Annotated in this window: 63 protein-coding genes (1 of these 63 cut by a window edge); 26 read left to right on the top strand and 37 right to left on the bottom strand. The window is 71.1% G+C overall.

The window, feature by feature from the left end; all coding sequences use genetic code 11:
• Positions 1-332, top strand: partial view of an HD domain-containing protein gene (locus HII36_RS57880; RefSeq protein WP_328807724.1) — the 3' portion only. The gene continues 58 nt to the left of window position 1, outside the view; 332 of the gene's 390 nt are visible here — the last part of the coding sequence; the start codon falls outside the window, past its left edge; its stop codon occupies positions 330-332.
• Between the two features lie 450 nt (positions 333-782).
• Here the strand turns inward: HII36_RS57880 and HII36_RS15595 are convergent, their stop codons facing one another.
• Positions 783-1553 carry a DeoR/GlpR family DNA-binding transcription regulator gene (locus HII36_RS15595; RefSeq protein WP_173523890.1) on the bottom strand — a complete coding sequence of 257 codons (771 nt, stop codon included), beginning with the start codon at positions 1551-1553 and terminating at the stop codon, positions 783-785.
• A 130-nt stretch (positions 1554-1683) separates the two neighbouring features.
• Here HII36_RS15595 and HII36_RS15590 point away from each other — a divergent pair, with 130 nt between their 5' ends.
• Genes HII36_RS15590 through HII36_RS15575 form a run of 4 tightly spaced genes read left to right on the top strand, consistent with a single transcriptional unit; the run spans position 1684 to position 5424 of the window.
• Positions 1684-2556 carry an SIS domain-containing protein gene (locus HII36_RS15590; protein WP_173523889.1) on the top strand — a complete coding sequence of 291 codons (873 nt, stop codon included), beginning with the start codon at positions 1684-1686 and terminating at the stop codon, positions 2554-2556.
• Positions 2553-3686 (top strand): N-acetylglucosamine-6-phosphate deacetylase, encoded by a 1134-nt coding sequence (nagA, locus tag HII36_RS15585; protein WP_173523888.1) that lies wholly within the window; start codon positions 2553-2555, stop codon positions 3684-3686. Before HII36_RS15590 ends, nagA begins: the two co-directional genes overlap by 4 nt.
• A complete protein-coding gene (locus HII36_RS15580) occupies positions 3686-4588 on the top strand; it encodes a 1-phosphofructokinase family hexose kinase (protein ID WP_173523887.1) in 903 nt (300 codons plus the stop codon). Before nagA ends, HII36_RS15580 begins: the two co-directional genes overlap by 1 nt.
• A gap of 11 nt (positions 4589-4599) precedes the next feature.
• On the top strand, positions 4600-5424 hold the full coding sequence (locus HII36_RS15575) for a class II fructose-bisphosphate aldolase (RefSeq protein ID WP_173523886.1): 825 nt from the start codon (positions 4600-4602) through the stop codon (positions 5422-5424).
• Position 5425: 1 nt separating this feature from the next.
• Here HII36_RS15575 and HII36_RS15570 read toward each other — a convergent pair whose 3' ends face one another.
• Positions 5426-5683 (bottom strand): hypothetical protein, encoded by a 258-nt coding sequence (locus HII36_RS15570; RefSeq protein ID WP_173523885.1) that lies wholly within the window; start codon positions 5681-5683, stop codon positions 5426-5428.
• Between the two features lie 103 nt (positions 5684-5786).
• On the opposite strand from HII36_RS15570, the gene HII36_RS15565 reads away from it, so the two are divergent.
• A complete protein-coding gene (locus HII36_RS15565; protein WP_173523884.1) occupies positions 5787-7604 on the top strand; it encodes a glycoside hydrolase family 15 protein in 1818 nt (605 codons plus the stop codon).
• On the opposite strand, the gene HII36_RS15560 is transcribed toward HII36_RS15565, so the two are convergent.
• From HII36_RS15560 to guaB, 13 genes are all read right to left on the bottom strand, one after another.
• Positions 7601-8071 carry a GNAT family N-acetyltransferase gene (locus HII36_RS15560; RefSeq protein ID WP_217369554.1) on the bottom strand — a complete coding sequence of 157 codons (471 nt, stop codon included), beginning with the start codon at positions 8069-8071 and terminating at the stop codon, positions 7601-7603. The genes HII36_RS15565 and HII36_RS15560 overlap by 4 nt on opposite strands.
• The gene (locus HII36_RS15555; protein WP_173523883.1) at positions 8068-8853 is read right to left on the bottom strand and encodes a phosphotransferase family protein; all 786 of its coding nucleotides are present in this window, start codon (positions 8851-8853) and stop codon (positions 8068-8070) included. The genes HII36_RS15560 and HII36_RS15555 overlap by 4 nt, the downstream gene beginning before the upstream one ends.
• An 18-nt stretch (positions 8854-8871) precedes the next feature.
• Entirely contained in the window at positions 8872-9558 is a 687-nt protein-coding gene (locus HII36_RS15550) for an SDR family oxidoreductase (RefSeq protein WP_217369553.1), read from the bottom strand.
• Positions 9559-9587: 29 nt separating this feature from the next.
• Positions 9588-10793: an RNA polymerase sigma factor gene (locus HII36_RS15545; protein ID WP_173523881.1), complete on the bottom strand. Its 1206-nt coding sequence runs from the start codon at positions 10791-10793 to the stop codon at positions 9588-9590.
• Positions 10790-11137 carry a YciI family protein gene (locus HII36_RS56600; RefSeq protein WP_173523880.1) on the bottom strand — a complete coding sequence of 116 codons (348 nt, stop codon included), beginning with the start codon at positions 11135-11137 and terminating at the stop codon, positions 10790-10792. The genes HII36_RS15545 and HII36_RS56600 overlap by 4 nt, the downstream gene beginning before the upstream one ends.
• The gene (locus HII36_RS15535; protein WP_173523879.1) at positions 11134-11724 is read right to left on the bottom strand and encodes a dihydrofolate reductase family protein; all 591 of its coding nucleotides are present in this window, start codon (positions 11722-11724) and stop codon (positions 11134-11136) included. The genes HII36_RS56600 and HII36_RS15535 overlap by 4 nt, the downstream gene beginning before the upstream one ends.
• Before the next feature lie 78 nt (positions 11725-11802).
• Positions 11803-12216: a PPOX class F420-dependent oxidoreductase gene (locus tag HII36_RS15530; RefSeq protein WP_173523878.1), complete on the bottom strand. Its 414-nt coding sequence runs from the start codon at positions 12214-12216 to the stop codon at positions 11803-11805.
• A 55-nt stretch (positions 12217-12271) separates the two neighbouring features.
• Complete coding sequence (locus HII36_RS15525; protein ID WP_173523877.1) at positions 12272-13555, bottom strand: TolB-like translocation protein; 1284 nt, start codon at positions 13553-13555, stop codon at positions 12272-12274.
• Positions 13552-14052, bottom strand: coding sequence for a SigE family RNA polymerase sigma factor (locus tag HII36_RS15520; RefSeq protein WP_217369552.1), 501 nt, complete (start codon positions 14050-14052; stop codon positions 13552-13554). Before HII36_RS15520 ends, HII36_RS15525 begins: the two co-directional genes overlap by 4 nt.
• A 63-nt stretch (positions 14053-14115) precedes the next feature.
• Entirely contained in the window at positions 14116-15015 is a 900-nt protein-coding gene (locus tag HII36_RS15515; protein WP_173523876.1) for an aminoglycoside phosphotransferase family protein, read from the bottom strand.
• Positions 15016-15095: 80 nt separating this feature from the next.
• Positions 15096-16991 carry an FUSC family protein gene (locus HII36_RS58650; RefSeq protein WP_173523875.1) on the bottom strand — a complete coding sequence of 632 codons (1896 nt, stop codon included), beginning with the start codon at positions 16989-16991 and terminating at the stop codon, positions 15096-15098.
• A gap of 118 nt (positions 16992-17109) precedes the next feature.
• Entirely contained in the window at positions 17110-18231 is a 1122-nt protein-coding gene (locus HII36_RS15505) for a GuaB3 family IMP dehydrogenase-related protein (protein WP_173523874.1), read from the bottom strand.
• A gap of 6 nt (positions 18232-18237) precedes the next feature.
• Entirely contained in the window at positions 18238-19719 is a 1482-nt protein-coding gene (gene guaB / locus HII36_RS15500) for an IMP dehydrogenase (protein WP_173523873.1), read from the bottom strand.
• A gap of 470 nt (positions 19720-20189) precedes the next feature.
• On the opposite strand from guaB, the gene HII36_RS15495 reads away from it, so the two are divergent.
• Together HII36_RS15495 and HII36_RS15490 are read left to right on the top strand one after the other, a co-directional pair.
• Positions 20190-21179: a helix-turn-helix transcriptional regulator gene (locus HII36_RS15495; RefSeq protein WP_328807722.1), complete on the top strand. Its 990-nt coding sequence runs from the start codon at positions 20190-20192 to the stop codon at positions 21177-21179.
• 39 nt (positions 21180-21218) lie between these two features.
• Complete coding sequence (locus HII36_RS15490) at positions 21219-21596, top strand: DUF5319 domain-containing protein (RefSeq protein ID WP_090930411.1); 378 nt, start codon at positions 21219-21221, stop codon at positions 21594-21596.
• Here the strand turns inward: HII36_RS15490 and HII36_RS15485 are convergent.
• The gene (locus HII36_RS15485; RefSeq protein WP_173523871.1) at positions 21557-21718 is read right to left on the bottom strand and encodes a hypothetical protein; all 162 of its coding nucleotides are present in this window, start codon (positions 21716-21718) and stop codon (positions 21557-21559) included. The two genes, HII36_RS15490 and HII36_RS15485, sit on opposite strands and share 40 nt — an antisense overlap.
• A complete protein-coding gene (locus tag HII36_RS15480; protein ID WP_090930520.1) occupies positions 21715-22350 on the bottom strand; it encodes a sigma-70 family RNA polymerase sigma factor in 636 nt (211 codons plus the stop codon). Before HII36_RS15480 ends, HII36_RS15485 begins: the two co-directional genes overlap by 4 nt.
• Before the next feature lie 416 nt (positions 22351-22766).
• On the opposite strand from HII36_RS15480, the gene HII36_RS15475 reads away from it, so the two are divergent.
• Positions 22767-23045, top strand: a complete 279-nt coding sequence (locus HII36_RS15475) for an FCD domain-containing protein (protein ID WP_173523901.1) — start codon at positions 22767-22769, stop codon at positions 23043-23045.
• A gap of 109 nt (positions 23046-23154) precedes the next feature.
• Here HII36_RS15475 and groL read toward each other — a convergent pair whose 3' ends face one another.
• The 3 genes from groL to HII36_RS15460 form a co-directional block, all read right to left on the bottom strand.
• Positions 23155-24774, bottom strand: coding sequence for a chaperonin GroEL (gene groL / locus HII36_RS15470; protein WP_173523870.1), 1620 nt, complete (start codon positions 24772-24774; stop codon positions 23155-23157).
• Positions 24775-24846: 72 nt separating this feature from the next.
• A complete protein-coding gene (groES, locus tag HII36_RS15465) occupies positions 24847-25158 on the bottom strand; it encodes a co-chaperone GroES (RefSeq protein WP_113700125.1) in 312 nt (103 codons plus the stop codon).
• A 174-nt stretch (positions 25159-25332) separates the two neighbouring features.
• Positions 25333-26184 (bottom strand): NAD-dependent epimerase/dehydratase family protein, encoded by an 852-nt coding sequence (locus HII36_RS15460; RefSeq protein ID WP_173523869.1) that lies wholly within the window; start codon positions 26182-26184, stop codon positions 25333-25335.
• Positions 26185-26286: 102 nt separating this feature from the next.
• Between HII36_RS15460 and HII36_RS15455 the strand changes: the two genes are divergently transcribed.
• The 5 genes from HII36_RS15455 (at position 26287) to HII36_RS15435 (ending at position 31497) form a co-directional block, all read left to right on the top strand.
• Complete coding sequence (locus HII36_RS15455; protein ID WP_173523868.1) at positions 26287-26790, top strand: MarR family winged helix-turn-helix transcriptional regulator; 504 nt, start codon at positions 26287-26289, stop codon at positions 26788-26790.
• 43 nt (positions 26791-26833) lie between these two features.
• On the top strand, positions 26834-28072 hold the full coding sequence (locus HII36_RS15450; RefSeq protein WP_173523867.1) for a class I SAM-dependent methyltransferase: 1239 nt from the start codon (positions 26834-26836) through the stop codon (positions 28070-28072).
• Between the two features lie 196 nt (positions 28073-28268).
• Positions 28269-30086 (top strand): coiled-coil domain-containing protein, encoded by a 1818-nt coding sequence (locus tag HII36_RS15445; RefSeq protein ID WP_173523866.1) that lies wholly within the window; start codon positions 28269-28271, stop codon positions 30084-30086.
• A gap of 125 nt (positions 30087-30211) precedes the next feature.
• Positions 30212-30586, top strand: a complete 375-nt coding sequence (locus HII36_RS15440) for a hypothetical protein (protein ID WP_217369551.1) — start codon at positions 30212-30214, stop codon at positions 30584-30586.
• Positions 30583-31497, top strand: coding sequence for an NAD-dependent epimerase/dehydratase family protein (locus HII36_RS15435; protein ID WP_173523864.1), 915 nt, complete (start codon positions 30583-30585; stop codon positions 31495-31497). The genes HII36_RS15440 and HII36_RS15435 overlap by 4 nt, the downstream gene beginning before the upstream one ends.
• Before the next feature lies 1 nt (position 31498).
• On the opposite strand, the gene tsaD is transcribed toward HII36_RS15435, so the two are convergent.
• From tsaD to HII36_RS15405, 6 genes are all read right to left on the bottom strand, one after another.
• Positions 31499-32530, bottom strand: a complete 1032-nt coding sequence (gene tsaD, locus HII36_RS15430) for a tRNA (adenosine(37)-N6)-threonylcarbamoyltransferase complex transferase subunit TsaD (RefSeq protein WP_173523863.1) — start codon at positions 32528-32530, stop codon at positions 31499-31501.
• Positions 32523-32954, bottom strand: a complete 432-nt coding sequence (rimI, locus tag HII36_RS15425; RefSeq protein WP_173523862.1) for a ribosomal protein S18-alanine N-acetyltransferase — start codon at positions 32952-32954, stop codon at positions 32523-32525. Before rimI ends, tsaD begins: the two co-directional genes overlap by 8 nt.
• An 11-nt stretch (positions 32955-32965) precedes the next feature.
• On the bottom strand, positions 32966-33658 hold the full coding sequence (gene tsaB, locus HII36_RS15420; protein WP_173523861.1) for a tRNA (adenosine(37)-N6)-threonylcarbamoyltransferase complex dimerization subunit type 1 TsaB: 693 nt from the start codon (positions 33656-33658) through the stop codon (positions 32966-32968).
• Between the two features lie 64 nt (positions 33659-33722).
• Entirely contained in the window at positions 33723-34652 is a 930-nt protein-coding gene (locus tag HII36_RS15415) for a phosphotransferase (protein ID WP_173523860.1), read from the bottom strand.
• Between the two features lie 35 nt (positions 34653-34687).
• Complete coding sequence (locus HII36_RS15410) at positions 34688-35224, bottom strand: class F sortase (RefSeq protein ID WP_173523859.1); 537 nt, start codon at positions 35222-35224, stop codon at positions 34688-34690.
• A 2-nt stretch (positions 35225-35226) separates the two neighbouring features.
• Complete coding sequence (locus HII36_RS15405) at positions 35227-35709, bottom strand: hypothetical protein (protein ID WP_173523858.1); 483 nt, start codon at positions 35707-35709, stop codon at positions 35227-35229.
• 10 nt (positions 35710-35719) lie between these two features.
• Between HII36_RS15405 and HII36_RS15400 the strand changes: the two genes are divergently transcribed.
• A complete protein-coding gene (locus HII36_RS15400) occupies positions 35720-35995 on the top strand; it encodes a hypothetical protein (protein ID WP_173523857.1) in 276 nt (91 codons plus the stop codon).
• 100 nt (positions 35996-36095) lie between these two features.
• Here HII36_RS15400 and tsaE read toward each other — a convergent pair whose 3' ends face one another.
• From tsaE to HII36_RS15365, 7 genes are all read right to left on the bottom strand, one after another.
• Entirely contained in the window at positions 36096-36554 is a 459-nt protein-coding gene (tsaE, locus tag HII36_RS15395; RefSeq protein ID WP_328807721.1) for a tRNA (adenosine(37)-N6)-threonylcarbamoyltransferase complex ATPase subunit type 1 TsaE, read from the bottom strand.
• Positions 36551-37603, bottom strand: a complete 1053-nt coding sequence (locus HII36_RS15390; RefSeq protein WP_173523856.1) for an alpha/beta fold hydrolase — start codon at positions 37601-37603, stop codon at positions 36551-36553. Before HII36_RS15390 ends, tsaE begins: the two co-directional genes overlap by 4 nt.
• 47 nt (positions 37604-37650) lie before the next feature.
• Positions 37651-38766, bottom strand: a complete 1116-nt coding sequence (gene alr, locus HII36_RS15385; RefSeq protein WP_173523899.1) for an alanine racemase — start codon at positions 38764-38766, stop codon at positions 37651-37653.
• A 24-nt stretch (positions 38767-38790) separates the two neighbouring features.
• Positions 38791-40260: an NAD(P)H-hydrate dehydratase gene (locus HII36_RS15380; protein ID WP_173523855.1), complete on the bottom strand. Its 1470-nt coding sequence runs from the start codon at positions 40258-40260 to the stop codon at positions 38791-38793.
• A 9-nt stretch (positions 40261-40269) separates the two neighbouring features.
• Complete coding sequence (locus HII36_RS15375) at positions 40270-40620, bottom strand: holo-ACP synthase (protein ID WP_173523854.1); 351 nt, start codon at positions 40618-40620, stop codon at positions 40270-40272.
• A 24-nt stretch (positions 40621-40644) separates the two neighbouring features.
• On the bottom strand, positions 40645-42060 hold the full coding sequence (locus HII36_RS15370) for a PhoX family protein (protein WP_173523853.1): 1416 nt from the start codon (positions 42058-42060) through the stop codon (positions 40645-40647).
• Between the two features lie 131 nt (positions 42061-42191).
• A complete protein-coding gene (locus HII36_RS15365) occupies positions 42192-42851 on the bottom strand; it encodes a hypothetical protein (protein ID WP_173523852.1) in 660 nt (219 codons plus the stop codon).
• Between the two features lie 49 nt (positions 42852-42900).
• On the opposite strand from HII36_RS15365, the gene HII36_RS15360 reads away from it, so the two are divergent.
• Both HII36_RS15360 and coaA read left to right on the top strand, forming a co-directional pair.
• Positions 42901-43623 carry a hypothetical protein gene (locus HII36_RS15360; RefSeq protein ID WP_173523851.1) on the top strand — a complete coding sequence of 241 codons (723 nt, stop codon included), beginning with the start codon at positions 42901-42903 and terminating at the stop codon, positions 43621-43623.
• A gap of 11 nt (positions 43624-43634) precedes the next feature.
• The gene (coaA, locus tag HII36_RS15355; RefSeq protein WP_173523898.1) at positions 43635-44537 is read left to right on the top strand and encodes a type I pantothenate kinase; all 903 of its coding nucleotides are present in this window, start codon (positions 43635-43637) and stop codon (positions 44535-44537) included.
• Here coaA and HII36_RS15350 read toward each other — a convergent pair.
• Complete coding sequence (locus tag HII36_RS15350; RefSeq protein WP_173523850.1) at positions 44509-44649, bottom strand: hypothetical protein; 141 nt, start codon at positions 44647-44649, stop codon at positions 44509-44511. The genes coaA and HII36_RS15350 overlap by 29 nt on opposite strands.
• Before the next feature lie 62 nt (positions 44650-44711).
• On the opposite strand from HII36_RS15350, the gene HII36_RS15345 reads away from it, so the two are divergent.
• The 6 genes from HII36_RS15345 to HII36_RS15320 all read left to right on the top strand — a co-directional run bounded on the left by HII36_RS15345 (position 44712) and on the right by HII36_RS15320 (position 49937).
• Positions 44712-45638, top strand: coding sequence for a DUF389 domain-containing protein (locus HII36_RS15345; protein ID WP_173523849.1), 927 nt, complete (start codon positions 44712-44714; stop codon positions 45636-45638).
• 40 nt (positions 45639-45678) lie between these two features.
• Positions 45679-46584, top strand: a complete 906-nt coding sequence (locus tag HII36_RS15340) for an ABC transporter ATP-binding protein (RefSeq protein WP_173523848.1) — start codon at positions 45679-45681, stop codon at positions 46582-46584.
• The gene (locus tag HII36_RS15335) at positions 46577-47437 is read left to right on the top strand and encodes an ABC transporter permease (RefSeq protein WP_173523847.1); all 861 of its coding nucleotides are present in this window, start codon (positions 46577-46579) and stop codon (positions 47435-47437) included. Before HII36_RS15340 ends, HII36_RS15335 begins: the two co-directional genes overlap by 8 nt.
• Positions 47434-48348 (top strand): ABC transporter ATP-binding protein, encoded by a 915-nt coding sequence (locus tag HII36_RS15330; RefSeq protein ID WP_173523846.1) that lies wholly within the window; start codon positions 47434-47436, stop codon positions 48346-48348. Before HII36_RS15335 ends, HII36_RS15330 begins: the two co-directional genes overlap by 4 nt.
• Positions 48349-48394: 46 nt before the next feature.
• Positions 48395-49111, top strand: a complete 717-nt coding sequence (locus HII36_RS15325) for an ABC transporter permease subunit (protein ID WP_173523845.1) — start codon at positions 48395-48397, stop codon at positions 49109-49111.
• Between the two features lie 118 nt (positions 49112-49229).
• Positions 49230-49937 carry a sulfotransferase family protein gene (locus HII36_RS15320; protein ID WP_173523844.1) on the top strand — a complete coding sequence of 236 codons (708 nt, stop codon included), beginning with the start codon at positions 49230-49232 and terminating at the stop codon, positions 49935-49937.
• A 48-nt stretch (positions 49938-49985) separates the two neighbouring features.
• Here the strand turns inward: HII36_RS15320 and glmM are convergent, their stop codons facing one another.
• The 3 genes from glmM to rplM are packed head-to-tail and all read right to left on the bottom strand — an operon-like array spanning position 49986 to position 52325.
• On the bottom strand, positions 49986-51332 hold the full coding sequence (gene glmM / locus HII36_RS15315; protein WP_173523843.1) for a phosphoglucosamine mutase: 1347 nt from the start codon (positions 51330-51332) through the stop codon (positions 49986-49988).
• A 1-nt stretch (position 51333) separates the two neighbouring features.
• A complete protein-coding gene (rpsI, locus tag HII36_RS15310; protein ID WP_113700205.1) occupies positions 51334-51855 on the bottom strand; it encodes a 30S ribosomal protein S9 in 522 nt (173 codons plus the stop codon).
• A 26-nt stretch (positions 51856-51881) separates the two neighbouring features.
• Positions 51882-52325 (bottom strand): 50S ribosomal protein L13, encoded by a 444-nt coding sequence (gene rplM / locus HII36_RS15305; RefSeq protein WP_173523842.1) that lies wholly within the window; start codon positions 52323-52325, stop codon positions 51882-51884.
• Between the two features lie 383 nt (positions 52326-52708).
• On the opposite strand from rplM, the gene HII36_RS15300 reads away from it, so the two are divergent.
• The 3 genes from HII36_RS15300 to HII36_RS15290 form a co-directional block, all read left to right on the top strand.
• Positions 52709-53395: a CAP domain-containing protein gene (locus tag HII36_RS15300; protein WP_173523841.1), complete on the top strand. Its 687-nt coding sequence runs from the start codon at positions 52709-52711 to the stop codon at positions 53393-53395.
• A gap of 24 nt (positions 53396-53419) precedes the next feature.
• Complete coding sequence (locus HII36_RS15295; protein WP_173523840.1) at positions 53420-54316, top strand: hypothetical protein; 897 nt, start codon at positions 53420-53422, stop codon at positions 54314-54316.
• Positions 54317-54418: 102 nt separating this feature from the next.
• Positions 54419-55651: hypothetical protein (locus tag HII36_RS15290; protein ID WP_173523839.1), on the top strand; the 1233-nt coding region annotated here is incomplete at its 3' end.

The following is a 55651-nucleotide window of genomic DNA, read 5'->3' as shown; positions in this document are numbered from 1 at the left end:
CCAGCCCAACCTCTTCCCACGGCTCGCGACCTTGGCCAAGCTGTTCGCCGCCGACTACTGGATCGTGCTGGACGACGTGCAGTTCGCCCGACGAGTACGAGAACAGGATGAGCCCGGAAGCGGAATGCGCCCGCGACGCGGACAAACTCGACTGCGCCATGCAGGCCATCGAGTACCGAGACCAGGGCCATCAGAACGTGCAATCGTGGATCGACACCTCGGTGGCCGCGCTCACCACCGAGACGGCCAAACGCCTGGCGGAGGAAATACAACGCACCGGATCCCTGGAGTGGCTGGCGCATGCTCTCAACGGTGGATCGGCATCGGGCTGAGCCAAGGGTTTCGACCATCTCATCGATCCCCCGAAACCCGACCACGACAAGACAGGCCCCCGCAGCGCAACTCTCGTGAGGCCGTCGACCAAGCGCCCAACCCGTAGGGCCCATCCACGTCCGCCGGAACCCCGCCGGTGACAGGAACAGCTCAACACCGACTGGCCAGCGCTGACACCCCAAACCCAACGGCCTAGCGACTGGCACTCCTCACCCAGCTGGTCGTCACCGGCATGCACCGGCCCCTCACACCCCAACTGGCCGACCGCCACCGCCCCGCCACCCAGCCGGCCAAACCCGGGCTTGCCCCTCAAATCAAAACGCCTGAGCGAAGCGAAGACCTTCAGGGGCCGGGCCTGGGCCCGGCCGGCAAAACGCCTGAGCGCAGCGAAGCCCTTTGTGCCTTTGTGCCCTTAAGCCCGTACAACCCCGCACAAGCCCGGAAGCCCGTCAGGCCCGGACGACCTTCACGCCCGCATCCATCAGCTGATTCGCCATCGCATCCGGCAACTGCACGTCCGTCACCAGCGTGTCGATCTGGTCGATCGGGCAGATACGAGAAAACGCCCTCTTGCCCACCTTCGACGAGTCCGCCACCACCACGACCTGCGCCGCCCGGCTGATCAGCAGATTGTTCACGCTCGCCTCGCCCTCATGATGCGCCGAAGCCCCCACCTCGACGTCGAGTGCGTCGACGCCGAGGAACGCCACGTCCAGCGTCACCTGCTCCAGCACTCCGGACGCCAGCGGCCCGATCAGCTCGTACGACTGCTGCCTGGCCACCCCGCCCGTCACCACGATCTTGACGTGCTGCCGGACGGTCAGCTCGGAGGCGATGTTCAGCGCGTTCGTGACGATGGTGAAGCCGGACTCCAGCGTGGCCGACGTGGCGAGGGTGCGGGCCAGTTCGGAGGTGGTGGTGCCGCCGTTGAGCCCGACCACGGCGCCGGGGGCGACGAGTTCGGCCGCGGCGGCGGCGATGCGGTGTTTCTCGTCGGCGTGCCTGGCCGTCTTGTAGCGCAGCGGCAGGTCGTACGAGACGCTCTGCGCCACCGCCCCGCCCCGGGTGCGCATGAGCATCTGCTGCTGGGCGAGCTGATCGAAGTCGCGGCGGATCGTCGCGGTGGAGACGTCGAGCGCTTGAGCGGCCTCCTCGACGGAGAGCCTGCCCTCTTGGGCGAGCAGCTCAAGGATGGCGTTCCATCGATCGTAGCGGGACACGAGGCCTCCCCTAAGAGATCCGGTCAGGAGCAAGCGTGGCACAACCAGGGAGGTCTGAGCGAACAGTGCAAAATGCTGCACCATTCTGGTATAAAAAAAGCAGAAACAATCACTCACGTGGAGGTAAGTGGTGACCACCCATACCGAAGCCGAGATCGCGTCCCAGCCGTCGTGCTGGCGCCGCGCTGTCGCGAACGTGCCCGCCGACGCGTTGCCGCGCCCCGGCGAGCGAGTCGCCGTCGTCGGCTGCGGAACGTCGTGGTTCATCGCGATGGCCTACGCCACGCTCAGGGAGCGGGCGGGGCTCGGCGAGACGGACGCGTTCGCCGCCTCCGAGTTCCCGCACGGCCGCGCCTACGACCGGGTGCTCGCGCTCACCCGCTCCGGCACCACCACCGAAGTGCTCGAACTGCTCGACAGGACGACGCTGCGCGCCACCGCCATCACCGCGGACCCGAACACCCCGATCATGACCGCGGCCGACGACGTCATCGTGATCGACTACGCCGACGAGGCCTCGGTCGTCCAGACCAGGTTCGCCACCACCCAGCTCGCGCTGTTGCGCGCCAGCCTCGGCGAGGACCTGACGCAGGCCATCGCCGACGCCGAGGAGGCCGTCGGCGCGGTGCTGCCGGCCGAGCTGGTGGACGCCGAGCAGTTCAGCTTCCTCGGCACCGGCTGGTCTGTGGGCCTGGCCCAGGAGGCCGGGCTGAAGATGCGCGAGGCGTCACGCTCCTGGACGGAGGCGTATCCGGCGATGGAGTACCGGCACGGCCCGATCAGCATCGCCGGCCCCGGCCGTGTCACCTGGATGCTCGGCCAGGCCCCGGAAGGGCTGCGTGAGCAGGTCGAGGCCACCGGTGGAACGTTCTTCGAGACCGCGCTCGACCCCATGGCCGAGCTGATCCGCGCGCAGCGCGTGGCGGTCGCCCGGGCCTTCGCCAAGGGACTGAACCCGGACGAGCCCATGCACCTCACGCGATCTGTGATCCTTTCTTCATGAGCCTTACTCTCGCCGACGCCCGGATCGTGACCACCGAAGGTGTTCACGACGGGTGGTTGACCATCGAAGACGGCCGCATCACGCACGTCGGCCACGGATCCGCCCCTCGTCCAGGCCACAGTCTGGGTGGGCGGCACGTCGTTCCCGGCTTCGTCGACATTCACAACCACGGCGGGGCGGGCGGGTCCTTTCCGTCCGGCGAGCAGGACAAGGCACGTGACGCCGTCGCGATGCATCGCGCGCACGGCACCACGACGATGGTGGCCAGCCTGGTCACCGACACGATCAAGTCGCTGACCAGGGCCACCTCTTCGCTGGTCGACCTGTGCGAGGACGGCCTGCTGGCCGGCATCCACTTCGAGGGCCCGTACATCTCCAAGGCGCGCTGCGGCGCGCACGACCCGACGCTGCTGCGCGAGCCGACGCCGCAGGAGTTCGCCGGGCTGCTCAAGGCCGGGCGCGGGCACGTGCGCATGCTCACCATCGCCGCCGAGCTGCCCGGCGCGATCGACACGATCGAGCTGGCCGTCTCGGAAGGCGTGATCGCCGCGCTGGGCCACACCGACGCCGACTACGAGCAGACGCTGGCGGGCATCGAGGCGGGCGCGAGCGTGGCCACGCATCTCTACAACGCGATGCCGCAGCTCGGCCACCGCGCGCCGGGCCCGATCGCGGCGCTGCTCGACGACGAGCGCGTCACGGTCGAGCTGGTCAACGACGGCGTGCACGTGCACGACGCCATGCTCCGCCTGGCCTACGAGGTGGCGGGCCCCGGACGCACCGCGCTGATCACCGACTCGATGTCCGCCAACGGCCTGCCCGACGGCGAGTACGTGCTCGGGCCCATGGCGGTGCGCGTCGAGAAGGGCGTGGTCAGGCTGGTCGAGGGCGGTTCGATCGCGGGCTCCACGCTCACCCAGGACGTGGCCTTCCGCCGCGCGGTGCGGAACATGGGCATGTCGCTGCCCGACGCGGCCCAGGTGACCTCGCTGACCCCGGCCCGGGTGCTCGGCCTGGCCGGCGAGATCGGCTCGATCGCCGTGGGCAAGGCCGCCGACCTGGTGGTCCTCTCCGACGAGCTGGAGGTGGCCGGCGTGCTGAAGAACGGCGAATGGATCACGGAGCCCTGATGATCCTCACCGTGACGCTCAACGCCGCACTCGACGTGACGTACGAGATGCCGGCCGTCGACTGGGACGGCGTGAACCGCGTCGCCACCGTGCACCGGCGGGCGGGCGGCAAGGGCGTCAACGTGGCGCGGGTGCTCGCCGCGCTGGGCCGTGACGTGCTGGTCACGGGCCTGGCCGGCGGGCCCACCGGCCAGGCCATCGAGGCCGATCTGCGTGCCGCGGGGCTGCCCGGCGCGCTGGCCGGGATCGCGGCGGACTCGCGCACGACCCTGGTGGTCTCCGACCCCGGGCGGACGGCGCTGTTCAACGAGCCGGGCCCCGAGATCACCCCCGACGAGCTACGAAATTTCCGGCGAACGTATGAGGCGTTGCTCGCCGATGCCGCAGCCGTCGTCATCTCCGGCAGCCTGCCCGGGGGCGTCCCCGCGGACACGTACGCCACCCTGGCCGCGCTCGCCGCGGACCGGGGCGTGCCCGCCATCGTGGACGCCGACGGCGAGCCGCTGCGCCACGCGCCCGCCGGCCGTCCCTCGATCGTCAAGCCGAACATCGAAGAGCTGGCCAGAGCAGTTCCCGGCGGCACCCCGGCCGAGGGCGCGCAGGCGCTGCGCGATCGGGGCGCGGAGTCCGTGGTCGTCTCGATGGGCGCGGACGGACTGCTGGCCGTCACGCCGGAGGGAACGTTCCGGGCGCGGATGCCGTACAAGGTCGACGGCAACCCGACCGGGGCGGGCGACTCGCTGGTGGCCGGGCTCGCGCTCGGCCTGGTGGAGTCGCTGCCCTGGCCGGAGCGGCTCAGGCAGGCCGCGGCGCTGGGCGCGGCGGCGGTGGCCGCGCCGGTGGCCGGCGACTTCGACCGCGACGTCTACGCCGACATCCACCCCCAGGTCGTCATCACTTAAAGGGAGTTGCCATGCCCCTCGCCGGAATCGGTGAGATCGTCCGCCAGTCCCCCAGCGGCGTCGGCGCGTTCAACGTGATCCAGCTGGAGCACGCGACCGCGATCGTGGCCGGCGCCGAGGCGCTGGGCCTGCCGGTGGTGCTGCAGATCAGCGAGAACTGCGTGCGCTACCACGGCGCGCTGGCGCCGATCGCGCTGGCCTCGCTGGCGGTGGCCGGGCGGGCGGAGGTGCCGGTGGCGGTCCACCTGGACCACGCCACCGACCGGGCGCTGGTCGAGGAGGCGGTGGAGCTGGGCATCGGCTCGGTGATGTTCGACGCGTCCGCGCTGCCCGACGAGGAGAACGTGGCGGCCACCGCGGCGGTCGCGGCCTGGTGTCACGAGCGCGGCGTCTGGGTGGAGGCCGAGCTGGGCGAGGTGGGCGGCAAGGACGGCGTGCACGCGCCCGGCGTGCGCACCAAGCCGCACGAGGCGGTCGATTATGTGGCCAGGACCGGGGTCGACGCGCTGGCCGTGGCCGTCGGCTCCTCGCACGCGATGACCACCAAGGACGCCGTCCTCGACCTGGACCTCATCGCCGAGCTGCGGGCCGCGGTGCCGGCGCCACTGGTCCTGCACGGCTCGTCCGGCGTGCCCGACGACACGCTGCGCGCCGCCGTGCGGGCCGGCATGAAGAAGATCAACATCGCCACGCACCTGAACAAGGCGTTCACCGGCGCGGTACGCGACTACCTGGCACACGACGAGAAGGTCGTCGACTCGCGCAAGTACCTCAAGGCGGGCCGCGACGCGGTCTCCCGCGAGGTGACCCACCTGCTGGGTGTGCTGACCGGCTGAGCTAGGCGTCCAGTTCGGGCCGCTCCTGCCTGGCGATCGTCTCGACCGCGTGCTTGGCCGTCTTCAGCGAGGCGCCCGTCACCTCGCGGTAGATCTTGATCGCGCGGACCATCTTTCCCGCCCGCAACGCGACGAAGAACTGCGGTGGCAGGTTCGTCCGCATCGACCTGTCGACCAACGCGGGATCGAGGCCGAGGTACCGATGAAGGAAGGCCACCTGCTTTTCGAGCTCGGCGATTCTGTTCTCAACGGATTCCATGGTCGATTCTCTCAGCGGGCGGCCCGCGGGCGATAGCGCCGGTTTAACCACGTTCTCCCCCGGGCACCGTCCTGACCTGGGCGGGGACGGGGATGAGGGGACCATGAACGGGTATCCGCCGATCGGGGCGTACGCGTTCCTGTCCGACTGTCACACCGCGGCGCTGGTCGGGCCGGACGGCGCGGTGGAGTGGATGTGCGCGCCGCGCTTCGACGGCCCCAGCGTGTTCGCCAGGCTGCTGGACCGGCGGCGCGGCGGCGCGTGGGAGCTCGACGTGGCCGGCGCCCGGGTCACCGAGCGCGGCTATCTCGACGAGACGCTGGTGCTGCGCACCCGGTGGGAGGGCCGCGAGTGCACGGTGACCGTGCACGACTTCTTCGCCACCACGCTGCCCGGCGGCAGCGACAGCGGCATCGCCCCGGTGCGCAGGCTGGTGCGCTGGGCCAGGTGCGAGCGCGGCCGGGCGCTGGTCAGGTCGCGGGTGCTGGCCAGGCCCGACTACGCCACCCGCGACGCGGTCTGGAGCCGCGCCGACGGCGCCCTGGCCGAGGCGTCAGGCCTGCTGCTCAGGGGCACGCCGGCGGAGGTCACCGAGCGCACGCTGGAGGAGGGCGAGTCGCTGGCGATCGTGCTCGACTACACCGGGCGGGCCACCACGGCCGACGACCACGCCGCGCTGCTCGAGGACACCGTGCGCTCGTGGCGGTCGTGGTCGGCCCGCTCGGGCTATTCGGGCGCGGGCAGCCGCCAGGTGCGCCACAGCGCGATCGTGCTGCGCGGCCTGCTGTTCGACGAGAGCGGCGGCCTGCTCGCCGCGCCCACCACCTCGCTGCCCGAGTGGCCGGGCGGCCCGCGCAACTGGGACTACCGCTACGTCTGGCACCGCGACGCCGCCCTGATCGTGCTCGCCCTGCTGCGGCTGGGCCACCGCGAGGAGGCCGGCCGCTACCTCCGTTTCCTGCTGGACGTGTGCGCCGGCGACCTGCCCAGGATCCCGCCCGTGTTCGGCATCGACGGCAAGGGCGTCACCCCGGAGACCACGCTCGACCACCTGGAGGGCCACGCCGGCTCGCGCCCGGTGCGCGTCGGCAACGACGCCGCGGCCCAGCACCAGCTCGACAGCTACGGCCACATCCTCGACGCGGCCATGGCCTACCACGAGGTCACCAGGGAACTGGGCGAGGACGACCTGGCCAGGCTGTGGCGGCTGGTCGAGCTGAACCTCGAGCAGTGGCGCGAGCCCGACGCCGGCATCTGGGAGGTGCGCGACAGCCCGCGCCACTGGACGTACTCCAAGCTCTACGCCTGGGTCTGCTTCGACCGGGCGCTGCGCCTGGCCGAGCTGACCGGCGCCCAGGGGCTGCCGCTGGCGCGGTGGCGGGCCGAGCGGGCCGCGGTGCGCGAGGAGATCCTGGAGCGCGGCTACGATGCGCGCGTCGGCGCGTTCGTACAGTCCTACGGCTCGCAGAACGCCGACGGCGCGCTGCTGCGGCTGCCGCTGCTCGGCTTCCTCGACGGCGACGACCGGCGCGTGCTCGGCACGCTCGACCACATCCAGTCCCGGCTGGGCGAGGGCGGGGCGCTGCTGCACAGGTACGACCCCGAGGCCACCGCCGACGGCCTGGCCGGGCCCGAGGGCGCGTTCCTGATGTGCTCGTTCGAGATGGTGTCCGCGCTGGTGCTGGCCGGGCGCACGGCCGAGGCCCGCGACAGGTTCGAGACGCTGTGCGCCAGGGCCGAGCCGCTGGGGCTGTTCGCCGAGGAGATGTCGGCCGACGGCGAGATGCTGGGCAACTACCCGCAGGCGTTCACGCATCTGGCGCTGATCGAGGCGGCGCTGAACCTCGACGCGGCGGGCACCGGCGACGCCCTGCACGACTGGGCCGAGCAGGGCGGCTCCTCAGGCTCCTCAGACTCCTAAGGCCATCCAGGCTCCTCAGGCTGCTCAGGCTCCTGGGTCAGCTCCTTGCGCATGAGCACCGCGGCCCGGCCGCCGGTCAGCTCCTCGCGCCCGGTCTCCACGTAGCCGAGCGCCGTGTACAGGGCGATGTTGGAGGTCATCCTGACGTTGGTGTAGAGGCGCAGCGCGGGCAGCCCGAGCCGGCGCGCCTCCTGCTCGGCGTAGGCCAGCAGGCCCCGGCCCAGGCCCTTGCCGTGCAGCTCAGGCCGTACGGCGACGTTGTCGACCAGCAGCACGCCGTCTTCCGGGACGAGCACGATGAGCCCTTCGAGCCCGTCCATGACGTGCACGTGGCCGGCCGCGATGAGCGCGGCGTAGTCGGCCTCCATGGGCATCGGCCGCATGCCGACGATCTCGATCCACGGCTCGTAGGCGTCGTGCACGATCTGCTCGACGGCCGTTCTGTCCGCTTCCTGTGCCCTTCTCACGGCCGCACTGTATCCAAGGCGGTCAGGAAGCGCTCCACCTGCCTGGCGAAGGTGCCCGGCGGGTTGCGCGGGCTCTCGTGCGACAGCAGGAACAGCCACATGAACGCGTGCAGCCTGCGGCACTCGCGCATGCGCCGCTCCTCGGCCGGGGTGAGCTCGAAGTGGTGTGCCACGCCGAGGTCGCCGTCGACCCACATCGACACGTGCTCGCAGATCTCCGACAGCTCGAAGGCGCGGTCGCTGCGGCCGGACTCCTCGAAGTCCACGATGCGCACCCGGCCGCCGTCCCACAGGAAGTTGGCCAGGTTGCCGTCGCCCGCGCCGAACACCGGCGTGACACCGGCCTCGCCGGGCCGCCAGCCGTCCAGCCAGCGCAGGCCCTCGCGTACCGCCCGGTCGGCCCGCGGGTCCTTGCCCGGCCAGCTCTCCGCCCATTTCCTGAGCTGCTCCGACAGGGTGTCGAGGTACCAGGGCCGGACCGGGACCCGGTCGAGCACGACCGGCGGCACCGCGGCGTGCAGTTCGCCGATGGCCTCGGCCAGCGCGCCCACGTGCGTGGCGCGGCCGGGCAGCCCGCGCAGCGGCACCCCGTGGATCCTGGTCATCACCACCGTCTCCACGTCGAACGAGACCGGCGCCGGCGCCAGCCCGGGCGCGTAGCGGTCCAGCAGCGTCAGCGCCCGCCACTCCCGCTCGGCGGCCCCGGGTTTGTGGTCCACGTAACGCTTGACGACGTTCTCGCCGTCCACGACGACGTCGTGCGTGTTCTCAAGATCGGCCACTTTCGCATGCTAGGCCAGTTACCAGGGCACCTGGTGCCCGTCGCGGAAGAAGCCGCCGGTCGGGCCGCTGTCGGGCAGGTCGACCGCCCACAACACGCTGCGCGCGCCCTCCTCGACCGGACGCCCGCCTGGCCCGCCCATGTCGGTGGCCACCCACCCCGGGCAGACGGCGTTGACCAGGATGCCCTCGTGCCACAGCTCGGCCGACAAGATCTTGGTCAGCGCGTTGAGCGCGGCCTTGGACACCGAGTACGCGGGCGTGCCGCCGCCCATCGACGCCAGCGAGCCGGCCTCGCTGGAGACGTTCACGATGCGGCCGTGCGCACCGGCCCGCAGCAGCGGCAGCAGGGCGAGCGTGGCGCGCCAGGCGCCGAGCAGGTTCGTGTCGAGCGCCTCCTGGACGACGTCCAGGTCGGCGTTGGACGCCCGCTGCCAGGTGTCGTAGTGGATGGCCGCGTTGTTGACCAGCACGTCGACCCGGCCGAACTCCTCGCGCAGGTCCTCGGCCAGCCGGTCGGCCGACGACTGCTCGTCGATGTCGAGCCGCCTGGCCGTCACCGTGCCCGGCAGCCCCGCGGCCGCCTTCTCGGCCCTGGCCAGGTCTCTGGCGGTCAGCACCACCGTGTCGCCGGCCCGCGCCAGTTGCCTGGCCACCTCCAGTCCGATGCCCCTGTTGGCCCCCGTGACCACGCACACCCTGCTCACCCGTGTCGTCCTTCCGCTCGCCCCACCCGTCAATGATCCACGGTCCGGAGCCGGTCGCGCAGGAAGGCGCGTTCCGCGTCGTTGCCGGCGCGTTCGACGGCCGCCCGGTAGGCCCGCGCGGCCTCGGCGTCGCGGCCCAGCCGGCGCAGCAGATCGGCGCGTACGGCGTGGAAGAGGTGGTAGGCGTCCAGGTCGAGCGCGTCGAGCAGGGCGAGCGCCGGTCCCGGCCCGTCGACCTCGGCCACCGCGACCGCCCGGTGCAGGGCCACGACCGGGGACGGCGTGCGGGCCAGCAGCTGGTCGTAGAGCCGCACGATCTGCCGCCAGTCGGTGTCGGCGGCGGTGGCGGCGTCGCTGTGCACCGCGTTGATCGCGGCCTGGATCTGGTAGGGGCCGGGCCGGCCACGCCGCAGGCAGGCCCTGACCAGCGTCTGGCCCTCCTCGATCAGCGCCGGGTCCCAGCGGCCGCGGTCCTGTTCGGGCAGCGGCACCAGGCGGCCGTCCGCGGTGGTGCGGGCCGCGCGCCTGGACTCGGTCAGCAGCATCAGCGCGAGCAGCCCCGTGACCTCGGGTTCGTCCGGCATCAGCGCGGCCAGCAGCCGGCCCAGCCGGACGGCCTCCGCGCACAGGTCAGCGCGGACGAGCCGGTCGCCCGAGCCCGCCGTGTACCCCTCGTTGAAGATCAGGTAGATCACGGCCAGCACGGAACTCAGCCGGTCGGGCAGGTCGGCGTCCTTCGGCACCCGGTACGGGATGCGCGCGTCGCGGATCTTGCCCTTCGCCCTGACCAGCCGCTGCGCCATGGTCGGCTCGGGCACCAGGAAGGCCCGGGCGATCTCGGCGGTGGTGAGCCCGCCGAGCAGCCGCAGGGTCAGCGCGACCCGGGCGGCGGCCGACAGCGCCGGGTGGCAGCAGGTGAAGATCAGCCGCAGCCGTTCGTCCCGCACGGGTCCCTCCTCCTCCGGCTCGTCCCCGGCCTCCTCCAGCAGGGCCGCCTGGGCCTGTTTGCCGGCCCGGGCGGCCTCCCTGCGCAGACGGTCGATCGCCCGGTTGCGCGCGGTCGTGATGATCCAGCCGGCCGGGCTGGGCGGGATCCCGTCCGCCGGCCAGCGGGCCACCGCGACCGCGAACGCGTCCTGCACCGCCTCCTCGGCCACGTCGATGTCGCCGAAGACGCGCACCAGCACGGCGACCGCCCGGCCGTACTCCTCGCGGAAGACCCGCTCGACGCTCACCCGTCGCCCTGGATCGGGCGCACCTCGATGGGCAGGCCGGTGGCCTGGGCGAATCCGCGGGCGTAGTGCAGGGCCTGGTCCAGGTCGGCGGCCCGGACGATGGTGAACCCGCCGATGTGCTCCTTGCCCTCCACGAACGGCCCGTCGGTCATGAGCACGTCGCCGTCCTTCCCGGCCCGGACGACGGTGGCCGTGCTCGGCGCGTGCAGGCCCACCGCGAACACCCACGCCCCGGCCGCCTGCACCTCCTCGCGCCAGGCGTCGAGCTCGCGCATGACCTCGCCGAGCTGGTCCGGGGGCAGCTCGCCCTCCGGCTGGTAGACGCTGAGCAGGTACTGCTTCATGCGCGCTCGTCCCTCTCGTAGGTGGCGACGATCACGCCGGTGGACGTGACCACGGAGTCGGCCAGCCGCAGCGGCAGCCGCGGCCCGTCGTCGGGGAACAGCCGCCGGCCCGCGCCCAGCGTGAGCGGGTGGACGAGCAGCACGTAGACGTCGATCAGGTCGTGCCGCATGAGCGACTGGACCAGCGTGCCGCTGCCCAGGACCAGGATGTCACCGCCGGGTTCGCGCTTGAGCGCGGCCACGGCCCGCGGCACGTCGCCCTGGACGAGCGTGGAGCCGGCCCAGGGCAGGGGTTCGCGCAGGGTGGTGGAGACGACGTACTTGCGGGTGGCGTTCAGCTTGTCGGCGAAGACGTCGTCCTTCTGGTGCGGCCAGAAGGAGCGGAACGACTCGTAGGTCCAGCGGCCGAACAGCAGCGCGTCGGTGCCGCCCATGTCGCCGGTCATCGCCTTGAACATCACCTCGTCGCCGTACGGCGGCGCCCAGCCGCCGTGCTCGAATCCGCCGCGCCGGTCCTCGTCGGGCCCCGCGGGCGCCTGCATGACGCCGTCGAGGCTCAGGCTGCAGGTCACGACCAGTCTTCTCATCGTGTTCTCCCCTTCTCTCACCCTCTACACGAACGGCCGGCGGCCGGATCGACATCGGGCGGGGAGATTTTTTGCCGGTCAGCTTTCGTGGTCCGCGCGGCGCGACTCGTACCAGTCGGCGCCGACGGGCTCGCACTCCATGTTCCAGCTCCACGAGACGGCCGGGGTGATGGGGATGTAGTGGCCGGGCCCGACCATGCCGACCCGTTCGACCGGGTCGCCGGCCCGGCCGTAGATCCGGATGCCGCGGGCCACGAACGGCTCGAACGACACCAGGTCGTCGACGACCAGGGCGATACGGCGGCTGCCCGCCAGCACGTTGCGGAACTTGCGGGTGCGGGTCACGCTCTCCCCGCCGCCGATCCACAGGTGCTTGCCGTCGTACTCGAAGGCGACGGGCACCACGTCGGGCTGCCCGTCGCCGTTGACGGTGGCGAGGCGGGCCAGTGGCTGCGACCGCAGGTAGGCCAGCTCGGCCTCGGTGAACGACATGGACGTGTCTCCCTTCCGGTAGCTGCCCTACCCCGGACGGGAGACCAGGACGCGCTCACTTGATGGCGTCCAGGTTCACCACCACCCACCGGCCGTCCTTCTGGAAGCCGAACAGGCCGGGCATCCGGTAGTCGACGCCCCAGGTGGAGAGTGAGCCGTCGGCCTTGGGCTTGACGCCGAGTGCGCCGATCTTGTGGGCCTTCAGGTCGAGCAGCACCTGACCGCGCAACCTGGCAGTGCCGTCCAGCTGGGAGAGCACGAGGAAGCGGTCACGGGCGGGCGCGTGGGCGCTGCCGGCGTCCGGGATGCCGGGCAGCGCCCGCATCGCCCCCTCACCGTCGCGCGGCACCGCCCACCCCTGGCGCAGGCACCAGGTGATCGAACAGCCGATGGCCCGCACCGACGTCTTGCGCACCTGGCCGGTCTCCAGGTTGCGCAGCGAACCGAAGATCGTTCCCTTGGTCTGCTTGTCGTAGGCGGGCATCGGGCTGCCGACCCAGGGCCAGTCGACCAGCGCGTACCCGGCCGTGCGGAGCAGCGGCTGCGGCCGGCCGCCGGTGAACGGCACCTGGTGGAGGCCGCCCTTGCCCCACATCGACCACACCAGCTTGTCGCCGGCGATGGCCAGGTCGATGCCGCCGAAGCGGGGGACGCCGGGGAACGAGGTGACCAGGCGCTGGGCGCCGCCGGTGCTGGGCGCCGTCCAGATGTCCACGATGAGCTCGCCCCGGTCCTTGCGCACCGTCCACCAGGCCAGCCGGCCGCCGCCGGCCGAGATGAACGAGGACGTGATGACGGTCCTGGGCGGTGGCGTGACGCGGACGAGCTCCCGTGCCTTCCGCGTCCGCAGGTCGTAGGCCCACAGGCCGTCCATCTTGTCGGCGTGGCCGTCCTTGAGCGTGGTGGCCACCACGGTGTGCGCGTCCAGGAAGAGCTCGGGGTGGTAGGGGCGGCCGTTGGGCAGTTTCCCCGGCAGCGAGTGCACCGCCTCCGGCCACACCCGCTCGATCGGCGGGAACGTCTTCTCCGCGAGCGGCCAGTCGGCCGACGGGCTGACGGACGGGCTCACGGAGGTGGGGACGGAGGTGGGCCGGGTGGCGGAGGCGGCGATCAGCGGCGGCGCGGGGTCGGGCGTCGTCTCGCGCAGGGAGACGCTGACCACGCTGGTCGCGCCGATGACCACGGCGGCCGCGGCCGCCGCCGACAGCCCCAGGCCGCGCCTGCGGCGTTTCCTGTGTCCCGTCTCGATCCTGGCCCGCAGGTCGGGCGCGGGCCGCGGCGCGTGGTGCGCCGCCCGGGCCAGCTCGGCGGCCAGGGTCTTCTCCAGGTCCATGTTCACGTGGCGTACCCCAGGTTCTCGGCGATGGCCGGCATGTCGTCGCGGAGTTTGTCCAGGGCGCGGGAGGCCTGGCTGCGTACCGTGCCGCGCGAGACGCCGAGCACGCCGGCGATCTCGGCGTCGGTGAGCTGCTCGTAGTAACGCAGCACCAGCACCGCCCGCTGGCGGCGCGGCAGCCGCGTCAGCGCGTCCCACAGGCCGGAGCCCTCGTACGGGGTGTCCAGGTAGGCGCGGTCGGGCGGCTCCGAGGTGACGTGTTCACGCCTGCGCCTGCGCCAGGTGTTGATGTGCACCCGGGTCATCGTGGTGCGGACGTAGCTCTCCGGGTCGCCCTTGCCCCTGACCCGGTCCCAGCTGCCCCGCAGCCTGACCAGGGCCTCCTGCACCAGGTCGGCGGCGTCGTGCGGGTTGCCGGTCAACACGTAGCCGTACCTGAGCAGCACGTCCACCCGTTCGGTGACGAACTGCTCGAACAGCGCTTCGTCCTGCACACCCATAGCCTCCTCCGTCATCCCGACTAAGACGGAGGAAGCGGGTGAACTGTTGCACGCGCCGGGAGGTTATGCCGCGAATCCCCGGTCGGCCAGCACCTCCCTGATCACGTGCCGGGCGCTGGCGGCCAGCCTGGGGTTGGTCTCGCGGTAGTACGGGAGCTGGATGAGCGCGATCGACAGCGCCCAGCCCCGGCCGCGCGCCCACTCGTCGTCGTCGGCGCCGACGCCCTCGCGGAAGGCGTCGCGGGCGGCGGCGGGCAGCAGGTTCCAGGCCGGGAACAGGTCGACGCTGGGGTCGCCCACCCCGGCCGCGCCGAAGTCGATCACGGCGCTGAGCCGGCCGCCGGCGAGCAGCACGTTGCCGGGCGACAGGTCGCCGTGCATCCAGGCCGGCGGCCCCTCGCGCTCGGGGATGCGCAACGCGGCCTCCCAGACGGCCGTCACCGCGTCGGTGTCGACGAGCCCGCGCAACTGGGCGATGGCCGCGCGCGTGGGCTGGTCGCGATCGGCCAGGGGCACGCCGCGCCCGGCCGGCGGGCCGTCGGCCGGGTCGATCTCCCGCAGCGCGACGACGAACCCGGCCAGTTCCTTGGCCAGCGAGACGGGTTCCGCCAGGTGGCCCGCGACCGGGTTGACGCCGTCGAGCCAGCGCACGACCGTCCAGTCCCATGCGTAGCCCGCGCCAGGACGTCCGCGGCCCACCGGGACGGGCAGCTCCACCGGCAGGCGCGGGGCCAGCCACGGCACCCATCGCTGCTCCAGCGCGACGGCGTCCACCGCCCAGGCGATGCGGGGCAGGCGCACGGCCAGGTCGTCGCCGAGCCGGAACATGGCGTTGTCGGTGCCGGAGGAGTCGACCCGCTCGGCGGGCAGCCCGGCCCACTGCGGGAACTGCTCGGCGACGAGCCGCCGCACGAGGGGCACGTCGATGTCCGGCTCGCCCTCGTGCATCTTGCCTGCGCGCATGTCCGCCCTTCAGTAAAGGAGGTGGGAACTCCCATCCCATCGCCGGGGCGGCCGGCCTGTCGACTCATTTTCCGTTCGGCTCATTTTCCGTCGAGCGGGTCGTGGAGGGCGTCGCGCAGGCTCGCGACCGCCTCGGCGACCCGGTCCAGCGGCGGCTCGTCCGGCAGGCGGCCCAGCTCCCCCGGCTCGCGGCCGGCCTTGGACCGGTCGGCGATCGTCTCCAGCGCGCGCACCACGGCTTCGACGTCGTCGCGGGCCGGCACGTGGCCGCCGTGCCCGGCCCGGGCCGCCGCCGCGGCGGTCTCGTCGATCACCCGTCTGGCCGCCACGATCGCCGGCCACCAGGTGGTGACCGCCCTGCTCACGGCCGGGGGCTCGGCGATCGCCCGCTGGAACACGGTACGCAGGTCGGCCACCGCGTCGTAGGCGCTCTTGCGTGCCCGTCCGCGGTCGGGCTCGCGTACGTCGAACGCCCCGCGCAGGTAATCGGCGACGGCACGCACCGCGTCGGCGAACCGCGGCCCGACCGGCGCGTGCCAGCTGCTCGGCCACGGCAGATACCCCAGCACCAGGACGATCGCGCAGCCCACCAGCGTGTCGGCCAGCCTGACCAGGGCCAGCCCGGCGTCACCGCCGGCCAGCAGGTCCACCTGCAACACCACCAGCGGCGTCTGGAACGTCGCCATCAGCCCCCAGTTGCGCTGCATCCCGTACGGCATGAGCAGCGCGAACAGCGCCATCGGCACCAGCACGGCCGGCCCCTTGGGCAGCGTGGCCAGCAGCACCGAGCCGATCAGCGCGCCCGCCACGGTGCCCGCCCCGCGCTGCACGGCCCGCGCGAACACCGAGCCGAAGTCCGGTTTGAGCACCAGCGCCACGGTCAGCGGCACCCAGTACGAGCGTTGCAGCCCGGAGACCTGCATGACCGTGCCCGCCACGCCCATGCAGAGCGTGAGGCGGGTGGTGTAGACGCGGGTGAGGTTGCCGTAGCGGACGTGGTCCCACGCCTTGGCGATCCAGTGCCGCCGCGCGGCCGGCTCCAGGATCACCTGGCCCTCCTCGACGCGTGCCCCGGTGACCAGCTCGACCGCGCCCTTGGCGGCGCTGCGCAGGGCCCGCAGGCTGGAGGTGTCGTCGTCGCCGGTCTCCGGCAGGTGCGGCCTGGCCTTACCGCCGGCCAGGCAGTGCGCGATCCTGGACATCAGGAGTGCGTACTCGCCGGGCGGCCTGACGCCTTCCTGGCGCAGCGCGAGCACCGCGTTCTTGATCAGGCTGGCCTGCTGGAGCAGCGCGACCAGGCGGTTGCGCTTGAGGTCCGGGCCCAGCGCGGACGACCGGGCGCTGAGCACCGCGTCATAGGCGTCCTTCCCGGCGTTCAGGTACGCCTGCACCCGGTCCTCGTCCGGTGACTGCATGAGGTGCGCCAGGGACCGGTACACACCCGCGACCAGCGTGCTCTCCGGCGCTCGCGGCCGTACCGGCCAGGCGGCGATGGCCAGCACCAGCGCGAACGACGCGCCGGCCAGGAACAGCAGCGCGCCCGGCCAGGGGCTGACCGGCACCGGCATGCCGAGGCCGAGCACGGTGACGACGAGCAGTTGCAGCCCGATGACCGAGCCGACGTCGCCGGCCGTGCTGACCAGCGCGGCGACCACGGAGACGGCCATCAGCACGAGCACCGGCCCCCAGCCGGGCCCCGCGAACAGCCGGCCGAGCAGGAACCCGGTCGCTCCGGCCAGCGCCGCGGCACCCATCCGGAGCAGCCGCACCCGGTACGGGCCGGATTTGTCGGACATCGAGGCGTTGAGCGCCCCCATGGACGGCACCACCCCGGCCACCAGCCTGCCGGTGAGCAGCCCGGCCACCATCGGCGCCACCGTCGACACGGACGTGCGGATCATCCGCGGCCAGTCGGGGGCGGCCGGCGCCGGGCGCACGGCCTCGACCAGCCAGCCGGGTGCGTAACGCCGGACCACGAATCAGCCGGACCTGGGCCTGATGGATCCCATGCCGAACGTTTGCCCTGGCCACGGCCCCGTTACGACCGCGGCGGAGCCAAGGGGCGGCCAAGACGCCGCCCCCGGCGCTCCTACGTCATCGCTGGATGGGGGCCACCACGACCTCGACCCGCTGGAACTCCTTGATGTCGGAGTAGCCGGTGGAGGCCATCGTCCGCTTCAGCGCGCCCATCAGGTTCATCGACCCGTCGGCCACGCTGGACGGGCCGTGCAGGATCTGCTCCAGCGTGCCCACCGTGCCGAACGCCACGCGGCGCCCGCGCGGCAGGTCGGGGTGGTGCGCCTCGGAGCCCCAGTGGAACCCGTGACCCGGCGCCTCCACGGCCCTGGCCAGCGGCGATCCGACCATCACCGCGTCGGCGCCGCAGGCGATGGCCTTGGCGATGTCGCCGGAGGTGCCCATGCCGCCGTCGGCGATCACGTGGACGTAGCGGCCGCCCGATTCGTCCATGTAGTCGCGGCGGGCCGCGGCCACGTCGGAGATGGCCGTGGCCATCGGCACCGCCACGCCGAGCACGTTGCGGGTGGTGTGCGAGGCGCCGCCGCCGAAGCCGACCAGCACGCCGGCCGCGCCGGTGCGCATGAGGTGCAGCGCGGCGGTGTAGGTGGCGCAGCCGCCCACGATGACGGGCACGTCGAGCTCGTAGATGAACTGCTTGAGGTTCAGCGGCTCGGCCCGGCCGGAGACGTGCTCGGCCGAGACCGTGGTGCCCCGGATGACGAAGATGTCGACGCCCGCGTCGATGACCGCCTTGTGGTACTGGACGGTGCGCTGCGGCGACAGCCGGACGGCGGTGGTGACGCCGGAGGCCCGGATCTCCTCGATGCGGCGGCCGATCAGCTCTTCCTTGATCGGCGCCGCGTAGATCTCCTGCAGCCGCTTGGTGGCCGCCGCGGTGTCGAGCTGGGCGCACTCCTCCAGCAGCGGCCGCGGGTCTTCGTACCTGGTCCAGAGTCCTTCGAGGTCGAGCGGGGCCAGACCGCCGAGCCGCCCGATCTCGATGGCGGTGGCGGGCGAGACGACGCTGTCCATGGGGGCGACCACGACGGGCAGCTCGAAGCGGTAGGCGTCGATCTGCCAGGAGATCGAGACCTCCTCCGGGTCACGGGTACGCCGCGAGGGCACGAGGCCGATCTCGTCGAGTGCGTAGGCGCGGCGCCCGGTCTTGCCCCGGCCGATCTCCACCTGCTGAGTCATGAACTCTTACCTTCTGTGATAGTTCGGAGCTTCCACGGTCATCTGGATGTCGTGGGGGTGGCTCTCCTTGAGGCCCGCTGCCGTGATCGGCATGAGCTCGCAGTCGGTGTGCATCTGGGAGATCGTCCGGCAGCCGGCGTACCACATGCCCTGGCGCAGCCCGCCGACGAGCTGGTGCGCGACGGCGGCGACGGGGCCGCGGTAGGGCACCTGGCCCTCGATGCCCTCGGGGATGTACTTGTCCTCGCCGCCGACCTCGGCCTGCGCGTAGCGGTCCTTGCTGAAGGAGGTGCCGCCGCGCTCGCGGTTGCGCACCGCGCCGAGCGAGCCCATGCCGCGGTACGACTTGAACTGCTTGCCGTTGATGAAGATCAGCTCGCCGGGCGACTCTTCGCAGCCGGCCAGCAGGGAGCCGAGCATGACCGTGTCGGCGCCGGCCGCGATGGCCTTGACGATGTCGCCGGAGTACTGCAGGCCGCCGTCGCCGATGACCGGGACCCCGGCCGGGCGGCAGGCCAGCGACGCCTGGTAGATCGCGGTGACCTGCGGCGCGCCGACGCCGGCCACGACGCGGGTGGTGCAGATGGAGCCGGGGCCCACGCCCACCTTGACGGCGTCGGCGCCCGCGTCGACCAGCATCTGGGCGCCGGCCCTGGTGGCGATGTTGCCGCCGATGACGTCGACCCTGCTGTTCGCCTTGACCTTGGCGATCATCTCGGCCAGGCCCTTGGAGTGGCCGTGCGCCACGTCGACGACGACGACGTCGACGCCGGCCTCGATCAGCGCCTTGGCCCGCAGTTCCGCGTCGCCGCCGACGCCCACGGCCGCGCCCACGACCAGGCGGCCGTCGGCGTCCTTGGTGGACAGGGGGTACTGCTCGCTCTTGGTGAAGTCTTTCACCGTGATCAGGCCGCGCAGCTTGCCCTCGGCGTCGACCAGCGGCAGCTTCTCGATCTTGTTCTGCCGCAGCAGCGCGAACGCCTCGTCACGCGACACCCCGACCGGGGCGGTGACCAGCGGCATCTTGGTCATGACCTCGCGCACGGGCCGCGACTGGTCGGTCTCGAAGCGCATGTCGCGGTTGGTCACGATGCCGACGAGCGTGCCGGCCACGTCGGTGACGGGCACGCCGGAGATCCGGTACGTGCCGCACAGCCGCTCGACGTCGGCCAGGGTGTCGTCGGGGCTGCAGGTGACCGGGTTGGTCACCATGCCGGCCTCGGACCGCTTGACCAGATCGACCTGCTGGGCCTGCTCCTCGACCGACAGGTTGCGGTGCAGGACGCCGATGCCGCCCTGCCTGGCCATGGCCACGGCCATGCGGGCCTCGGTGACGGTGTCCATCGCCGCGGACATCAGCGGGATGGACAGCGTGATGTTGCGCGACAGCCGTGAGCGGGTGTCGGCGTCGCCGGGTTGCAGATCTGAATATCCGGGCACCAACAGCACGTCGTCGAAGGTCAAACCCATCTCGGTGAACTTGGACATGCTGCGGCCCCCTCCTGCCGTTGCGCTGATGGCGACAAGTCTAGGGCCTGGCTCCAAAACGAACGGATGCCGGGAGGACGATGACCCCCACGGTCCGTCGTACTCCCGGCATCGTCCCGCTGCCGCCGGTCTGCCGGACGACAACGAAAAGTGCCGGGGGACGCGACGGTCGGTGATTCCGTCGCGTCCCCCGGCCACCGGCATCCGGGGGTGACACGCCTGGCGCCACCGAACCCCCCTCCGCGTCCTGATGGCTCAGTGTGCCGCCGCCCTTGCTGGATGCCGACGCTAGGTAAAGCCTGCGTTACTCAGCGGAACATCGCAATGTGAAAACGTGCAACTGCACGAAGCTGCACATCTCGCGAGCCAGTCCGGTGAACGCCCGGACAAGCGTGCGATGCCGGGTTATTCTCACGGCACGCCCGTGTCCCCCCTACGGAGCTGCCCATATGCGTGATGAGCCCAGTACCGTGGCCGACCCTTTTGAGACGCTGGGCCTCGATCCTGCCCAGACCGCGCTCTACGCCGCGGTGCTGCGTCTGCACCGGGCCACGCGTACGGAGCTGGCCCAGGCCATGAACGGCTCGGTCGAGAGCATCGGCCGTCAGCTCGATGACCTGGTCAAACTCGGCGTGGTCGAGGAGCAGTCCGGCCAGTACCTGGCCAGGCATCCGGCGGCGGCGCTGGGCAAGGTGATCGCCAGGCGGCTCGAGCGGCTGGCCGAGGAGAGCCGCAGGATCGACTCCGCGCTCGGGTCGATCCGCGGGCTGATCCGCGACTATGACGCCGGCCGCGATTTTCAGGACGGGCCATTCACCGTCGAACTGGTGAGCGGGGCCGACGTGCTCTACGAGAGTGTCGTCGGCATAGCGCTGCAATCCCCGCCTATGACGTTACTGACCGCAGTTCCCGACGAACGCACCATGACCGACTTTGTGCGTAAATTTGCGGACCCATGGATTGATGCGCAGAAACGGAAACTCCTGACCGTTCATGCGATCATTCCGGTTTCCACGCTGCCGCAACCGGGAGTGCGCGACCAGCTCGGCCGGCTGATCGAGACCGGGGGTCAGGTGCGCACGCTCGACCGGGTGCCGAGCTGGTTCATGGCCGCCGGCCCCGACACCGCGGGCCTGCCCGCCGCCTGGGGCGGCAACCTGCCCGACCACGCCTACAACTTCTATCTGGTCCGCACGCCGCTCGTGGTGGGCGTGCTCAGGTCGCTGTTCCTGGAGCTGTGGGGCCGGGCCGTGCCCCTGCCGTGGGGCCGCCGCGGCGACGGCATGGTGCAGGTGCTGCGGCTGGCGGCGCAGGGCATGTGCGACGACTCGATCGCCAGGCAGCTCGGCGTCTCGGTGCGCACGGTGCGCGCCAGGTTCGCCGACGCGATGGCCGAGCTGGGCGCGCAGTCGCGCTTCCACGCCGGCGTGGAGGCCGCCAGGCGCGGCTGGCTGAGCTAATACCCACCGCTGGGGCCGCTTCGGTCATATGGTGGGAAGGTGCTGGAAGACGTCCCCCGCGACCCGTTCGCGGACGACCCGAACGACCCTTCCTCGGCGATGGGCGCACTCGACGACGCCGAACCGCTCACCGCGGCCGAGCGCGACGAGGCCATCACCGACCTGGCCGACGTCGAGGTCTTTCGCTCCCTGCTGGAACCGCAGGGGGTGCTGGGCCTCGTACTCGACTGCCCGGAATGCGGCGAGCAGCACTTCTTCGACTGGGAGCTGCTGCGCGGCAACCTTCGCCAGATGATCGAGAAAGGCCAGCCGCAGGTTCACGAGCCGGCCTTCCACCCTGACCCGGCCGACTACGTCAGCTGGGAGTACGCCAGAGGCTACGTCGACGGTGTCATCGACACCGAGGAACGCCGCTGATCGAGCTCGGCGACGTCATCGTGCAGCGCGGCCAGCAGCCGCGCGGCGGGATCGCCGGGATCGGGCAGCTCTCCGCGACCGAGCGCATCGAGGAGCGCGTCGGTCTCTTCCTCTGGCGTCAAGCCGACTCCAGCTCGGCCATCTGCCGCAGCCTGGCCAGCGCCCGATGCTGGGCGACGCGAACGGCACCTGGTGACATGCCCAGTACATTACCGGTCTCCTCGGCCGACAGGCCCGACACCACCCGCAACAGCAGCAACTCGCGCTGGTTGTCGGGGAGCCTGGCCAGCAGCCTGCGGGCGTGCTCCACCTCGATGTAGCGGACCACCGTCTCCTCGGGCCCCGGGCCGTCGTCGGGCCCGTCGGGCAGGTCCTGGGTGGGCACGGCCGAGCGCACCGAGCTGCGCAGCGCGTCGGCCACCTTGTGCGAGGCGATCCCGAACACGAACGAGGCGAACGGCCGCCCCATGTCACGGTACCGGGGCAGCGCGGACAACACCGCGATGCACACCTCCTGGGCAACGTCATCGGCAATGTGATATTGCCCGGAAACCCTGCCCAGCCGGGCGCGGCAATACCGCACCACCATCGGACGCAACTCCCCGAGCAGGGATTCGATCGCACTGCGATCTCCCTGCACGGCGAGGCTCGTCAGTTCCCTTAGGTCGGAGTCATCCGTCCGTGCCGGAAGTCTCGACGCGAGCCTTACCCCAATTTTGGCGTCGGCGACGCTTCCCTCGCTCACGATAGGCATGATGCCCGCACTGATCCGGCCTGTCGTCATGGCGAACGGCTACGGATTGGTCACATTGAAGCGACGATAACCAACAGTAATCGAGCGACCACACTAAGGCTAAACGGTCGACATAATGTTTCACCCCATAACCCAATATGCGCGACAATTGTCAGACCCCCGACGCTTAACCAGCACTTCCGGTTTACTGCAATAAACGACGACTTCCTGCACTTTCGCCCCACCAGTAACGTCCAGCCGCCGGGCCCCCGCCCCCATTACGCCCGGCCGCCGCGCATACCGGACACACCCAACCCCGCCGGGTTCCGCCCGTCCGAAACCCCGGCCGCGGGGTCAGCCGATCGCCTTGAGCACCGCGCCGGCGATCGAGCGCGGATCGACTCCGAAGTGCTCACGCTCGACGCCTCCCACGCCCCCTGCTCGACCGGGCCGTCGAGGAGGGCTCGCAGCCGGACCAGGTCCGCCACGCCGTCGCCTTCCACCGCGAGATCGTCGCCGCCTCGGGCAACGGCGTGCTGCTGTCGGTCTGGGAGTCGCTGGGCATCGAGGTGTGGACGCACCTGTCGATCCGGTTGTTCCAGATGAAGCCGCACGAGCACGCCGCGGAGCACGAGCCCATCGTGGCGGCCTTCCGGCGCGGCGATCCGGACGTCGGGCGGCTCGTCCACGACCACGTCCTCGCCTACGCCACCTGACCCAGGCCCCTGACCCCATCGGCCCGCCCGCGCTCCGGGAGGGGCCGGCAACGCGAAACGGCCCGCACCGAAGAGGTGCGGGCCGTCGTACTGCGTGAACCAGGCGTGATCAGTGCCCGTGGCCGTGGCCGTGACCGCCGCCGGCGGCCGGGGCCTCCTCCTCGGGCTTGTCCACGACGAGAGCCTCGGTCGTGAGCAGCATGCCCGCGATCGAAGCGGCGTTCTGGACGGCCGAGCGGGTGACCTTGACCGGGTCGATGACGCCCTGGGCGATCAGGTCGCCGTACTCGCCGGTGGCGGCGTTGAGGCCGTGGCCGGCCTGCAGCTCCGCGACCTTGTGGGTCACGACGTAACCCTCGAGGCCGGCGTTCTCGGCGATCCAGCGGGCCGGCTCGACCAGCGCGCGGCGCACGACGCCGACACCGGTGGCCTCGTCGCCGGTCAGGCCGAGGTCGTCGAGCTCCTTGCCGACGTGGATCAGGGCCGAGCCACCGCCGGAGACGATGCCCTCCTCGATCGCGGCGCGCGTCGCGGAGATCGCGTCCTCGAGGCGGTGCTTCTTCTCCTTCAGCTCCACCTCGGTGGCGGCGCCGACGCGCAGCACGCACACACCGCCGGCGAGCTTGGCCAGGCGCTCCTGCAGCTTCTCGCGGTCCCAGTCGGAGTCGGACTGCTCGATGGCAATCTTGATCTCCTTGACGCGGTCCTCGATGGCCTGCGCGTCGCCGGCGCCGTCGACGATGGTGGTGGCGTCCTTGGTGACGACCACGCGGCGGGCGGTGCCGAGCACCTCGAGGCCGACGTGCTCGAGCTTGAGGCCGACCTCCTCGCTGACGACCTGGCCGCCGGTGAGGATGGCCATGTCCTGCAGCATCGCCTTGCGGCGGTCACCGAAGCCCGGGGCCTTGACGGCCACGGAGGTGAAGGTGCCGCGGATCTTGTTGGTGACCAGGACGGCCAGGGCCTCGCCCTCGACGTCCTCGGCGACCACGAGCAGCGGCTTCTTGGTCTGGGCGATCTTCTCCAGCAGCGGCAGGAAGTCCGCGATGGAGGAGACCTTGCCCTGGGTGAGCAGGATGTAGGCGTCCTCCAGGACGGCCTCCATGCGCTCGGGGTCGGTCACCATGTAGGCCGACAGGTAGCCCTTGTCGAACTGCATGCCCTCGGTGAACTCGAGCTCCATGCCCATGGCGTTGGACTCTTCGACGGTGAGGACACCGTCCTTGCCCACCTTGTCGAACGCCTCGGCGATCAGCTCGCCGATCTTGGCGTCCTGCGCGGAGATCGTCGCAACGTTGGCGATCTCCTTCTTGTCGCCGACCTCACGGGCGCTGGCGAGCAGCTTGTCGCTGATCTCCTTGGCGGCCTTGTCGATGCCGCGCTTGAGCGACAGCGGCGAGGCGCCGGCGGCCACGTTGCGCAGACCCTCGCGGACCATCGCCTGGGCCAGGACGGTCGCCGTGGTGGTGCCGTCGCCCGCGATGTCGTTGGTCTTGGTGGCAACTTCCTTGGCGAGCTGGGCGCCGAGGTTCTCGTAGCGCTCCTCCAGCTCGATCTCACGAGCGATGGTGACACCGTCGTTCGTGATCGTCGGCGCACCGAACTTCTTGTCGATGACGACGTTGCGGCCGCGCGGGCCGAGGGTTACCTTCACGGCGTCCGCGAGGGCGTTGACGCCACGCTCAAGAGCGCGGCGGGCGTCCTCGTTGAACTCCAGGATTTTCGCCATTAGCTGAGAGTCCTCTCCTAGCGTCGAAAGCCCCGGCCGCTGCTGAGAGCGCCCGGGGCCCGACACACCGGCTTACTTCTCGATGATCGCGAGAACGTCGCGGGCGGAGAGCACGAGGTACTCCTCGCCGCCGTACTTGACCTCGGTGCCGCCGTACTTGCTGTAGAGGACGATGTCGCCCTCGGAGACGTCGAGCGGAATGCGCTTGTCGCCGTCCTCGTCCCAGTTGCCCGGGCCAACCGCGAGGACGCGCCCCTCCTGGGGCTTCTCCTTGGCGGTGTCAGGGATGACGAGACCGGAAGCGGTCGTCTGCTCGGCCTCAAGCGGCTGAACCACGATGCGGTCGCCGAGCGGCTTAACGGGAACCTTGGTGGCGGTCGTCACGATCGGACCTCCCCTTCAGATTTGAATGATCTAGAAGAGGCGACCAGCGGGGCCTGCCGTCGCGGGTGTCAGACCTGCCTCGTCGCACGTTGGCACTCTCAAGGGGAGAGTGCCAACAGGAAACATATGCAAGAGGGGCTTGACAGTCAACACGAACGCGTCTGCTCAGAGCGATCAGATGTAAGAGCCCGTCACGAGGTCGTCGAGGATGCCCGCCCTGCTAGGCTGCCAGGCCAGCTCTTCGCGGGTGCGCCCGGCCCCGACCCGCTGGCTCAGCGCCAGCGCCTGCGCGAATCCCTCGCCGAACACCTGGGCCGCCTCGGCCAGCGGCCACGGCTCGGCCGCCACCCGCACGCCGGCCGACTTCGCGGCGGCCTCGGCCACGTCGGGGACCGGCAGCACCTCGCTGATCCCGTGATAGACGCTCGCCCCGCCCTTCTCCACCACGGTCACGATCAGCTCGGCCAAGTCTTCCACGTGCACGAACGTCCAGGTCGGCGCCTCGCCGCCGGCGGTCACGTAAACGCCGACGCCGCGCTGCGCGGCCTGGGCGCGCAGGATCGCCGGGATGCCCGCGCCGCGCCCGTGCACGACGCCGGGCCTGACCACGCTGCCGCCGGCGTCCAGCACCAAGCGCTCCACCTCGGGACGGTAGGCCACCAGCGGGATCGGGTCGGCCGGGCTGTCCTCGTCGCCGTCCTGGGTCGCGCCGAGCACCCAGACGCCGCTGACGTAGACGACCTTCTTGCCCGATCCCGCCAGCGTGCCGATGACGGCCAGGTCCAGCTCCCTGTCGCCGGTGAGCTGGCCGGCGTGCACGATCGCGTCGACGTCGTCCGTGAGCGCCGCGGCCACGCTCGCCTGGTCGGACAGGTCGCCGTACCGCTCGTCCGCCACGTCGGGCAGCCGTTCGCCGCCGTCGGCCGGCCTCCTGACGAACGCCGCCACCTCGTGCCCCTGCTCCGCGAGCCGTTCCCGCACCACGCCGCCGATGTAACCGGTCGCGCCGAACACCAGTACCTTCATCGTTCCCACCTCAAAAACTTCGACATCGAACATTTTGACGCGAGGAACGCTAGCGCACCCGAACCAACATTTCAACATCGAAGCTTTGGTAACGTGGACGGCATGACCGACGCGGTGGACGAGATATTCCAGCAGTGGGAACGCATCCGCCCCGGCGTGGACGTCTCCCCCATGGGCGTCGTCGGCCGCGTGTCGCGCGCCTCACGCCTGCTCGAACGCGGCGTGAAGGAGTTCCTGGCCGCGCAGGGGCTGGAGGCCTGGGAGTTCGACATGCTCGCCACCCTGCTCAGGAGCGGCGAGAGCGCCACCATGTGCATGAAGGACCTGTCGGCCGCGGCCATGGTCAGCCCTGGCGCGCTCACCAACCGCATGGACCACCTGGTCGACCGCGGCCTGGTCACCCGGCGGCCGGCGCCGGGCAACCGGCGGATGATCCTGGTCGCGCTCACCGACGAGGGCCGGCGGGTGACCGACGAGGTGCTCGAAGGGCACCTGGACAACGAGAGCCGCCTGCTGTCCGCGCTCACCGCCGAAGACCGCGACACGCTCGCCGCGCTCCTGCGCAAGCTCCTGATCTCGCTGGGCGACACCTCGCTGAGCCCGTGACCCCTGGCGGCCGCTCTTCGGCGAGGCGCTAACGTCGTACGACGTGGACCTCGACGCCTTCCAAGAGCTGCTGACCCCGCGAGGCCGGCAGGCGCTGGCGGAGGCCGGGGAACTGGTGGGCGCCGATCCCGTCGCCGCCGCCACCAGGCTGCGCAAGAGCTACGACGCCGCGCTCACCTCGGCCGCGCTCACCCAGGCCGGGCTCAGGGAGCGGGCCAGGGTCAAGTTCGGCGCCGACGCCGCTCACATGTTCTTCACCCCGCACGGACTGGAGCAGTCCACCAGGTCGGAGGTCGCCGAGCACCGCGCCCGCCGCCTGCTCGCCGGGGAAGGCGCCCAAGGCGCCGGGGAAGACGCGCAAGGCGTGGCGGAGGATCCGGCCCCGCGCGTCGCCGACGCCTGCTGCGGGATCGGTGGCGACCTGCTCGCCCTGGCCAGGGCCGGGTGCACGGTTCACGCCGTGGACCTCGACCCGCTGACCGTGGCCGTCGCCCGGGCCAACGCGGCCGCGCTCGGCCTGTCCGACCGGGTCACGGTGACGGTGGCCGACGCGGCGACGGTCCCGCCCGAGGACTACGACGTGCTGTTCGCCGACCCGGCCCGCAGGAGCGCCAGGGGCAGGACGTTCGACCCGATGGCCTACTCACCGCCGTGGCCGGTGGTGCTCGACCTGGTCGCGCGGGCACGGCGGGCCTGTCTCAAGGTCGCGCCAGGCATCCCGTACGAGTTCGTCCCGGCGGGCGCGGAGGCCGAGTGGGTGTCGTACAAGGGGGAGGTCAAGGAGGCGACGATCTGGACGGGCACGGGCGCCACGCCCCTGCCGGGTGAGAGCATCGCGCGCCGCGCCACCCTGCTGCCCGGCGGCCACACGCTGACCGCCACCGGGGCGCAGGCGCCGGTGGGGCCGGTCGGCCGCTACGTCTACGAGCCCGACGGCGCCGCCATCCGGGCCCACCTGGTCGGCGAGGTGGCCGAGCTGGTCGGCGGCCGGCTGGCCGACCCGATGATCGCCTACATCACCGGCGACGACGCGGTGGACACCCCGTGGGCCACTCGCTATGAAATAGCGGACGTTCTCCCTTTCTCCCTGAAAAAGCTCCGCTCAGCACTCCGAGAGCGACAAGTCGGCAATGTCACCATCAAGAAGCGCGGCTCCGCGCTCGACATCGAACGCCTGCGCACAGATCTGCGACTTTCCGGTGACAACTCCGCAGTCGTCATCTTGACTCGCATTCTCGATAAACCATCGGTTCTCATCTGCCACCCGCTCTCACCAGCCTGAAGAGCAAATCCGGTCATTTTCCCGTCAATCGCGATCTTTCAAATCGCCGCTGACGGACCATGATCAAGAGGCTAAGGTGAACGGGCGGGAGTTCTCCCCCCTTCAGCGGTTAGCCGCGTTCTCGCTCTTTCATTTGCAAACCGGACCTATCCCCACCGCTGCGCGGCAGACCGTCGGCGAGTCGAAGGAGCTATCGGTGGACCATTCCAACCACACCCTTCTGCAACCGAACGGCCACAGCGCCGTCTCGGAGAGGATGCGAGACCTGCTCGCGCGTGCCGCCCAGGACCACGTGTACGAGCAGCGCACGCAGGGGGCCGTGCTCGACGAGATCCGCCAGCGGCTCGAAGGCATGGAGTGGCTGCTCCGCGAGGTACGCGAACGTGAGCTGGGCGGTCTGTCCGGCACGCTGGAGAGCGTGAACGGGCGGCTCGACGAGATCGCCGCCAAACCGCCGATGTGGGCCGAGGGCCTGGCCCAGCACGTCGAGGCGGTGCGCGACCACGTCGACGCCGTGGGCGAGCAGATCGGCGCCATCGACGCCCGGGTCGAGTCGGTGGGCAAGCGGGTCACGCCCGTCGACGAGCTGCCGAGCCTCTGGGCCGACCTGAGCACGGTCGGCGAGAGCGTCGAAGAAGCGCTCAAACGCCTGCAGACCGTGCTCGACACCACCGACGGCATCACCAGCGGCATGTCCGACTTCGCGGCCAAGCTGACCGTGCTCAACTCCAGCATGGAGGCCGCAGCGAGCCGCTTCACCAGGCTCGACAAGTCGCTGGCCGACCTGACCGCGCGCACCGACCGGGTCGAGTCGGTGGTCAGCGACCTGTCCGGCGGCCTCGACGAGCGGCTGGCCGGCGCGGCCGAGCAGATGAGCGGCAAGGTCGAGGCGGCCGAGCAGCGCCTGTCCGCCCGGCTCGACGAGAGCGACCAGCACCTGGCCGCCCGCCTGACCGAGTCCGGCGAGCGCCTGACCGCCAGGCTCGACGAGACCGACGACCGCCTCACCACCCGCCTGGCCGAGACCGACGAACGTCTCACCGGCCGCCTGGCCGAGACCGACGAGCGCCTGACCGCCCGTCTGGCCGAGACCGACGAGCGCCTCACCGCCCGCCTGACCGAGAGCGACGAGCTGCTGACCACCAGGCTCGACGACGCCGAGCAGCGCCTGGCCGGCCGCCTCGACGGCGTCGACAGCCGCATCGACCGGGTCGACGGCCGGCTGATCGCCGTCGACGCCAAGCTCACCAGCGTCGACGGCCACATCGAGACCGCCGACGAATGCCTGGCCGACATCGACACCAGGCTCGACGGCCTCGACGGCCGGATGAACGGCGTCGACAAGCGCCTGACCTCGGTCGACGACCGGCTCGGCACCGTCGACCAGCGGCTGACGTCCGTCGACGGCCGGCTCGGCACGGTCGACCAGCGGATGGGCGGCGTGGAGAGCCACCTGAGCCGCCACGACGAGCGCTTCGACACCCTCGACACCCACAGCGCCGCGCTCGACGAGCGGGTGGCCGCCACCGGCCAGCAGCTCACCGCGTCCGCCAACCGCAACGAGGCCAGGTTCAACAACCTCGACAACCACTTCGAGTCGCTGGACGAGCGGCTGGGCGAGGCGGAAGAGCACCTGGCCGGCCGCTTCGACACCCAGCTCGGCGGCCTGAGCGCCAAGGCCGAGCGGGCCGCCGAGCAGCTCGAATCCGTCGACGACCGGGTCGAGGCGGTCAACCAGCGCATCGGCCAGCTCCCGGCCACCCTGGCCATCTCCGAGCGCATCGGCGAGCTGCTGCGTTCGCAGGGCAGCGACCACGCCGAGCGGCTGACCGCCGCCGAGACCGCGCTCACCGAGCTGGTGCGGGCCCGTCCCGACCGTGAGGAGCTGAGCGAGGCGCTGGGCGGCATCGTGCAGCCGGCCACCGAAGACCTCACCAAGCGGCTCGCCGCGCTCGAGGAGACCATGCTGGCGCTGGCTGAGGCCCTGCTGCGGCCCTCGCGTGCCAAGGAGTAGCCCGTCGGGAACAAGGGCCGGCTGCGAAGGGGTGTGCGCCACTTCACAGCCGGCCTTGTCACATCCGCGGCAGCACGGCCGTCCGTGTCTCAGCAAGTCCGACGATGAGGACGGAGAGCCCGAACATGTTCATCAAGATCACAGTCGTGGTGTCGGCCGCGACGATGCTGATCACCGGCGTGTGGATGCGCATCGACCCGGCGAGTTTCGCCGACTGGGCCAACTGGCCCAACCATGAGCATTTCCTGCACGACGCCGGCGTCTTCCAGATCGGCATCGGCCTGATGATGTTGTTCGCGCTGTGGTGGCGAGACGTGATCGCGGTCGTCCTGGCCGGGTTCGTCTTCACCAACAGCTTCCACGCCGTCAACCACCTGCTCGACCGGCACCTGGGCGGCCGTGACTCCGACTGGTGGCAGCTCGCCCTGTTCTCGCTGCTGGCCGCCGCCGGGCTGGCGTACCGGCTGCGTGCCGTGCGGCGGAGGAGGCGGCAGGCGTGAGGGTGCTGCTGGCGGGAGCCACAGGAACGCTGGGCACGGAGCTGGTCGGCCAATTGCTCGCCGCGGGGCACGAGGTGCTGGGCATCACGCGCTCGCCCGCGGGCGCGGCGAAGCTCGCCCAGGCGGGCGCGCAGGCCGTGCTCGCCGACCTGATGGACCGCCGGGCCCTGCTCGACGCGCTCAAGGGCCAGGAGGCCGACGCGGTCATGCACCAGGCGACCGCGATCACCTCGATGCCGCTGTTCCACCGCGACCTGTACGCCACCGACGCGCTGCGCGACCAGGGCACCGCGAACCTGGTCCAGGCGGCCGGGCTGCTCGGCGCGCGGCGCTTCGTCACCCAGTCGTTCTTCCTCGGCTACGGCTACCGCGACCACGGCCCCGGCCTGGTCACCGAGGAGCGGCCGTTCGTCCAGCGCGCCAAGGGCGGCTACGACGTGCACATGAGGTCGATGCGGGCCAACGAGGACCTGGCGCTGAACAGCCCGGGCATCGAGGGCGTGGCGCTGCGCTACGGCATGTTCTACGGCCCGGAGCCGTCCACCAGGCGGCTCATGGACCTGGCCAGGAAACGGCTGCTGCCCGCGGTCCGGCCTGCGGGCGTCGTGTCGCTGGTGCACGTCCACGACGCCGCCTCGGCCGCGGTGGCCGCGCTGAGCAGGGGGCGGGGGGCGTACAACGTGGCCGACGACGAGCCGGTGGCCTTCGACACCTGGGTCAGGGCGCTGGCCAGAGCGGCCGGCGCGCCCGCGCCGATCACGGTGCCGGCCTGGACGCTGCGGCCCATGGCCTACCTGCACGCGCTCATGGCCGGCACCACGATCCGCGTCAGCAGCGAGAAGGCCAAGCGCGAGCTGGGCTGGAGCCCGGCCTACCCGACCTACCGCGAGGGTGTGACCACGCTGGCCTGACTCACACGTGCACGGTGGTGATCGGCATCGACGAGTCGGCCGGGATCTCCAGCGTGGACGGCGTGACCCCGGCCGCGACCAGGTTCGAGCCGAGTGCGGCGACCATGGCGCCGTTGTCGGTGCACAGCCCCGGCCTGGGCACGCGCAGCCGCACCCCGGCCGCGTCGCAGCGTTCCTGGGCCAGGGCGCGCAGCCGGGAGTTGGCCGCCACGCCGCCGCCGATCAGCAGGTCGTGCACGTCGTACTTCTTGCACGCCTGCAGGGCCTTGCGGGTCAGCACGTCGACCACGGCCTCCTGGAAGGAGGCGGCCACGTCGGGCACGTGGATCGACTGGCCGGCGGCCTCGCGGGCCTCCACCCAGCGCGCCACCGCGGTCTTCAGCCCGGAGAAGGAGAAGTCGAGCGTGCCGTCGTCGAGCTTGCCGCGCGGGAACGCGACGGCCGAGCCCGAGCCCTCGCGGGCGGCCCTGTCGATGTGCGGGCCGCCCGGGAACGGCAGCCCGAGCACCCGCGCGACCTTGTCGAACGCCTCGCCGGCCGCATCGTCGACGGTGGAGCCGAGCGAGATGACGTCTTGCGCCACGTCGGGCACCAGCAGCAGCGAGGAGTGGCCGCCGGAGACCAGCATGGCGATGCACGGCTTGGGCAGCGGCCCGTGTTCGAGCTGGTCGACCGCGACGTGCGCGGCCAGGTGGTTGACGCCGTAGAGCGGCACGCCGAGGCCGAGCGCGTACGACTTGGCCGCGGCCACGCCCACCAGCAGCGCGCCGGCCAGCCCTGGACCGGCGGTGACGGCGATGGCGTCGATGTCGGAGAACCTCAGCCCGGACTCGGCCAGCGCGGCCTCGACCGTGGGGGTCATGGCCTCCAGGTGGGCGCGCGAGGCGACCTCGGGCACCACGCCGCCGTAGCGGGCGTGCTCCTCCATGCTGGACGCGATCGTGTTGGCCAGCAGCGTGTGGCCCCTGACGATGCCGATGCCCGTCTCGTCGCAGGACGTCTCGATGCCCAGGACCAGGGGTTCGTCAGCCATCAAGGCTCCTTCTCATCATGATCGCGTCGGTGCCGTCGTCGTAGTAGCGGCGGCGGGTGCCGATGTCCTCGAAGCCGAAGTGCTGGTAGACGGCGCGCGCCCGCGGGTTGTCGGCCCGGACCTCCAGGAAGATCTCCCGCGCGCCCCGCCTGCCCGCCTCGGCCAGCAGCTCGGTGAGCATCGCGCTGCCGATGCCGGTGCCCTGGTGCGCTTCGAGCACCGCGATGGTCTGCACGTCCGCCTGGTCGGCGGCGACGGCCAGGCCGGCGTAGGCCACGATCACGCCGTCGAGCTCGGCCACCACGTAGTGTCTGGTGCGCGGCTGGTCGGCCAGCTCGCCGCGCATCATGCCCTCGCTCCAGGCGTCGAGCGGGAACGTGAGCCGCTCGATCTCCATGACCACCGGCAGATCGGCCTCGGTCATCCGCCTGATCTTCACGCCGTCACCCGCTTGGGCGCTCCTGGCACCACCGCGTCGGGGCGGCGCAGGTAGATCGGCCTGGGCAGGTCGAGCGGGGCGCCCGCCGCCAGCCGCTCGGCCGCCAGCGCGGCCATGAACCCGGCGTACGGGTAGGCGGGAGCGCCGTTGGGCCCGAGCACGCGGACGGCCTCGGGGCCGGACTCCTCCGGGGCCGGCTGCCCGAGTATTTCCGCGTAAAGCGCCGCGCCCGCGCCGATCACCGGCAGCCCGTCGACCGGCACCTCGGCCGGTCGATCGACGGCGGGCCCGCCGGTCCTGGTGCGCAGGTCGGCGTAACGGGCCCAGAACACCTCTTTGCGCCGCGCGTCGGTGGCCACCAGGAACGGCTCGGTGCGGCCGCTGCCGTAGGCCACCGCGTCGAGCGTGCACATGCCGTAGGCGGGCACGCCGAGGGTGGTGGCCAGCCCCTGGGCGGTCATCAGCCCGACGCGCAGGCCGGTGTAGGGGCCGGGGCCGCTGCCCGCGACGATGGCGCTCACATCGCGCAGGGTCGCGCCGGACTCGCTCAGCACGCGTTCGATGGTGGGCGCCAGCAGCTCACCGTGGCGGCGGGCGTCGATCGTCGTCGACTCGGCGAGCACCCGCTCCCCGTCGTGGAGGGCGGCGGTGACGGCGGGCGTCGCGGTATCAAAGGCCAGGACCAGCACGACTGCTTAGCCTACCCACGCCGGACGAGCACCGCCGCCCGCTCGGGCCGATGCCTCCCCGGGATCACGCCCAGCCGGTGCGTTGTCTCAGCCATTCCAGCGCGACCACGCCCTGGGCCCGCTGGAAGGCCCGCAGCGTCGGCAGTCCGGGCGGATCGGGCTGACGCGCCTGGCGCACCAGGTAGCCGGTGACCGCGGCGACCACGGCGGTGATCGCCGGATCGGGGTCGGGCAGCAGCTCGTGCGGCGGCGGGCCGCCCTGCATGCGCACCGAGGGCAGCATGGCCACCCGGTCGAACCAGGCCGCGCCGAGCGAGGCCCACGGCCAGTCGACGACGTACACGTGGCCGTCGCGCAGCAGCAGGTTGTCGGCCCGCAGGTCGGCGTGCACGAGCGTGTCGCCGGCCGCCGCCTTCGCCCAGCCGGACTCCAGCTCGGCCAGCTCGCCCAGGTGGCGCAGCGCCCACGGGTCGAGCCCGGCGGTGTCCTCGCCGAGCAGGTTGCGCCAGCCGCGAAAGGCCCCGTCGAACGTCTCGCCGATCGTCGGGGCGTCGACGGGCGACGGGGTGAGCGCCGCGGCCATCCGGTCGAGCGCCCGCATGACCAGGTCGAGCTGCTCGCGCCGCCACGGCAGCTCGGGGTGGTCGCCCTCGACGTCCTCGAAGACCAGGGTCACCCAGCCCTCGACCTCGAAGCTGGTCAGCAACCTGGGCGCGGGCGCGGAGGCGGGCAGCGCGGCGGCGATCTTCGCCTCGGACCGGTAGATGGGCGCGGACTCGGGATTCGGCTCGGGGCCGACCGACTTCACGAACGCCCGGCGGCCGTCGGCGGTGCGCAGCCGGACCGCGGCGGCCGGCGAGAAACCGCCGGTCTGGGTGACGGCCTCGGTCACGGCCGAGCCGAGGAACTCCGCCACCCGCTCGCGGACGGCCGGATGCACCTCCTGCCACGGCACGCGTACCCCGCCCGCGGGCGGACTGCTCTCCTGGGTCATGCCATCCATCGTGCCGACGTGCGCAACCGGTTTTGTCAGGCCTTGGAGGCGTAGACGATGACGTTGTCCTCGTACTCGCCCTTGGCGTAGTCGAACTTGCCGCCGCAGGTGACGAGCTTGAGCCCGTCCTCGACGTAGACGCGCTGGGCCGGGAAGTCGTGCTTGGACACCTGCTCGACGGCGTCGACCTTGTACTCGACGACCTTGCCGTCGCTGCGTTCGACCTTGACGGTCTGGCCCTTGCGTAACTGCCTGAGCTTGTAGAAGACGGCCGGGGCGGTCTTGGTGTCGACGTGCCCGATGATCACCGACGCGCCCTTCTCGCCGGGCACGGCGCTGCCGGTGTACCAGCCGGCCACCTTCGGCTTCTCGTACGGCGGCAGCTCGACCTCGCCCGACTTGGTCAGCCCGAGCTTCATCAGCGGCGCCTCGACGTCGATCGACGGGATGTCGATGCTCTTGGGCACCACGGAGGCCGCGGCCGGGGTGGAGTTCTGCATGGTCTTGCCGAAGGCCACGAGCAGTAGCCCGGTGGCGGCGCCGGCCAGCACCACCCGTCCTGGTCGTGCCATGGTCAGGACCGGCTGCGCCGCACGATGATCAGCCCGATGCCGCCGGCCACGGCGAGCCCGATCAGCACGCCGGCCGGGCCGAACGGGATCGAGGAGCCCTCGTCCTCGGCCATGCCGTAGGTGCCGCCGCCGCCCGCTCTGGGCGCCTTGGTGGGCACCTTGGTCGGCCTGCTGGTCGGCTCGGGCTCGGCCCTGGTGACCCTGAGCACCGCGCGGCCGATGTCGTTGGTGCCGTCGCACTTGACGTCCACCTGGTAGTTGCCGCGCGGCACGGTGCCGGAGACCTGCGCCTCGCCGCGCACCCAGGGCGACGTGCCGACCCCGTTGCCGGTCGGGGTGGGCGTGGTGCCGCCCGAGGGCACCGGGTCGAGCCGGACGCCGTTGATGAACGCCTTGGACGTGGCCGTGCCGCTGTGCGCGGGCCCGCCGCCGGGCACCGGGCAGTTGGCCAGGATCCACACGCGGGAGATCGCGCCCGCGTTCACGCTGTCAGGATTGACCTCGACCCTGATGGTCGGCCGCGTCGCGGAGACGCTGGGGGTCGGGCCGCCCGTGCCGGACGGGCTGGGTGTGGATGTGCCTGACGGGCTGGCGGACGGTGTGGCCGACCCGTCCGGCGGTGTGGTTTCCGCCGAAGCGGTGCAGCCGGTGAGACCGACCATGACGATGGCACCCGCGTACGCGACTCGCCTGACCCTGAGCACCGCCGCACCCCACTTTGCCGTCCTGCACCCAAGCATCCACCAAAATTGTGGATGTCGCCCCTCCTGATACCCAGAAAATCTGGGCGAATCCCAAGCCAATGATCATGATTTACACGATCGGCCCGGTACGTCAAGGGTGCCAGCATTGCCCGGAGATACCGGCGGTTTTACTCTTCCAGCGGTTCAGACGGCGTGTCGGCCCATCGGCCGCCCACCCCGCGCAGGGTCACCACGCGGGCGTCGTCGCCCGTCTCGCGGTCGATGTGGATCTCCAGGCGGTCGTCGGCGAGCCCTTCGACCAGCCCTTCGCCCCACTCGACCACGGTCACCGACTCCTCCAGCGAGGCGTCGAGGTCGAGGTCGTCGACCTCCAGGTCGCCGCCCAGCCGGTAGGCGTCGACGTGGACCAGCGACGGCCCCTGCGTCAGCGACGGGTGCACCCGGGCGATCACGAACGTGGGCGAGGTGATCGGCCCGCGCACCTTGAGCCCTTCGGCGATGCCCTGCACCAGCGTGGTCTTGCCCGCGCCCAGCGGGCCGGACAGCACGAGCAGGTCGCCGGGGCGCAGCAGCGCGGCCAGGCGCGCGCCGTAGGCACGCATGTCGTCGGCGGTGGCGAGCCTCACGAAAGCCCCACCCTCTTGATCAGGTCCCGCAGCACGTCGTTGACCACGCCGGGACGTTCGAGCTGGATCAGGTGCGAGGTGTCGGGCACCTCGGTGAGCTGCGCCTTGGGCAGCGCGGCCGCCATGGCCTTGCTGTGCTCGGGCGGCGTCAGCCAGTCTTTCTCGCCGACCAGGATCTCGGTGGGCACCGGGTCGAGCACGTGCAGCGCCGAGAGCTTGTCGTGGTTCATCAGCGCGGGGTAGAAGTCGGCGAACACCTCGGTGGGCGTCGCGCGGATCATCGACTCGGCGAAGTCGACCAGCGTCGGGCTGACGTTCTTGGAGTCGCCGAAGCCGATGTAGCGGGTGATCAGGAAGGCGATGTCGCTGCCCGCGTGGCGGGTGCGGTCGATCAGCGCGCCCCGCTTGCCGAGCATCGACACCGTGCCTGGGGCGACCTTGTGCACGACCTTCGACACCATCGCGGGCAGGCCCAGCGTGAGCTCGGCCAGCTTGCCCGCCGAGGTGGCGATCAGGCCCACGCCGCGGATCTTGTCGCCGAACAGCTCGGGACGCCGGTCGGCCAGCGCCATGATGGTCATGCCGCCCATCGAGTGCCCGACGAGCACGCACGGGCCGGGCACGAACCGCTCGATCACCTCGGCCAGGTCGTCGCCCAGCCGGTCGATCGTGCTGTCCTCGGCGCTGACGCGCTGCGAGCGGCCGTGCGAGCGCTGGTCCCACAGCACCATGCGGACGTTCTCGCGCAGGTCCCTGCGCTGGTAGTGCCACGACTCCAGGTTCAGGCAGTAGCCGTGACACAGGACCACGGTCAGCGCGGCGTCTTCTGGCCCGTCGACCTCCACGTGCAGCGCGACCCCGTCGGAGGTGACCAGCGTGTGCTCCCTGCCGCGGAGCTCGCCGAACGGCTCGCTGGCCTCGGGGTCAGGACGCAGCCTGATCCGGCCCACCGCGTACCGCTTGGCCAGGGTCGCCGCAGCGACACCCGCCGACGCCGCTCCGACGATCGCGCCGGCGATCCCTACCTTGCGGCGTGTTGTCGTCGTCATGTCCCCGATCCTTCTCCGCTCATGCCCGCTGCCGCTCCGGGGCGAGGTCAGTAGACCCGTGGCACCCTCGAACCGATCCTGGTCACGATCTCATGCGTGATCGTGCCGAGGGTATCCGCCCATTCCTGAGCGGTCGGCTCGCCCTGGTCGCCCGGCCCGAACAGCACGACCTCGTCGCCTGGCGACAGCGGGTCGTCCCCCATGTCGATCACGAACTGGTCCATGCACACCCGGCCGGCGATCTTCCGCCGGCGGCCGCCCGCCAGCACCTCGGCCCTGCCGGTGGCGTGCCTGAGTATGCCGTCGGCGTAGCCGAGCGGGATCAGGCCGAGCGTGGTCTCGTGGTCCGTGACGTACAGGTGCCCGTACGACACCCCCGAGCCCTCGGGCACCCGCTTGACCAGCGCCACCTTCGCCACCAGCGTCATCGCCGGCCGCAGCCCGAAATCGCCCAGCTCGGGGATGGGGCTCAGGCCGTACATGGCGATGCCCGGCCTGACCAGGTCGAAACGGGCGGCGGGCACGTCGAGTATGGCGGCCGAGTTGGCCAGGTGCCTGATCACGTGGGAACCGGCGGCCCCCGCCTGCTCGGCCAGCTTCAGCGCGGTCTCGAACGTTTCGAGCTGCTGCTCGATCGCCGGATGGCGGGGAATGTCGGAGCAGGCGAAGTGCGACCACAGCCCGACGACCTCGATGACGCCTTCGGCCCGCAGTTCCATCGCCCTGGCCAGCAGCCCCGGCCAGGCGGTGGGCGGCGCGCCGCCCCTGCCCATGCCGCTGTCGGCCTCCAGGTGCACGCCGGCGGTGCGGCCGGTGGCGCGCGCGGCGGCGGCGATCTCGTCGAGCAGGCCCACCGACGACGCCGACAGCTCGACGTCGGCCAGCAGCGCGCGTTCGAGCGGCTCGCCCGGCGTGAGCAGCCAGGCCAGGACCGGCGCGGTGACGCCGGCCTCGCGCAGCGCCAGCGCCTCCCTGACGAACGCGGTGCCCAGCCTGCTCGCACCCCCTTCGAGCACGGCCTTGGCCGCGGGCACCAGCCCGTGGCCGTAGGCGTCGGCCTTGACGGCGCCCATCAGCTCGGCGCCGCCCGCCCGTTCCTTCAGCAGCGCCACGTTGTACCTGATCGCGCCCAGATCGACCCGCGCCTCGGCGGGCGTCGCCATCGGGGAGTACATCCTTCTAGTCTGTCAGCTCCCCCACGTGGTCGAGTGTGAATTACCACGCACGACCCTGATCGCGGCGGGCACGGCGGCGGCCACGCCGGCCGCGGTGAGCGGCGCGCCGTCGGCCGCGGCGCGCCCGGCCAGCCCGTGCAGGTAGGCCGCGCACGACGCCGCGTCGTAACAGCTCATGCCCTGGGCCAGCAGCGCCCCGGCCACGCCGGACAGCACGTCGCCGGTGCCGCCGGAGGCCAGCCACGGCGTGCCCGTCTCGTTGACCCGCACCGGCCGCGACTCCTCGGCCACCACCGTGGTCGAGCCCTTGAGCAGCACGGTGACGCCCATCTCCGCCGCCGCCCGGCGCGCGTGCTCCAGCCTGGCGGCCTCGATCTGGTCGCGGTCGGCCTTGATGAGCCTGGCCAGCTCGCCCGCGTGCGGCGTGATCAGCACGGGGGCGCGGCGGCGCAGCAGCGAGCGGTCCTTGGCGACCAGGCTCAGCCCGTCGGCGTCGATCAGCACTGGAACGTCGGAGCCGAGCACCCGGGCGGCCAGCTCGTGCGCCCATCGCCCGGTGCCGAGGCCGGGGCCGAGCACCCAGGCCTGCACCCGGCCGACGTGCTCGATGGACGGTTCGTCCAGCTCGGTGATGACCACTTCCGGCCAGTGCGCGCGCACCTGCGCGACGGGGTGGCTCGGGCCGGCGTAGCGGACCATGCCCGCGCCGGCCCGCAGCCCGCCGCCGACGGCCAGCACCGCGGCGCCGGTGTACAGGTCGCTGCCGGCCGCGACGCCGAGCACGCCGCGCCGGTACTTGTCGGACTCCGCGCCCGGCGTGGGCAGCAGGTCGTCGACGTCGTCGCCGGTCAGCGCCACGACGTCGGGCTCGGGCAGGTACGGGCCGAGCCCGATGTCGACCAGCTCGACGCGGCCCGCGTGCCCGGCGCCGGGATCGACCAGCAGGCCCGTCTTGTAGGCGCCCATGGTGACGGTGGTGGCCGCCACGACGGCCGCGCCGGCCACGACTCCGGTGCTCGCGTCGACGCCGCTGGGCACGTCGACCGCCACGACGGGCGCCGTCGCGTCGTTGGCGGTCCGCACGATCTCCCGGTACGGCTCGCGTAGCGCGCCCGTCGCGCCGATGCCGACCAGCCCGTCGACGACCAGGTCGGCGCGGTCGAGCTCGGCGGCGCTCGACACGCGGCCGCCGGCGGCCAGGAACGCGTTCAGCCCCGCCTCGTGGGTCCTGCTCCCGGCGAGCACCGCGCCGACCCTGGCTCCGCGCCTGGCCAGCAGGGCTCCCGCGTAGAGCGCGTCGCCGCCGTTGTCGCCGCTGCCCACCAGCAGGACGACGCGCGTGCCGTACACCTTGCCCAGCGACTGCGCGCAGACGGCGGCCAGTCCGGCGGCGGCGCGTTGCATCAGCGTGCCCTCGGGCAGCCTGGCCATCAGCGTGCGTTCAGCGCCGCGGATCTGGTCGGCGGTGTAGGCAGTGCGCATGATCCGAAGCTATCCCTCCGCGATCACATAAGCCACGGCCATGCCGCCGTCGTGGCTGAGCGAGACGTGCCAGCGCTTGACGCCGAGGCCGTAGGCCACCTCGGCCACGTTGCCCGTGACGCGCAGCTCGGGTTTGCCCAGCTCGTCGCAGCGCACCTCGGCCTCCAGGTGGCCCAGCCCATCGGGCGCGCCGAGCGCCTTGGCCACCGCCTCCTTGGCGGCGAACCTGGCCGCCAGCGAGTGCACCGGCAGATCCTTCTCCACCTCGGTGAACAGCCGCTCACGCAGATGCGGCGTGCGCGCGAGCGCCTTGCCGAAGCGGTCGATGTCCACGAGGTCCACCCCGATGCCCAGGATCATCTCCCCAGGCTACGGCCTGCGGGATCAGAACAGGCCGCGGTTCCACGGGCCCCAGATGGCGAACGAGGTGCCGCGCTTGGACTGGACGTTGACGTACAGGGTGTGCCCGCCTGGGCCGAACGTGGCGCCGGCGAACTCGGCGCCGGCGTCGCCGGGCACGGGTTCGAGCCGGCAGAAGTCGAAGATCTCCCCCGTCGTGGTGAGGCCGCGCAGGTGGTTGTGGCCGTCGCCGTCCTCGCACAGCACGAGCGTGCCCCGGTTGCTGACGGTTATGTTGTCGGGCAGGTCGAGCACGGCGGCGCGAGGCGAGGCGTAGACGAGCTTGAGCTCGTTCCCGCGCGTGTCGTAGGCCCAGACCTGGCCGCGGCCCTCGCCGAACCCCGACGGCGGCGGCTCGTCGCCCGGCGCGGCGGCGCCGCCCTGAGTGGAGACGAAGTAGATCGTGCCCCGGTGGTGCACCGCGCCTTCGAGCCGCGAGAAGATCGCCGCGCCCGCCGCCCGGCCCTGCCTGCCCACCGCCTGGACGGCCGTCTCGTTGGCCGGCCTGCCGGTGAACGACGGGTCGGGGTCGTCGACGTCCACCCAGCGCACCGGGTAGGTCCTGCCGAGCCGCTGCCGGCCGGACAGGTCGGTGCGCGGCGCGCCCTTGATCGCGAGCATCTGCAGCCTGCCGCCGTCGAGCAACCGCTCGGCCCGCATGGGGTGCTGGGGCGGCAGGTAGCGGTAGAACCCTGAGGGGAAGGCGAAGTTGTCCTCGGTCAGGTAGACCGCGCCGGACGACGGGTCGAAGGCGGCCGATTCGTGCGCGAACCGCCCGGCCGCCCTGATCGGCTCGGCGGTGGCGCGGCCGGTGAGTGGCACCTCGAAGACGTAGCCGTGCTTCTCCTTGAGCCTGGCGTTGTCCCCGCCGGAGAAGTCGTCGCCCACGTCGGGGCCGTTGACCGTCTCCTCGCAGGTCAGCCAGGCTCCCCAGGGCATCGGGCCGCCGGAGCAGTTCATCATGGTGCCGGTCAGCGAGGGCCTGCTGTCGAGCAGTTCGCCGTACCTGGTGACGCGCAGCGTGGACGTGCCGCCGCCGGCCATCGGGTCGTAGGCCCGCCGCCGGTCGCCGAACGCCCCGACGGGGCCGTTCACCTCGTGGTTGCGCACCAGGATCGCGCTGCCGTCCGGACCGGGGAACGCGGCCATGCCGTCGTGCCTGCCGGGCACCTCGCCGCCGGTGGTGAACTCGTCGCCGGCCATGCTGAACGAGCGGTAGCGAAAGCCGTCGGGCAGGCGCAGGCGTACGCGTCCGTCGCGTTCGTCCTCGACCGCGCGCAGCGGCCCGTAGCCGCCGGGAACGGGCTGGGCGCCGCCGCGCTCGGCCGCGCAGGCGACCCCTGCGAACGGGCCGCCGACCCCGGCGGTGGCGAGAGCCCGCAAAAAGCGACGACGGTCCACAAGACCTCCCAAGGCGCTACATCTCGCACAGTAGCCGCCCGGTCGTCGTCCTCACCGGAATTCCCCAAGACCACTGCCTTTCCCCGAACAAGGTCTCGGTAATCCCACGTCTTTGTCCACAGGCTGTGGATTCAGTGCTTCCCGCAGGCCGCCCACTTCTGCCACTCCACCATGTACGGCGCGCCGTGCGCGATCGTGTACCCCTGGCCGTCGGGGACGTCCACGGCCTCGGGCGCCGGTTCGATGTCCACGATCGCGGCGCCCAGCGCGTGCTCCACGGTGAACGGCACCGGCCACACCCCCTTCGGCACTCGCGAGCAGTCGGTGACGCGATAGCGCAGAAAGACGATGACGTGTTCACGGGCCTTCAGTACGGCGGGCAGGCCCTCGCTCTCGAACGGCCGATAGTCGTCGAGCAGATTCCGGTAATCGACTTTGACCCCCAGCAGTCGCAGCCCTGGGCCGCTCCGCCCGGCCGAGACGATGTGTAAATCCGGCTCTCCGGCGTTGTAGACGGAGAAGGCGTAGATGAATTCCCTGGGCCGCTTCTTCCCGCGGGTGACCAGCAAGGCGCTGCGTTCCGCCAGCGCGTGGAAATCGGCCGACATGGGGTCCGCCGACAACATGGCCCGCCCGTAACCGCGCGCCCACAGTTCCTTGCCGGTGAGCATGGCGGCGAACAGCACCACGACCAGGAACCCGACGGCGAGTTTGGCCATCGGGCCCGGGCGGCCCGCCCGGTGGTCCAATGCCCACCAGACCTCGTTCCTGAGATACATAATGATCAGCATTTGATCAGAAAAGAGGGCCATGGAGAGCACTTTCTTTCTGGGATTGGCCATGGCCGTCACGATCGCCGTCGCCGCCGGCACGTGCGGCGCCGTCAAACGCCGCAGGCTCGACCGGTTCGTACGGCATCATCTGCTGGACATCACCCTGGAGAACGGCCCCCACGTGCTCACGTATCTGGGCCGGACGCGTCGCTGGCGAGCGGCCGCGCTGGCCGCGGGATTCTGTGTCCATTTCGCGCTGACGATCCCGCAGGGCCGTTACTCCCTCACCTTCCAGTTGCCGTTCGCCGCCTGGTATCTGGGCGTGATGCTGGCCGAGGTCCGCATGCTGCGGTGGCGTGGCACGCCGCTCCCGCTGCGGCCGCACGACTGCCTGTCCTGGCCCGCCGTGGTCATGTCCGTGGGTGCGGTGGCGGGCGCGCTGGTCACGCTGGTGGCGCCCTGGGGTCCGAGCGCGCGGGCGGCGGCCGTGCTGACGCTGGCCTCGGTGGCGCTCCAGTTCGCGATCGCCCGTCAGCCGGCCCCGGAGGCCGCCGAGGACGTCCTGGCCGCCCACGTCGCCACCAGGACGCGCAGCCTGCTCGTCCTGGCCGCCGGCGGCCCGATCTTCCTCATCGCGGCCGGCTCCCTGCGGTTCCCGCCCGGCGCGTCCGACCCGGGCGTCAACGTCGACCTGATGGGGCTGCTGTTCGCCGCGCTGGTCTGGTCCGCCTGGTACGTGGCCACCCGGCCAAGATCGAGTTTGTCCCTCATCGCTACGCTGCCTAGGTGAACAACGGCTACGTGGAACTGAGCAGGGAGCGGTGGAGCGAACTCCGCAAGAACACGCCCTTGACTCTCACCGCAGACGAGCTGGAAGAGCTGCGGGGCGTCGACGACCCCATCGACCTCACCGAAGTCACCGACATCTACCTCCCGCTGACCCGGCTGCTGAACCTGCACTTCACCGGGTCCAAGCAGCGCAGCAGCGTGCTGAGCGCCTTCCTGGGCAACGCCGAGCGGCGGGTGCCGTACATTCTGGGCATCGCGGGCAGCGTCGCGGTCGGGAAGTCGACGACGGCGCGGTTGCTGCACACGCTGCTGGCCCGCTGGCCCGAGCATCCGCACGTGGAGCTGATCACCACCGACAGCTTCCTCTACCCGAACGCGGTGCTGGAGGCCAAGGGGATCATGCATCGCAAGGGCTTCCCCGAGAGCTATGACCGCAGGGCGCTGGTCAGGTTCGTGGCGGAGGTGAAGGCGGGGACGCCGGAGGTGCCGGCGCCGGTCTACAGCCACCTCGAATACGACATAGTCCCCAGCGCGAAACAAGTCGTGAAAAGCCCGGATATCTTGATCATCGAAGGGCTCAACGTCCTCCAGCCCGCCCCGCCCACCTCCCTGGCGGTCAACGACTACTTCGACTTCTCCATCTACGTCGACGCCAAGGTCGAGGACATCCGCACCTGGTACGTCGAACGCTTCCACAAGCTCAGGCGCACCGCGTTCGAGGACCCGAAGTCGTACTTCAAGTACATCGCCGAGCTGTCGTACGAGGAGGCCACGGACTTCGCGGTGAACGTCTGGCGCGACATCAACGAGCGCAACCTCATCGAGAACATCGCGCCCACCCGCGGCCGGGCCGACCTCGTGCTGCAGAAGGGCTCCGACCACTCCGTCAGGCGGGTACGGCTGCGCCGAACCTGAACCTGAAGGCCTCCTCGAAGAGGTAGGTCGCGAACCTGCCCGCGCACTCCTGGTCGTCGATGTCGGCGAACCAGCAGTCCTCACCGTGATCGTGGCACTTGAACGAAGTCATGCCGGCAGCCTGGCGGACGCATGTCAATGCCAGGTCAACGTTCGATGGACAACAATGGCCGGGTGCTACATCTGCGACTGATCAGCCCGGCGGCGCGCACCGACGAGGTGACGGCGGTGCTGGACGAATGCCAGGGCGTCACCAACATCGTCGTCCTGCCGGGCGCGGCCAGGGAGCCCAGGGGCGACGTCATCCTGTGCGACATCGCCCGCGAGTCGGGCAACGTGGTGATCGGCAAGCTCAAGTGGCTGGAGGACGAGGGCTCGATCGCCGTCGAGCAGGTCGACCTGTCGCTGTCCAAGGTCGCCGACGAGGCGATCGACGAGGCGCCCGGCGACCCGGACGACACCGTCGTCTGGGAGGACCTGTCTCAACGGGTGCACGCCGAGTCGCGCATCACCTGGGCGTACCTGGCGTTCCTGGCCATCGCCACGCAGCTCGCGGGCATCGGCGTGCTGCAGAACTCGACCGTGCTGATCGTCGGCGCCATGGTGCTCGGCCCGGAGTTCGGCGCGATCGCGGCCATCTGCTTCGGGCTGCTCGGCGGCCAGTGGCACCTGATCGTCAAGGCGCTCAGGACGCTGGTGATCGGATTCACCGTGGCCATCGCGATCACCTTCGCCTGCGCGCTGGTCTCCCACTGGCTGGGCTGGATCAGCCACGCGAACCTGGAGGTCAACCAGGAGGTCAGCTTCATCGTGAAGCCGGACCGCTGGTCGTTCATCGTGGCGCTGCTGGCCGGCGTGGCCGGGGTGCTGTCGATCACGGGCGGCAAGTCGACCTCGCTGATCGGCGTCTTCATCTCGGTCACCACCGTCCCCGCGGCCGGGTACCTGGCGGTCGCGCTCGCGCTGGGCGCCTGGCCGGAGGTGCCCGCGTCGGTCGCGCAGCTCGCGGTGAACATCCTCGGCATGATCGTCTCGGGCACGGCCACGCTGCTGATCCAGCGCAGATTCTGGCCTCAAGTAGGACGCCGTTCCTCCTTTTGACGGAGGCAGCGGCGACACCTCGGGGGCTAGGGTCGAGATCATGCACATCCTCGCCACCGAGGGGCTGACCAAACGATTCCCCACCGTCACCGCCGTCGATCAGCTCACCGTCGCCGTGGGCCCCGGCGTGACCGGGCTGGTCGGCGCGAACGGCGCGGGCAAGTCGACGCTGATCAAGATCCTCCTCGGCCTGCTACCGCCATCCGCAGGCGCCGCCCGCGTGCTCGATCTCGACGTGACCACGCGCGGCGCCGACATCCGCAGGCTCGTCGGCTACATGCCCGAGCACGAGTGCCTGCCGCCCGACGTCTCAGCCACCGAGCTGGTCGTCCACCTCGCCCAGATGTCCGGGCTGCCGCGCACCGCCGCCCGCGAGCGCGCCGCCGACGTGCTGCGCCACGTCGGGCTGGCCGAAGAGCGCTACCGCGCGATCGGCGGCTACTCCACCGGCATGAAGCAGCGCGTCAAGCTGGCGCAGGCGCTCGTCCACGACCCCAAGCTGATCTTCCTGGACGAGCCCACGAACGGCCTCGACCCACGCGGCCGCGACGAGATGCTGGCGCTGATCAGGCGCATCGGCACCGAGTTCGGCATCAGCATCCTGGTCACCTCCCACCTGCTCGGCGAGCTCGAACGCATCTGCGACCACGTCATCGTCATCGACGCCGGCCGGCTGCTGCGCTCCTCGGCGATCGCGGAGTTCACCCAGGCCACCACCACGATCACGGTCGAGGTCGACGAGGGCACCGACGCCCTGGCCGACCGGCTGCGCGAGCTGGGCCAGCGGGTCACCCCCCACGGCCGGCTGCTGCTGGTCGAGGTGGCCGGCACCGAGACGTTCGACGCCGTCCGCGACGCCGCCGTCGACCTGGACCTGTGCCTGATCAGGCTGGAACAGGGCCGCCACCGCATCGAGGACGTCTTCAGGGAGGTCGCGGGTGTCTGAGATCTACGACATCGGCTATCGCCACTACGAGGGCCCGCGGCTGGGCCGCGGCTACTCGACCAGGGCGCTGGCCGTGCACAGCCTGCGCGGCGTCTTCGGGCTCGGGCGCACCGCCCGCAGCAAGATCATGCCGTTCTCGCTGTTCGTCATCATGCTGCTGCCCGCGATCGTGTCGGTGGCCCTCATGGCCATGGCCAATCAGCGCGGCATCCCGTACAGCGCGTTCGCGGTGGTCATGCAGGCGGTCGTGGCGATCTTCCTGGCCGCGCAGGCGCCCACCGTGGTCGCGCCCGACCTGCGCCACCGGGTGCTGCCGCTGTACCTGTCGCGGCCCGTCTCGGTCACTGAATACGTCACGGCCAAGGTCGCCGCGATGACCGTGGCCATGTTCCTGCTCATCGCGGTGCCGCTGACGCTGGTCTTCGTCGGCGAACTGCTGGTCGATCTGAAGCAGCCGGTGGCCACCAAGGAATACCTGGGCGCGATGGCGATGGCGCTGCTGTTGTCGGTGCTGATGTCGTCCTTCGGGCTGGCGCTGGCCTCGTTCACGCCCAGGCGCGGGCTCGGCGTGGCCTCGGTGATCACCGTGTACCTGCTGAGCTTCGCCTCCGTGCCGATCATCTACGGCGCCATGGAGGCCACCGGCAACGAGAGCGCCGCCTCGTGGGCCTGGCTGATGAACCCGTTCTGGCTGGTCGACTCGGTGCAGTCGTGGTTGTTCGACACGCCGTCGCACGCCATCGAGGGCGGCGACTACCCGTCAGGGCCGGCCTCGGCGCTGATCACGGCGGCGCTCATCGTCCTCGCGATCGGCGCGCTGGCGCTGCGCTACAGGAAGGCGGCCGCGCGATGAAGATCGAACTTTCGCAGGTCTCGCGCTGGTACGGCAACGTGGTGGCGGTCAACGACGTCACGATGACGATCGGCCCCGGCGTCACGGGCCTGCTCGGGCCGAACGGCGCGGGCAAGTCCACCCTGCTGCACCTGATGGCCGGCTTCCTGGCGCCGTCTGGCGGCACGGTCACGCTCGACGGCCGCCCGGTCTGGAAGAACCACCACATCTACCGCAACATCGGCCTGGTCCCCGAGCGGGAAGGCGTGTACGGCTTCCTGACCGGCTGGCAGTTCGTCCTGTCGGCCGCCAAGCTGCACGGCCTGCCCGATCCCGAGGAGGCCGCACGCAAGGCGCTGGCCACGGTCGAGATGGAAGACCCCAAAGACCGCCGGGTCGAGACCTACTCCAAGGGCATGCGCCAGCGGGTGAAGGTGGCCGCCGCGCTCGTCCACGACCCGCCCGTCTTACTGCTCGACGAACCGTTCAACGGCATGGACCCCCGCCAGCGCCTGCACCTGATGGACCTGATCAAGGCCATGGGCACGGCGGGCAAGACGATCCTGTTCAGCTCCCACATCCTGGAGGAGGTCGAGCGGGTCGCCCAGCACATCGAGGTGCTGGTGTCCGGCCGGCACGCGGCCTCGGGCAACTTCCGCGAGATCAGGCGGCTGATGACCGATCGGCCCCACCTGTTCAAGATCAGGTCCAGCGACGACAGGAGGCTCGCCGCCGCCCTCATCCGCGACGACTCCACCGGCGGCGTCACGCTCACCCCCGACGGGCTGGAGGTCCAGGCCGGCGAGCTGCGCCGCTTCGCCAGGCTGCTGCCCAAGGTCGCCCGCGCCGAAGACGTCCACCTGCACCAGGTCTCCCCCGCCGACGAAGACCTGGAGAGCGTCTTCTCCTACCTGATCAACCGGAGCAGCTGATGAATCCGCGCAATCCAGCGACCGAGCCGCCGAACGGAGTGAGGCCATGAACACCGTGGTCGCCGGCATCACCTACCGCGCGCTGCTGGGGCGGCGGCGGATCATCCTGCTCCTGTTGCTGCCCCTGGTCCTGATCGGCCTGGCCGTGCTGCTGCGCCTGGTGGGCAGCGGCGACCAGCGCTCGGCCTGGATCCTCATGGACAAGTTCGCGATCAGCACGATGCTGCCGCTGCTCGGCGTGATCGCCGGCACCGGCGTCATCGCGCCCGAGATCGACGACGGCACGATCATCCATCTGGTGTCGAAGCCGATCTCCCGCCCGGTCATCGCGCAGACGAAGTTCCTGGTGGCGGCCTCGCTGCTGGCGGTCTTCGCGGCGATTCCCTCGTACCTGGCGGCCTGGCTGCTGGTCGGCAACGAAGAGGGCCTGGCCACCGGCTACGCCCTGGGCACGCTGGTGGCGGGCGTCGCGTACGCGGCCGTCTTCCTGCTGCTCGGCGTCGTCACCCGGCACGCCGTGGCCATCGGCATCATCTACGCGCTGGTGTGGGAGAGCGTGGTGGGCGGTTTCCTGCCCGGCGCGCGCAAGTTCTCCATCCAGCAGTGGGGCCAGACCATCGCCGACCAGATCACCACCTCACCGTTCCTGAAGGCCGAGGTCACGATGGGGTTCGCGATCCCCGCCCTGATCGTGGTGACCGTGGGCGCGGTGTTCTGGGCGGGCCTGCGGCTGCGCTCGTTCTCCCTCACCGGGGACGAGTGACCCGGACATCCGGAAAATAAGCAAGTGTTGAATTCCACTCCTGCCTCACGTACGTTCGCGGCGGATCCACGAGCAAACCGGAACGACACGGACAACACGGACGGCACGGAGGGCAAACGTGTTACAGGTGATCGGCGCGGGATTCCCACGCACCGGAACGACCTCGATGAAGGCCGCGCTGGAACGGCTGGGATTCGGGCCTTGTTATCACATGTTCGAGATCCTCACGCAACCCGAGCACGTCGATCGGTGGCTGCCCACCGCATCCGGCGGCCCGGTCGACTGGAACGAGGTGTTCGCCGGCTACCGATCGAGCCAAGACTGGCCGGCCAGCCACTTCTGGCGGCAGCAGGCGGAGGCCTTCCCCGAGGCGAAGATCGTGCTGACCGTGCGCGATCCGCATCGGTGGTACCTGAGCATGCAGAAGCTGCTCGCGTCCGGCCCCGCCATGCGGCAGCCGGCCGACGACCGGCCACCCGCCGCCACCGCTCTGCTCGACGCCTTCGGCAGACTCGCGCCGGTACTCGACCTGATCGGCAACGAGACGTTCGAGACCGGCTGGGAGTACGGCCAGGGCGTACCGGAAGAAAAGGTGGCCCTGGCGGCGTTCGAGCGGCACGTCGCCGAGGTCAAGGAGAGCGCGCCGGCCGACCGGCTGCTGGTGTTCGACGTGCGTGAGGGCTGGGAGCCGCTGTGCCGGTTCCTCGGCGTCGACGTACCCGACGAGCCGTTCCCGCACCTGAACGAGGCCGAGACGATGCAGCGGATGCTGTCCAGGATGATGACGGAAGGCGTCGTCGAGTCGCCGTTCGACACCCGGGGCTGAGCCCCGGCCATCGGGTACGGCACGCCGGTGCCGTACCCGATGAACGTCTCAGACGCAGGCCTTGCGCACCACGTCGGCGAGACGGCCGGCCACCAGACCGGCGTGTTCCTCCGACGCGGCCTCGACCATGACGCGGATCATCGGCTCGGTGCCGCTCGGCCTGATCAGCACCCGGCCGGTGTCACCGAGTTCCGCCTCGGCCTCGGCCACGGCGGCGACCAGCTCCGGCACGGACGCCTTGGACTTGTCGACGTCCTTGATGTTGATCAGGATCTGCGGCATCGGGGTCATCACCTCGGCCAGCTCCCGGAGCGTCACGCCCGACTTGGCCACCACCGACAGCAGGTGCAGCGAGGTGAGCAGGCCGTCGCCCGTGGTGGCGTGGTCGAGCATGATGACGTGACCCGACTGCTCGCCCCCCAGGTTGTAGCCGTCGGACTTCATGCGTTCGAGCACGTAGCGGTCGCCGACCGCGGTCTCGATCACGTTGATGCCCGCCTCGCGCATGGCCAGCTTGAAGCCCAGGTTCGACATCACGGTGGCGACCACCGTGCTCTGGGCCAGCAGACCGTCGGTGTGCATCGCGCCGGCCAGGATGGCCATGATGTGATCGCCGTCGATGTAGGCGCCGGTGTGGTCGACCGCCAGGCAGCGGTCGGCGTCGCCGTCGTAGGCCACGCCCAGGTCGGCGCCGCGCGAGACGACGATCTGCCGGAGCTTGTCGAGGTGGGTCGAGCCGTGGCCGTCGTTGATGTTCAGGCCGTCGGGCCTGGCGCCGATGGCCTCGACCCGGGCGCCCGCCCGGACGAGCGCTTCCGGCGCGACCATGTGGGCGGCGCCGTGCGCGCAGTCGACCACGATGTTCAGACCGTCGAGCGCCCCGTTCATCGTGGTCAGCACGTGTGAGATGTAACGGTCGGCCTCGCCGTACGCGTCGCGGACGCGCCCGACGGAGGAGCCGACGGGGAAACTCCAGCTCTCACCGAGCCTGCGCTCGATCTCGTCCTCGACCGCGTCGGACAGCTTGAATCCGCCGCGGGCCAGGAACTTGATGCCGTTGTCTGGCGCCGGGTTGTGCGACGCCGACAACATGACGCCGAGATCGGCGCCGAGCGCGGCCGTGAGGTGCGCGACGGCCGGAGTGGGCAGCACGCCGAGACGCAGCACATCCACCCCGGACGACGCGAGGCCGGCGACCACGGCGGCCTCGAGGAATTCCCCAGAGGCACGCGGGTCCCGGCCTACGACCGCCACCGGCCGGCGGCCGGTAGCGGCGAACGCGCCTGCATCGCCGAGGACGTGCGCCGCTGCCACGGACAGATCCATGGCAAGCTCGGCGGTGAGGTCGCGACCAGCGACCCCACGTACCCCGTCGGTGCCGAAAAGACGCGCCAACTTAGCGCTTGCTGTACTGCGGAGCCTTGCGGGCCTTCTTGAGGCCGTACTTCTTCCGCTCCGTGGCGCGGGCGTCACGGGTGAGGAAGCCGGCCTTCTTCAGCGGCGGGCGGTTGACTTCGACGTCCAGGATCGCCAGCGCGCGGGACAGGCCCATGCGCAGCGCACCGGCCTGGCCGGTCACGCCGCCGCCGTCGATGCGGGCGATGACGTCGAACGCCTCTTCGGCGCCGAGCACCACGAAGGGCTCGTTGACGATCTGCTGGTGGACCTTGTTCGGGAAGTAGACGTCAAGCGAACGACCGTTGATCGTCCACTTGCCGGTGCCGGGGACGATGCGCACGCGGGCGATCGCCTCCTTGCGGCGGCCGGTGCCGTACGAGTTGCCCGTGGTGACGGGCTTGCGCACGGGAGCGTCAGCGCTGGCAGCGGACTCGGTGGTGTACTCGGACGGGAAGTCCTCGCCGGAGTAGTCCTCCAGCTCGGCCTCGACGGCCGTCTCGACACCGGTGGGCTCAGCCACGGTTCTCCTCTAACTCTTTCGAACTACTACTGGGCGATCTGGGTGATCTCGAACGGCACCGGCCGCTGGGCCTGGTGCGGGTGCTCAGAACCCGCGTAGACCTTCAGCTTCTTGGCCATCTTCCGGCCGAGGGAGTTCTTCGGCAGCATGCCCTTGACGGCCTTCTCGACGGCCTTCTCCGGCCGCTTCTCCATGAGCTCGCCGTAGCTGACGGAACGCAGACCGCCCGGGTAGCCCGAGTGGCGGTAAGCCTTCTTCTGCTCAAGCTTGTTGCCGCTCAGCGCGATCTTGTCCGCGTTGATGACGATGACGAAGTCACCGGTGTCGACGTGGTTCGCGAAGATCGGCTTGTGCTTGCCGCGGAGCAGGGTCGCGACGTGGCTGGCCAGCCGGCCCAGCACGACATCGGTCGCGTCGATGACGTACCACTGACGCTGGACGTCGGCGGGCTTCGGTGAGTACGTGCGCACGGTCGTAGCCTTCTTTATGCTCGCGTCTTCGGCGCTGTCGGATGCGACAGCTACATGGTCGGTCGGTGCGGGCACACGACGGCCCGGACCTTCCGTCTCCACTACGGGAGATGACGCCGGACGCGCCGCGCATCGGTCGCGCTGGACCTATGCACACAACGAACGATTAGGTTACCCGCCCGCAGGCGTGCTGGTCAAAAGACCGGTAACCCTGCCGTGAGTCTACCGGACATAGAACGGTTCGATTTCGGTTCCCTGGGACCCCTTCTTCCCCACGACCTGACATCCCTATCGTTGACTGCGGTATGTGGCAGTACTTTCACACCCGGCAAACCCAGCGGAGCTCTCTGCGCCGGAACCGCCTGGGTGTGCTGGCCTGCCTCATGTCGGCTCTCTTCACCGGCGTGCTGATCGGCCGGCTGAGCGACGACCCCGAGCCGGCCGGCCACGTCTACCTCAGCCAGACCGCCCCGCCCGCGGCCGCCCGCGAGCAGCCGCCCCAGCAGCAGCCGCGCAAGATGCAGCCGAACGCGGGCCGCATCGCCAGGGCCACGCCCAACCCCACGGCCCGCGGCAAGACCACGGTCAAGCCCACCAGGCCGCCAAAGGACCAGATCTCCGGCTACGACGCGCTCGACGACCCCACCCAGGTCCTCGGCGACCAGGACGACGGGCAGCGCGTCGCGGTGATCCCCGGGCTGGCCGCCAAGGTCGTCTCGCTCACCAACGCGGCCAGGGCCAAGCACGGCTGCGCCCCGCTGCGGGTCGACGGCAGGCTGGCGGCCAGCGCCCGTACGCACTCGCTGGAGATGGCCAGGGCCGGCGCGCTCACGCACGCCTCGCCCGACGGCGCCTCCCCCTGGGACCGGATGGAGCGCGCGGGCTACCCGTGGGGCGCCGCGGAGAACATCGGCAACGGCTACGCCACCGCCGACGAGGCCGTGCGCGGCTGGCTCGACAGCCCCGACCACCGCAAGAACATCCTCGACTGCGGCCTGCGCGCGATCGGCGTCGGCGTGGCCTCCGGCCCGAACGGCCCATGGTGGACCCAGGACTTCGGAACCCGATGACGTTCGTCACGGTAATGTCTCCGCATGGGTTTCCCCGAGCAGAGTGAAAGCAGCACGGACGACAGCACCCCACGCCGCTCGCGCAAGGAGCGCAAGGAGCAGCAGGCCGCCGCCGCTGCCGCCACTGCCGGTGCCGCCGGTCCCGCGGGCTCCGAGCAGGACGGTGCCGCCGGCCAGCAGAGCCGGATGTGGAGCCCCTACGACGAGGGCGGCTCCTCGCGCGGGCCGCTCTGGTTCGCCGTCGGCGGTGTCGTGGTGCTGGCTCTGCTCGTGGGCGGCATTGTGATCATGTGGAAGTCCGGCGGCGCCGACCCGAGCGCCGCGAGCGCGGCCCGCCACTCGTCCGCGCCCCTGCCCTCGGGCCCCACCGGCAAGTACGGCTACGCCGTCGACCGCGAGAACGACCCGGAACCGCTCACCGTCAAGGAGCTGTTCGCGGCGAAGAAGTTCACGGTCACCGGCCGCTCGTACGAGATGACGATCACCAGCAAAGACAAGAAGTGCACCGACGGGGTGCTCGGCGACAAGCTCCAGAAGGCGCTCAAGTCCGGCAAGTGCACCCAGTTCATCCGCGCCAGCTTCCGCGACAAGGCGGGCAAGGTGATCGGCACGGTCGGCGTCGCCAACCTCAAGACCAGCGGCACCGCCGGCAAGGTCGCCGCCGCGGGCAGCTCCAAGAGCTACGTCAAGCCGCTGGCCGGCAAGGACGAGGTCACCAAGTTCCTCGGCTCGGGCAGCGGTGGCGCCAAGGTCTGGACCCACGGCCACTACGCGATCCTGGTGTGGTTCCAGAACAAGGACGGCAGCAAGCCGGACAAGAAGGGCTCCAAGCTGCTGTTCCAGGCGGTCGACGACATCACCAAGGCGACCGTGTTCAAGGCGCTCGAACACCGGAGCGTGACTGGCAGCCCTGCAGTTTGAAAGGGGTCTTCGGCAAGTTAACCCCCCAAACAGGACGGCCGCAGCGACCGGGAACGCCCATACGCATATAACGATCTCGCGTCTCTCGCTAGGCTCGCCCTTATGCGTGGCCAGGAACCCGGGTCTGAGCACGATCGCAGGGAAGCCGACGGCTCGGTCGCACCGGCGACGCCCCCGCCGAGCTTCGGTCAGACCGACGGGCACAACGAATCGACGGGCGAGCATCCCATCCCCGTCTTCCACGGGCCGCCGCCCGGGCTGACCAGCCCGGACGACGAGACGTCCGAGCTGCCGCAGCTGCCCGCCTTCCCCGGCACGCAGCCGTGGGAGGTCTCGGGTGACGACGCGACGGCCTACGACTGGTTCGCGGACGCCGAGGACGTCGAACCCGACGAGCCCGGCTGGACGCCCGACCCCGTCGTACCCGAGCAGCCTAGCTGGGTCGCCGAGACCGGCATCGCCGAACAGCCCCGGTGGGCTGTCGAGGCGGGCGCGTCCGAGCGGGCTCGTGCGGCAGGTGCGCCTGAAGAGACCAGGTGGACCGCCGGGACAGACCCGTCCGAGCAGCCCAGGTGGGCACCCGAGCCAGGCGCGTCCAAAGAGACCAGGTGGGCGCCCGAGCCAGGTGCGTCCGAACCCACCAGGTGGGCGCCTGAGACAAGTGGGTCCGAGCAGCCGCCGTGGGCGGCACCTGAGTCGGACGCGGTCCAGCAGCCCAGGTGGGCGGCGCCTGAGTCAGGCGCGGGCGGGCACCCGACGTGGGATCCGCCGCCGGCGTTCACCGCCGCCGCAGCCGGCATGCCGGTCTGGCCCGCCCCGGTCACCGACCCGAACCCGGTGCCACCATGGCCGGCCGCCACGGGCGAGCTGGAGGCCGAGCCCGACGCCGACGAGCCGGACCTGGCCCGCTTCTTCGGACCACCCGCCACCGGCCTCGATGGCCTGCCCCAGGCCGCCCACTACTTCGACCCGAACGCCCGCGACCTGGACACCCGGGGCCCGGACACTCACGGCCCGGACACCCGGGGACCGGACACCAGCGGATCTGCCACCTACGGACCTACCCCCCACGGGCCAGACGCCCATGGACCGGACACTCGCGGAGCGGACACTCGCGGACCGGACGCCAGGAACCTGAGCATCGGCGAGAAGGACACCGCGCCCATGCCAATGTCCGCGCCGGTGCCTCCCCCTCCCACCGCCCCGCCGTCGCCTCCGCTACGCCGTGACCAGGTCGGATCAGGCCGCGCCACACCCGCGCCGCTGTTCGACCCGAACGTCACCCAGCCCGGCGGCGGCCGCCCGGCCGAGCCCGGCGACGTCCCGGTATGGCCC

Source organism: Nonomuraea antri, assembly GCF_013283785.1.
Taxonomy (GTDB): Bacteria; Actinomycetota; Actinomycetes; order Streptosporangiales; family Streptosporangiaceae; genus Nonomuraea; species Nonomuraea antri.
The sequence above is the reverse complement of the archived record's forward strand: the minus strand, read 5'-3'. Positions and strand labels throughout refer to the sequence as shown.

Coding starts and splice junctions, on each gene's coding strand:
- HII36_RS15300 (WP_173523841.1), top strand. CDS start 52,709: ATGTCGGCTCTCTTCACCGGCGTGCTGATCGGCCGGCTGAGCGACGAC.
- HII36_RS15480 (WP_090930520.1), bottom strand. CDS start 22,350: ATGCCTATCGTGAGCGAGGGAAGCGTCGCCGACGCCAAAATTGGGGTA.
- HII36_RS15415 (WP_173523860.1), bottom strand. CDS start 34,652: ATGACCCAGGAGAGCAGTCCGCCCGCGGGCGGGGTACGCGTGCCGTGG.
- HII36_RS15455 (WP_173523868.1), top strand. CDS start 26,287: ATGACCGACGCGGTGGACGAGATATTCCAGCAGTGGGAACGCATCCGC.
- HII36_RS15350 (WP_173523850.1), bottom strand. CDS start 44,649: ATGACTTCGTTCAAGTGCCACGATCACGGTGAGGACTGCTGGTTCGCC.
- alr (WP_173523899.1), bottom strand. CDS start 38,766: ATGGCGACGCCCGCCGAGGCGCGGGTCGATCTGGGCGCGATCAGGTAC.
- HII36_RS15410 (WP_173523859.1), bottom strand. CDS start 35,224: ATGGCACGACCAGGACGGGTGGTGCTGGCCGGCGCCGCCACCGGGCTA.
- HII36_RS15380 (WP_173523855.1), bottom strand. CDS start 40,260: ATGCGCACTGCCTACACCGCCGACCAGATCCGCGGCGCTGAACGCACG.
- HII36_RS15325 (WP_173523845.1), top strand. CDS start 48,395: ATGAACACCGTGGTCGCCGGCATCACCTACCGCGCGCTGCTGGGGCGG.
- HII36_RS15460 (WP_173523869.1), bottom strand. CDS start 26,184: ATGAAGGTACTGGTGTTCGGCGCGACCGGTTACATCGGCGGCGTGGTG.
- nagA (WP_173523888.1), top strand. CDS start 2,553: ATGAGCCTTACTCTCGCCGACGCCCGGATCGTGACCACCGAAGGTGTT.
- HII36_RS56600 (WP_173523880.1), bottom strand. CDS start 11,137: ATGAAGCAGTACCTGCTCAGCGTCTACCAGCCGGAGGGCGAGCTGCCC.
- HII36_RS15390 (WP_173523856.1), bottom strand. CDS start 37,603: ATGACGACGACAACACGCCGCAAGGTAGGGATCGCCGGCGCGATCGTC.
- HII36_RS15530 (WP_173523878.1), bottom strand. CDS start 12,216: ATGTCGTTCACCGAGGCCGAGCTGGCCTACCTGCGGTCGCAGCCACTG.
- HII36_RS15365 (WP_173523852.1), bottom strand. CDS start 42,851: ATGCTGATCATTATGTATCTCAGGAACGAGGTCTGGTGGGCATTGGAC.
- HII36_RS15565 (WP_173523884.1), top strand. CDS start 5,787: ATGAACGGGTATCCGCCGATCGGGGCGTACGCGTTCCTGTCCGACTGT.
- rimI (WP_173523862.1), bottom strand. CDS start 32,954: ATGACCGAGGCCGATCTGCCGGTGGTCATGGAGATCGAGCGGCTCACG.
- HII36_RS15360 (WP_173523851.1), top strand. CDS start 42,901: ATGGCCGTCACGATCGCCGTCGCCGCCGGCACGTGCGGCGCCGTCAAA.
- groL (WP_173523870.1), bottom strand. CDS start 24,774: ATGGCGAAAATCCTGGAGTTCAACGAGGACGCCCGCCGCGCTCTTGAG.
- HII36_RS15515 (WP_173523876.1), bottom strand. CDS start 15,015: ATGCGCGCAGGCAAGATGCACGAGGGCGAGCCGGACATCGACGTGCCC.
- HII36_RS15440 (WP_217369551.1), top strand. CDS start 30,212: ATGTTCATCAAGATCACAGTCGTGGTGTCGGCCGCGACGATGCTGATC.
- tsaD (WP_173523863.1), bottom strand. CDS start 32,530: ATGGCTGACGAACCCCTGGTCCTGGGCATCGAGACGTCCTGCGACGAG.
- HII36_RS15340 (WP_173523848.1), top strand. CDS start 45,679: ATGCACATCCTCGCCACCGAGGGGCTGACCAAACGATTCCCCACCGTC.
- HII36_RS15375 (WP_173523854.1), bottom strand. CDS start 40,620: ATGATCCTGGGCATCGGGGTGGACCTCGTGGACATCGACCGCTTCGGC.
- HII36_RS15330 (WP_173523846.1), top strand. CDS start 47,434: ATGAAGATCGAACTTTCGCAGGTCTCGCGCTGGTACGGCAACGTGGTG.
- HII36_RS15295 (WP_173523840.1), top strand. CDS start 53,420: ATGGGTTTCCCCGAGCAGAGTGAAAGCAGCACGGACGACAGCACCCCA.
- HII36_RS15580 (WP_173523887.1), top strand. CDS start 3,686: ATGATCCTCACCGTGACGCTCAACGCCGCACTCGACGTGACGTACGAG.
- HII36_RS15505 (WP_173523874.1), bottom strand. CDS start 18,231: ATGACTCAGCAGGTGGAGATCGGCCGGGGCAAGACCGGGCGCCGCGCC.
- HII36_RS15570 (WP_173523885.1), bottom strand. CDS start 5,683: ATGGAATCCGTTGAGAACAGAATCGCCGAGCTCGAAAAGCAGGTGGCC.
- guaB (WP_173523873.1), bottom strand. CDS start 19,719: ATGTCCAAGTTCACCGAGATGGGTTTGACCTTCGACGACGTGCTGTTG.
- HII36_RS15535 (WP_173523879.1), bottom strand. CDS start 11,724: ATGAGAAGACTGGTCGTGACCTGCAGCCTGAGCCTCGACGGCGTCATG.
- HII36_RS15575 (WP_173523886.1), top strand. CDS start 4,600: ATGCCCCTCGCCGGAATCGGTGAGATCGTCCGCCAGTCCCCCAGCGGC.
- HII36_RS15520 (WP_217369552.1), bottom strand. CDS start 14,052: ATGGGTGTGCAGGACGAAGCGCTGTTCGAGCAGTTCGTCACCGAACGG.